The sequence below is a fragment of the Streptomyces xantholiticus genome (genome assembly GCF_014651015.1).
Taxonomy (GTDB): domain Bacteria; phylum Actinomycetota; class Actinomycetes; order Streptomycetales; family Streptomycetaceae; genus Streptomyces; species Streptomyces xantholiticus.
The window spans coordinates 1-56,486 of the sequence record NZ_BMWB01000020.1; the positions used below are offsets into that span (position 1 = coordinate 1).

51 protein-coding genes and 1 tRNA gene (1 of these 52 running past the window's edge) are annotated in these 56,486 nt (G+C 70.6%); 27 read left to right on the forward strand and 25 right to left on the reverse strand.

The annotated features are described in order from the left end of the window. Nucleotides 1-158: 158 nt before the first annotated feature. The 6 genes from pknB to IE198_RS25145 form a co-directional block, all read right to left on the reverse strand. Nucleotides 159-2,162, reverse strand: coding sequence for a Stk1 family PASTA domain-containing Ser/Thr kinase (gene pknB / locus IE198_RS25120; RefSeq protein ID WP_189890406.1), 2,004 nt, complete (start codon nucleotides 2,160-2,162; stop codon nucleotides 159-161). Nucleotides 2,163-2,330: 168 nt separating this feature from the next. Beyond that, a complete protein-coding gene (locus IE198_RS25125) occupies nucleotides 2,331-3,791 on the reverse strand; it encodes a peptidoglycan D,D-transpeptidase FtsI family protein (RefSeq protein ID WP_189890408.1) in 1,461 nt (486 codons plus the stop codon). After that, nucleotides 3,788-5,215 carry an FtsW/RodA/SpoVE family cell cycle protein gene (locus tag IE198_RS25130; RefSeq protein WP_189890410.1) on the reverse strand — a complete coding sequence of 476 codons (1,428 nt, stop codon included), beginning with the start codon at nucleotides 5,213-5,215 and terminating at the stop codon, nucleotides 3,788-3,790. Before IE198_RS25130 ends, IE198_RS25125 begins: the two co-directional genes overlap by 4 nt. A 25-nt stretch (nucleotides 5,216-5,240) precedes the next feature. Continuing rightward, nucleotides 5,241-6,740, reverse strand: a complete 1,500-nt coding sequence (locus IE198_RS25135) for a Stp1/IreP family PP2C-type Ser/Thr phosphatase (protein WP_189890411.1) — start codon at nucleotides 6,738-6,740, stop codon at nucleotides 5,241-5,243. A 144-nt stretch (nucleotides 6,741-6,884) separates the two neighbouring features. Beyond that, nucleotides 6,885-7,400 (reverse strand): FHA domain-containing protein FhaB/FipA, encoded by a 516-nt coding sequence (locus IE198_RS25140; RefSeq protein WP_189890412.1) that lies wholly within the window; start codon nucleotides 7,398-7,400, stop codon nucleotides 6,885-6,887. A gap of 10 nt (nucleotides 7,401-7,410) precedes the next feature. Then, nucleotides 7,411-8,247: an FHA domain-containing protein gene (locus IE198_RS25145; protein WP_189890413.1), complete on the reverse strand. Its 837-nt coding sequence runs from the start codon at nucleotides 8,245-8,247 to the stop codon at nucleotides 7,411-7,413. 338 nt (nucleotides 8,248-8,585) lie between these two features. Here IE198_RS25145 and IE198_RS25150 point away from each other — a divergent pair. Then, a tRNA-Leu gene (locus IE198_RS25150) sits at nucleotides 8,586-8,669 on the forward strand. Between the two features lie 369 nt (nucleotides 8,670-9,038). On the opposite strand, the gene IE198_RS25155 is transcribed toward IE198_RS25150, so the two are convergent. Continuing rightward, the gene (locus IE198_RS25155; protein WP_189890414.1) at nucleotides 9,039-10,100 is read right to left on the reverse strand and encodes a PucR family transcriptional regulator; all 1,062 of its coding nucleotides are present in this window, start codon (nucleotides 10,098-10,100) and stop codon (nucleotides 9,039-9,041) included. A gap of 273 nt (nucleotides 10,101-10,373) precedes the next feature. Between IE198_RS25155 and IE198_RS25160 the strand changes: the two genes are divergently transcribed. The 4 genes from IE198_RS25160 (at nucleotide 10,374) to IE198_RS25175 (ending at nucleotide 13,573) form a co-directional block, all read left to right on the forward strand. Next, a complete protein-coding gene (locus tag IE198_RS25160; protein ID WP_189890660.1) occupies nucleotides 10,374-10,538 on the forward strand; it encodes a hypothetical protein in 165 nt (54 codons plus the stop codon). A gap of 215 nt (nucleotides 10,539-10,753) precedes the next feature. Next, the gene (locus IE198_RS25165) at nucleotides 10,754-12,247 is read left to right on the forward strand and encodes a DUF2252 domain-containing protein (RefSeq protein ID WP_189890418.1); all 1,494 of its coding nucleotides are present in this window, start codon (nucleotides 10,754-10,756) and stop codon (nucleotides 12,245-12,247) included. A gap of 33 nt (nucleotides 12,248-12,280) precedes the next feature. Continuing rightward, nucleotides 12,281-13,138, forward strand: coding sequence for a J domain-containing protein (locus IE198_RS25170; RefSeq protein ID WP_189890421.1), 858 nt, complete (start codon nucleotides 12,281-12,283; stop codon nucleotides 13,136-13,138). 90 nt (nucleotides 13,139-13,228) lie between these two features. Beyond that, nucleotides 13,229-13,573, forward strand: a complete 345-nt coding sequence (locus IE198_RS25175; RefSeq protein WP_189890423.1) for a rhodanese-like domain-containing protein — start codon at nucleotides 13,229-13,231, stop codon at nucleotides 13,571-13,573. A 58-nt stretch (nucleotides 13,574-13,631) separates the two neighbouring features. Here the strand turns inward: IE198_RS25175 and IE198_RS25180 are convergent, their stop codons facing one another. The 6 genes from IE198_RS25180 to paaA form a co-directional block, all read right to left on the reverse strand. Continuing rightward, nucleotides 13,632-14,774: an acyl-CoA dehydrogenase family protein gene (locus IE198_RS25180; RefSeq protein WP_189890425.1), complete on the reverse strand. Its 1,143-nt coding sequence runs from the start codon at nucleotides 14,772-14,774 to the stop codon at nucleotides 13,632-13,634. Between the two features lie 145 nt (nucleotides 14,775-14,919). Then, nucleotides 14,920-15,975, reverse strand: coding sequence for a 2Fe-2S iron-sulfur cluster-binding protein (locus IE198_RS25185; RefSeq protein ID WP_189890428.1), 1,056 nt, complete (start codon nucleotides 15,973-15,975; stop codon nucleotides 14,920-14,922). Beyond that, a complete protein-coding gene (paaD, locus tag IE198_RS25190) occupies nucleotides 15,976-16,512 on the reverse strand; it encodes a 1,2-phenylacetyl-CoA epoxidase subunit PaaD (RefSeq protein WP_189890430.1) in 537 nt (178 codons plus the stop codon). Further along, nucleotides 16,506-17,279, reverse strand: coding sequence for a 1,2-phenylacetyl-CoA epoxidase subunit PaaC (gene paaC, locus IE198_RS25195; protein WP_373299967.1), 774 nt, complete (start codon nucleotides 17,277-17,279; stop codon nucleotides 16,506-16,508). Before paaC ends, paaD begins: the two co-directional genes overlap by 7 nt. After that, nucleotides 17,276-17,566, reverse strand: a complete 291-nt coding sequence (gene paaB, locus IE198_RS25200; RefSeq protein WP_189890432.1) for a 1,2-phenylacetyl-CoA epoxidase subunit PaaB — start codon at nucleotides 17,564-17,566, stop codon at nucleotides 17,276-17,278. Before paaB ends, paaC begins: the two co-directional genes overlap by 4 nt. Then, nucleotides 17,563-18,531: a 1,2-phenylacetyl-CoA epoxidase subunit PaaA gene (paaA, locus tag IE198_RS25205; RefSeq protein ID WP_189890433.1), complete on the reverse strand. Its 969-nt coding sequence runs from the start codon at nucleotides 18,529-18,531 to the stop codon at nucleotides 17,563-17,565. Before paaA ends, paaB begins: the two co-directional genes overlap by 4 nt. A gap of 500 nt (nucleotides 18,532-19,031) precedes the next feature. On the opposite strand from paaA, the gene IE198_RS36685 reads away from it, so the two are divergent. Genes IE198_RS36685 through IE198_RS25220 form a run of 3 tightly spaced genes read left to right on the forward strand, consistent with a single transcriptional unit; the run spans nucleotide 19,032 to nucleotide 21,537 of the window. After that, the gene (locus IE198_RS36685; protein WP_373299969.1) at nucleotides 19,032-19,685 is read left to right on the forward strand and encodes a DUF5819 family protein; all 654 of its coding nucleotides are present in this window, start codon (nucleotides 19,032-19,034) and stop codon (nucleotides 19,683-19,685) included. Continuing rightward, complete coding sequence (locus IE198_RS25215) at nucleotides 19,682-20,866, forward strand: HTTM domain-containing protein (RefSeq protein ID WP_189890434.1); 1,185 nt, start codon at nucleotides 19,682-19,684, stop codon at nucleotides 20,864-20,866. The genes IE198_RS36685 and IE198_RS25215 overlap by 4 nt, the downstream gene beginning before the upstream one ends. Beyond that, entirely contained in the window at nucleotides 20,863-21,537 is a 675-nt protein-coding gene (locus tag IE198_RS25220) for a TrmH family RNA methyltransferase (RefSeq protein WP_189890435.1), read from the forward strand. Before IE198_RS25215 ends, IE198_RS25220 begins: the two co-directional genes overlap by 4 nt. Before the next feature lie 157 nt (nucleotides 21,538-21,694). Here the strand turns inward: IE198_RS25220 and paaN are convergent, their stop codons facing one another. Next, complete coding sequence (gene paaN, locus IE198_RS25225; protein ID WP_189890436.1) at nucleotides 21,695-23,371, reverse strand: phenylacetic acid degradation protein PaaN; 1,677 nt, start codon at nucleotides 23,369-23,371, stop codon at nucleotides 21,695-21,697. Nucleotides 23,372-23,492: 121 nt separating this feature from the next. Between paaN and IE198_RS25230 the strand changes: the two genes are divergently transcribed. Then, entirely contained in the window at nucleotides 23,493-25,028 is a 1,536-nt protein-coding gene (locus IE198_RS25230; protein WP_189890437.1) for a 3-hydroxyacyl-CoA dehydrogenase, read from the forward strand. Further along, on the forward strand, nucleotides 25,025-25,618 hold the full coding sequence (locus IE198_RS25235; RefSeq protein ID WP_189890438.1) for a TetR/AcrR family transcriptional regulator: 594 nt from the start codon (nucleotides 25,025-25,027) through the stop codon (nucleotides 25,616-25,618). Before IE198_RS25230 ends, IE198_RS25235 begins: the two co-directional genes overlap by 4 nt. A 33-nt stretch (nucleotides 25,619-25,651) precedes the next feature. Here IE198_RS25235 and IE198_RS25240 read toward each other — a convergent pair whose 3' ends face one another. Then, a complete protein-coding gene (locus tag IE198_RS25240) occupies nucleotides 25,652-26,230 on the reverse strand; it encodes an Lrp/AsnC family transcriptional regulator (RefSeq protein ID WP_229834325.1) in 579 nt (192 codons plus the stop codon). A gap of 227 nt (nucleotides 26,231-26,457) precedes the next feature. On the opposite strand from IE198_RS25240, the gene pdhA (IE198_RS25245) reads away from it, so the two are divergent. The 7 genes from pdhA (IE198_RS25245) (at nucleotide 26,458) to IE198_RS25275 (ending at nucleotide 34,543) form a co-directional block, all read left to right on the forward strand. Then, a complete protein-coding gene (gene pdhA / locus IE198_RS25245) occupies nucleotides 26,458-27,600 on the forward strand; it encodes a pyruvate dehydrogenase (acetyl-transferring) E1 component subunit alpha (protein ID WP_189890647.1) in 1,143 nt (380 codons plus the stop codon). Then, nucleotides 27,597-28,601 (forward strand): alpha-ketoacid dehydrogenase subunit beta, encoded by a 1,005-nt coding sequence (locus IE198_RS25250; RefSeq protein WP_189890440.1) that lies wholly within the window; start codon nucleotides 27,597-27,599, stop codon nucleotides 28,599-28,601. The genes pdhA (IE198_RS25245) and IE198_RS25250 overlap by 4 nt, the downstream gene beginning before the upstream one ends. Next, a complete protein-coding gene (locus IE198_RS25255) occupies nucleotides 28,601-30,025 on the forward strand; it encodes a dihydrolipoamide acetyltransferase family protein (protein ID WP_189890442.1) in 1,425 nt (474 codons plus the stop codon). The genes IE198_RS25250 and IE198_RS25255 overlap by 1 nt, the downstream gene beginning before the upstream one ends. 109 nt (nucleotides 30,026-30,134) lie before the next feature. Next, nucleotides 30,135-31,055, forward strand: coding sequence for an NTP transferase domain-containing protein (locus tag IE198_RS25260; protein WP_189890444.1), 921 nt, complete (start codon nucleotides 30,135-30,137; stop codon nucleotides 31,053-31,055). Then, nucleotides 31,052-32,467, forward strand: coding sequence for a molybdopterin molybdotransferase MoeA (locus IE198_RS25265; RefSeq protein WP_189890446.1), 1,416 nt, complete (start codon nucleotides 31,052-31,054; stop codon nucleotides 32,465-32,467). Before IE198_RS25260 ends, IE198_RS25265 begins: the two co-directional genes overlap by 4 nt. Then, nucleotides 32,410-33,543 (forward strand): potassium channel family protein, encoded by a 1,134-nt coding sequence (locus IE198_RS25270; RefSeq protein WP_373299973.1) that lies wholly within the window; start codon nucleotides 32,410-32,412, stop codon nucleotides 33,541-33,543. Before IE198_RS25265 ends, IE198_RS25270 begins: the two co-directional genes overlap by 58 nt. A gap of 10 nt (nucleotides 33,544-33,553) precedes the next feature. Continuing rightward, a complete protein-coding gene (locus IE198_RS25275) occupies nucleotides 33,554-34,543 on the forward strand; it encodes an NAD(P)H-quinone oxidoreductase (protein WP_189890450.1) in 990 nt (329 codons plus the stop codon). A 92-nt stretch (nucleotides 34,544-34,635) separates the two neighbouring features. Here IE198_RS25275 and IE198_RS25280 read toward each other — a convergent pair whose 3' ends face one another. The 5 genes from IE198_RS25280 to IE198_RS25300 all read right to left on the reverse strand — a co-directional run bounded on the left by IE198_RS25280 (nucleotide 34,636) and on the right by IE198_RS25300 (nucleotide 39,972). Then, complete coding sequence (locus tag IE198_RS25280) at nucleotides 34,636-35,178, reverse strand: bacterial proteasome activator family protein (RefSeq protein WP_189890649.1); 543 nt, start codon at nucleotides 35,176-35,178, stop codon at nucleotides 34,636-34,638. 164 nt (nucleotides 35,179-35,342) lie between these two features. Beyond that, on the reverse strand, nucleotides 35,343-38,207 hold the full coding sequence (locus IE198_RS25285; protein ID WP_189890452.1) for an ABC transporter permease: 2,865 nt from the start codon (nucleotides 38,205-38,207) through the stop codon (nucleotides 35,343-35,345). Continuing rightward, nucleotides 38,204-38,965 carry an ABC transporter ATP-binding protein gene (locus IE198_RS25290; RefSeq protein ID WP_189890454.1) on the reverse strand — a complete coding sequence of 254 codons (762 nt, stop codon included), beginning with the start codon at nucleotides 38,963-38,965 and terminating at the stop codon, nucleotides 38,204-38,206. The genes IE198_RS25285 and IE198_RS25290 overlap by 4 nt, the downstream gene beginning before the upstream one ends. A 189-nt stretch (nucleotides 38,966-39,154) precedes the next feature. Continuing rightward, nucleotides 39,155-39,793 (reverse strand): PadR family transcriptional regulator, encoded by a 639-nt coding sequence (locus tag IE198_RS25295; RefSeq protein WP_189890456.1) that lies wholly within the window; start codon nucleotides 39,791-39,793, stop codon nucleotides 39,155-39,157. A gap of 83 nt (nucleotides 39,794-39,876) precedes the next feature. Further along, nucleotides 39,877-39,972: an LPXTG cell wall anchor domain-containing protein gene (locus IE198_RS25300; protein ID WP_189890458.1), complete on the reverse strand. Its 96-nt coding sequence runs from the start codon at nucleotides 39,970-39,972 to the stop codon at nucleotides 39,877-39,879. A 130-nt stretch (nucleotides 39,973-40,102) separates the two neighbouring features. Between IE198_RS25300 and IE198_RS25305 the strand changes: the two genes are divergently transcribed. Next, complete coding sequence (locus tag IE198_RS25305; protein ID WP_189890460.1) at nucleotides 40,103-40,456, forward strand: hypothetical protein; 354 nt, start codon at nucleotides 40,103-40,105, stop codon at nucleotides 40,454-40,456. 178 nt (nucleotides 40,457-40,634) lie between these two features. Here the strand turns inward: IE198_RS25305 and IE198_RS25310 are convergent, their stop codons facing one another. After that, nucleotides 40,635-42,239, reverse strand: a complete 1,605-nt coding sequence (locus IE198_RS25310) for a protein kinase domain-containing protein (RefSeq protein WP_189890462.1) — start codon at nucleotides 42,237-42,239, stop codon at nucleotides 40,635-40,637. A 368-nt stretch (nucleotides 42,240-42,607) separates the two neighbouring features. Here IE198_RS25310 and IE198_RS25315 point away from each other — a divergent pair, with 368 nt between their 5' ends. Beyond that, complete coding sequence (locus tag IE198_RS25315) at nucleotides 42,608-44,146, forward strand: protein kinase domain-containing protein (RefSeq protein WP_189890464.1); 1,539 nt, start codon at nucleotides 42,608-42,610, stop codon at nucleotides 44,144-44,146. Between the two features lie 54 nt (nucleotides 44,147-44,200). Here IE198_RS25315 and IE198_RS25320 read toward each other — a convergent pair whose 3' ends face one another. Next, entirely contained in the window at nucleotides 44,201-45,208 is a 1,008-nt protein-coding gene (locus IE198_RS25320) for a phosphotransferase (RefSeq protein WP_189890466.1), read from the reverse strand. Nucleotides 45,209-45,781: 573 nt separating this feature from the next. Next, the gene (locus IE198_RS25325) at nucleotides 45,782-46,438 is read right to left on the reverse strand and encodes a response regulator (RefSeq protein WP_189890468.1); all 657 of its coding nucleotides are present in this window, start codon (nucleotides 46,436-46,438) and stop codon (nucleotides 45,782-45,784) included. 327 nt (nucleotides 46,439-46,765) lie between these two features. Here IE198_RS25325 and pdhA (IE198_RS25330) point away from each other — a divergent pair, with 327 nt between their 5' ends. From pdhA (IE198_RS25330) to IE198_RS25350, 5 genes are all read left to right on the forward strand, one after another. Further along, nucleotides 46,766-47,914 (forward strand): pyruvate dehydrogenase (acetyl-transferring) E1 component subunit alpha, encoded by a 1,149-nt coding sequence (pdhA, locus tag IE198_RS25330; RefSeq protein ID WP_189890469.1) that lies wholly within the window; start codon nucleotides 46,766-46,768, stop codon nucleotides 47,912-47,914. A gap of 2 nt (nucleotides 47,915-47,916) precedes the next feature. Next, complete coding sequence (locus tag IE198_RS25335) at nucleotides 47,917-48,897, forward strand: alpha-ketoacid dehydrogenase subunit beta (protein ID WP_189890472.1); 981 nt, start codon at nucleotides 47,917-47,919, stop codon at nucleotides 48,895-48,897. Nucleotides 48,898-48,911: 14 nt separating this feature from the next. After that, nucleotides 48,912-50,330, forward strand: coding sequence for a dihydrolipoamide acetyltransferase family protein (locus IE198_RS25340; protein WP_189890475.1), 1,419 nt, complete (start codon nucleotides 48,912-48,914; stop codon nucleotides 50,328-50,330). Nucleotides 50,331-50,578: 248 nt separating this feature from the next. Beyond that, nucleotides 50,579-51,232, forward strand: a complete 654-nt coding sequence (locus IE198_RS25345) for a GntR family transcriptional regulator (RefSeq protein ID WP_189890477.1) — start codon at nucleotides 50,579-50,581, stop codon at nucleotides 51,230-51,232. Beyond that, on the forward strand, nucleotides 51,229-52,536 hold the full coding sequence (locus IE198_RS25350) for an MFS transporter (protein WP_189890479.1): 1,308 nt from the start codon (nucleotides 51,229-51,231) through the stop codon (nucleotides 52,534-52,536). Before IE198_RS25345 ends, IE198_RS25350 begins: the two co-directional genes overlap by 4 nt. A gap of 218 nt (nucleotides 52,537-52,754) precedes the next feature. Here IE198_RS25350 and IE198_RS25355 read toward each other — a convergent pair whose 3' ends face one another. Continuing rightward, nucleotides 52,755-53,579 (reverse strand): maleylpyruvate isomerase family mycothiol-dependent enzyme, encoded by an 825-nt coding sequence (locus tag IE198_RS25355; RefSeq protein ID WP_189890481.1) that lies wholly within the window; start codon nucleotides 53,577-53,579, stop codon nucleotides 52,755-52,757. Nucleotides 53,580-53,746: 167 nt separating this feature from the next. On the opposite strand from IE198_RS25355, the gene IE198_RS25360 reads away from it, so the two are divergent. Further along, nucleotides 53,747-54,550: a carbon-nitrogen family hydrolase gene (locus IE198_RS25360; RefSeq protein WP_189890483.1), complete on the forward strand. Its 804-nt coding sequence runs from the start codon at nucleotides 53,747-53,749 to the stop codon at nucleotides 54,548-54,550. Nucleotides 54,551-54,571: 21 nt separating this feature from the next. Here IE198_RS25360 and IE198_RS25365 read toward each other — a convergent pair whose 3' ends face one another. Further along, entirely contained in the window at nucleotides 54,572-55,066 is a 495-nt protein-coding gene (locus IE198_RS25365; protein WP_189890485.1) for an LURP-one-related/scramblase family protein, read from the reverse strand. Between the two features lie 53 nt (nucleotides 55,067-55,119). Here IE198_RS25365 and IE198_RS25370 point away from each other — a divergent pair, with 53 nt between their 5' ends. After that, nucleotides 55,120-55,428, forward strand: coding sequence for an antibiotic biosynthesis monooxygenase family protein (locus tag IE198_RS25370; RefSeq protein WP_189890487.1), 309 nt, complete (start codon nucleotides 55,120-55,122; stop codon nucleotides 55,426-55,428). Between the two features lie 69 nt (nucleotides 55,429-55,497). Continuing rightward, nucleotides 55,498-56,486: the 5' portion of an NHL domain-containing thioredoxin family protein gene (locus tag IE198_RS25375; RefSeq protein WP_189890489.1), read on the forward strand. Its footprint extends 805 nt past the window's final position; 989 of the gene's 1,794 nt are visible here — the first part of the coding sequence; its start codon is at nucleotides 55,498-55,500; the stop codon falls past the right edge of the window.

The following is a 56,486-nucleotide window of genomic DNA, read 5'->3' on the forward strand; positions in this document are numbered from 1 at the left end:
GAACTGACGCACCAGCAGCAGAAGTCACACAAAAACTAACGATCAACTACTGGCGCAGGACACTAGCTTCCGGCGTCTTCCTTTGTCCCGCACGGGCTGAGCCCCGGCACCTGGAAGGTGCCGGGGCTCAGCGCCGGTTGCTGCGGGAGGGCGGAGCGTCAGTCGTTGTCGATTCCGCCGAAGAGGCCGCCGTTGTCTCCGCCGCCGTTGCCGTTTCCGCCGTTGTCGCCGCCACCGCCGATGGTCTGAAGAACGATCGTGGTGGTGGCCGGGTCGGCGGGGGTGCCGGGGGGCGGGTTGGAGCCCGTGACGATCGCGTTGTCGTCCTGAGGGCTGCCAGGCGCGAACTGGATGGTGTTGAAACCTGCCTGCGCCAGGATCTGCTTGGCCTCCGCGACCGTCCTGGTGCGGAACTCCGGGACCGGGACCTGTGTCTGGGCCGGGCCCTTGGAGACCTGGAGGGTGACCTTGGAGCCCTTGGCGACCTTACCGGCCGGCGGGTCCTGGCTGATGATCTCGCCCAGCGGCTTGTCGGAGTCGACGTCCACCCGGTTCACCTGGAACCCGAGCAGCTGGAGCTGGCTCGTGACCGGATCGATCTGCTGGCCGACGACGTTCGGCAGGTCCTGCTTGGCCTGCTTGGCGACGGTGAGGGTGACGGTGGTGTTGACCTCGGCCATGCTGCTGCCCGGGGGGTCCTGCTCGAGGACCGTGCCGGGCTCCTCCTCGGCCGACTCGACCTCATCGACCTCGACCTTGAACTTCTTCTTCTCAAGGATCTCGGTGGCCGATTCCACGTCCTTGTCGATGACGTCGGGCACCTCGACCTTGGGCGCGCCCTCCGAGACGACGACCCGGATGGTCTCACCCTCGTTCATCTTGGCCGGAGGCTCGGGGTCCTGGGAGCAGATCTTGCCCTTGGGCTGGTCGCAGCGCTCCGTGCCCGACTCGGTGACCTCCACGCTGGAGTTCCTCGCGGCGTCCTTGGCCTCCTTGAGCGAGAGGCCCACCAGCTGCGGAACGGGCACCTTGCCGCCGCCGTCGCTGGTGTCGAAGAGCGACTTGCCGATCAGCACCGCGCCGACGAGCACCAGGATGCCCGCGAGGACCAGCAGGATGGTCGAGGTGTTGGACTTCTTCTGGCGTCTGCGGCCCTGGCGGTCGTCGTAGCCGCCGAAGCCGCCGTCGTCCGGGTTCATGGGCGGCAGCATCGACGTCTGGCCGGCCGGGTCCGCCTGGCGCAGAGCCGTGGTCGGCTGGTCCTCCGGTGCATAGCCGCCGCCGTAGCCGACAGCGCCCATCGCCGCCGTGGCGGCGACCGGCTGGCCGTCGAGGCACGCCTCGATGTCCGCGCGCATCTCGTCGGCGGACTGGTAGCGGTAGTCCGGGTCCTTGACCAGGGCCTTCAACACGATCGCGTCCATCTCGGGCGTGATCTCGGGGTCGAAGTTGCTGGGCGGCTGCGGCTCTTCCCGTACGTGCTGGTAGGCCACGGCCACCGGGGAGTCGCCCACGAAGGGCGGACGGACGGTGAGGAGCTCGTAGAGCAGACAGCCCGTCGAGTAGAGGTCGGAGCGGGCGTCGACCTGCTCGCCCTTGGCCTGCTCCGGGGAGAGGTACTGGGCGGTGCCGATGACGGCCGCGGTCTGCGTCATGGTCATACCGGAGTCGCCCATGGCCCGGGCGATGCCGAAGTCCATGACCTTGACCTGACCGGTACGGGTCAACATGACGTTCGCCGGCTTGATGTCGCGGTGGACGATGCCGGCGCGGTGCGAGTACTCGAGCGCCTGCAGGATGCCCACGGTCATCTCGAGCGTGCGCTCCGGCAGCAGCTTGCGGCCGGAGTGAAGCAGCTCACGCAGCGTGGACCCGTCGACGTACTCCATGACGATGTACGGGATCGAGACCCCGTCGACATAGTCCTCGCCAGTGTCGTAGACGGCGACGATCGCCGGGTGGTTGAGCGAGGCGGCGGACTGTGCCTCACGGCGGAACCGGGCCTGGAAGGACGGGTCGCGGGCGAGGTCGGCCCGCAGCGTCTTCACGGCGACAGTGCGGCCGAGCCGGGTGTCGTGGGCGAGGTAAACCTCGGCCATGCCACCACGGCCGAGCACCGAGCCCAGTTCATACCGGCCGCCGAGGCGACGCGGCTCTTCCATAACTGTTCCAGCCCTCTCCGTCAGTCCCGACCGCACCCGTGTGTGGTCCTCCGGTGTGCTGTTCGCGCAAAGGCTACCGGGCACGCCGTACTTGATCCGCCCGCAATCGGCAGCTGATACCCGACCGGTATCGCAATGTGCAGGTATGAAGGTCGGGAGTGATCCTCGTCACTGGTTGTCGCCCAGCACCGCCTGCATCACGGCCTTGGCGATCGGGGCGGCGAGGCCGCCACCGGAGATGTCGTCCCGGCGGGCGTTGCTGTCCTCGACCACGACCGCGACGGCGACCGGCGACCCGTTGTCGTCCTTGGCGTACGAGATGAACCAGGCGTAGGGGTTCTTGCTGTTGTTCTCGCCGTGCTGAGCGGTACCGGTCTTGCCGCCGACCTTGACGCCGTCGATCGCCGCGTTGGTGCCGGTGCCGGTCTCGACGACGTTCTCCATCATTTGCTGGAGGAGCTGGGCGTTCTCCGCGGAGATCGGCCGGCTCATCTCCTCGGGATCGGTCCTCTCGATGACGTCCAGGTTGGGCGCCTCGAGCTGGTCGACCATGTACGGCTTCATCAGCTTGCCGTCGTTGGCGATCGCCGCGGTGACCATCGCCATCTGAAGGGGGGTGGCCGCGGTGTTGAACTGGCCGATGGCGGACTGCGCGTTGCCGTCGCGGTTCATCTTCTTGTCGTAGACGGAGGCGGCGGCACGGACCGGGGTGTCGATCTCCGGGTTGTTGAAGCCGAACTTCTCCGCCATCTCGACCATCTTGTCGCGGCTCACGTCGTCGCCGAGCTTGGCGAAGACGGAGTTGCAGGAGACCTCCATGGCCCTGTTCAGGGTGGCGTTCTCGCAACCGTCGGCGTGGTTGACCATCGGCGTGCGGGTGCCGGGGAGGATGTACGGCTCGGGGGTTTCCGTGGGCGCGTCGATGTTGTCGACCGCGCCGTACTCGAGCGCGGCGGCGGCCGTGACCACCTTGAACGTGGAGCCGGGCGGGTACGTCTCGCGCAGCGCCCGGTTCAGCATCGGCTTGTCAGGGTCGTTGGTCAGCGCCGTCCAGGCCTTCCCGTCGTTCTCCAGACGGCCGGCGAAGGACGAGGGGTCGTACGAAGGTGTCGAGGCGAGGGCGAGGATCTTGCCCGTCCTCGGGTCGATCGCGGCGACGGCGCCCTTCTTGTCGCCGAGCCCCTCGAACGCGGCCTTCTGGGCCTTGCCGTTGAGGGTGGTGACGACGTTGCCGCCCTTCTTCTTGTCGCCGGTGAACATCGCCATCGTGCGGTCGAAGAAAAGCTGGTCGGAGTTGCCGGTGAGGATGCCGTCCTCGAGCTTCTCGAGCTGGTTGGCGCCGAACACCTGCGAGGCGTAACCGGTCACCGGGGCCCACAGCGGGCCGTTGGTGTAGGTGCGCTTGTACTTGTAGTAGTTGTCGTCCGTCTCGGCGGAGCCGGTGATGGCCTTGCCGTCGACGATGATGTTGCCGCGCTCGTGGGCGTAGCGCTCGATCTCCACACGCTTGTTCTTCTTGTGCGTGTTCAGCTCGTCGGCACGGACGTACTGGAGCCAGTTGTCCCGGATCATCAGGGCGAGGACGAGGAGTCCGCAGAAGATCGCGATCCGGCGCAGGGGCTTGTTCACGGTCGGACCACCTGGGTCATCTCGGCGTCAGGGGACGGGGCGGGCGCGGGCGCGGGGCGGCGCGCGGTGTCGCTGATACGGATCAGGATGCCGATCAGGGCCCAGTTGGCGATGACGGACGAACCACCGGCCGCGAGGAACGGCATCGTCATACCGGTCAGCGGGATGAGGCCCATCACACCACCGGCCACGACGAACACCTGGAGGGCGAACGCGCCGGAGAGGCCGATCGCCAGCAGCTTGCCGAACGGGTCGCGCGCCGCCAGCGCGGTACGGACGCCGCGCTCGATGATCAGGCCGTACAGCAGCAGGAAGGCCATCACGCCGGCCAGGCCGAGCTCCTCACCCACGGTGGCGAAGATGAAGTCGGAGTTGGCTGCGAACTGGATGAGGTCGGAGTTGCCCTGGCCCCAGCCGGTGCCGAGTGTCCCGCCGGCGCCGAACGACATCAGCACCTGGGTCATCTGGTCGCAGGCGAAGGCCATGTTGGTGCCCGGCTCCGCGGTCTCCAGGCAATCGAAGGGGTCGAGCCAGGCGGCCACGCGGGACTGCACGTGACTCGCGAACTGGGAGACCACGACCGCACCGGCCACGGACATCAGCAGACCCATGACGATCCAGCTGGTCCGCTCGGTGGCCACGTACAGCATGACCACGAACATGCCGAAGAACAGCAGTGACGTACCGAGGTCGTTCTCGAAGACCAGGATCAGCAGGCTCATGGCCCAGATCGTGATGATCGGACCGAGGTCGCGGCCGCGCGGCAGGTACAGGCCCATGAACCGACGGCTGGCGAGCGCGAGGGCGTCGCGCTTGACCATGAGGTACCCGGAGAAGAAGACCGCGATGATGATCTTCGCGAACTCGCCGGGCTGGATGGAGAATCCGCCGACCCTGATCCAGATCTTGGCGCCGAAGATCGGCATTCCGAGCCCCGGCACCAGCGGCAGCAGCAGCAGGACGATGGACGCCGCCATCGAGATGTACGTGAACCGCTGCAGGATGCGGTGGTCCTTCAGGACCAGCAGGACACCGACGAAGAGCGCGATGCCGAGCGCCGAGTACATCAGCTGGTTGGTGGCCTGCGGAGAGAAGTCGCTGCGCGCCAGCAGCCGGGGCGACTGGTCGAGCCGCCAGATGAGCACCAGGCCGAGACCGTTCAGCAGCGTCGCCAGCGGCAGCAGCAGCGGATCCGCGTACTTGGCGAATCTGCGCACCACGAGGTGGGCCACGCCGGCCAGCAGGCCGAGGCCGAGGCCGTATCCGAGGACGCCGGCGGGCAGCTCGCCGTCGAGGGCGAGGCCCACGTTGATGTAGGCGAATACCGGGATGGCCACGGCGAATCCAAGGAGCATCAGCTCCGTGTTCCGCCGGCTCGGCGCGTCGATCGCGCCGATCGTGGTCGTGTTGGTGACAACGCTCATGATGGAGAAGGCCCCCTACGGACGATTACTGCTTGCCGCAGTTCGAGGCCAGCTTCTGCTCCTCCTCCGAGAGGGTGGGACCCGGGGAGGGAGAGGCTGCGGTCGGCTTGGTCTTCGCGTCCTGGGTGGTGGGCGTGCCGGCGGTGCCGCCGGCCTGGCCCTCGCCCGGAGGCGGGCTGCTCGCGCGATCGGCGGCGTCGCGGCGCTGCTCGTCCTTCTTGCAGACGCCTGCCTGCTTGGCGAGCTCGTCGATCTTGGCGCGGGCGGTGGTGAGGCTGTCCTCGGTGATCGTCGCCTCGACCCGCTTGCGCTGGTAGGGCGGTAGGTACTTGAGTTCGATCTCGGGGTGGTCCTTCTGGACCTCCGAGAGCGAGACCCAGGCGAGGTCCTGGCTGATGCCGCGGTACAGGGCCACGTGCTCGCCCTTGGTGCCGACGTAGTACTGGGTCTGGGTCCAGCGGTAACCGCCGTACAGACCGCCGCCGACGACAGCCAGGGCGAGCACCGTGTAGAGCGAACGCTTCAGCCACTTGCGGCCGCCGCCCCGCTTCGCGAAGTCGTCGTCGGTGTAGGCGCCGAAGCTGCCCTCGGGCGGCATGCCGCCGTACCCTGCGCCGCCACCGGATCCGGGCGGGCCGAAGCTGCCGCCCGGTGCCTCCGGAGCGGAGGGGCGTCCCAGCCCCGCGGCGCGGCCGGCCGGGGTCTGCATGGCGCCGCCGTCGTTCAGCTGGTGCTGGTTCTCCGCGACCGCGCCGACGACGACGGGGGTGTCGCTGAGCTGACCGGCCAGGGTGTCGCCCGAGTCGGTGTCGAGGACGTCGGCGACGATGCAGGTGATGTTGTCGGGGCCGCCGCCGCGCAGGGCGAGCTGGATCAGGTCCTGCACGGTCTCCTGCGGGCCCTGGTAGCTGGCGAGCGTCTCCTCCATGGTCTGGTGCGAGACGACGCCGGACAGGCCGTCGGAGCAGATCAGATAGCGGTCACCGGCGCGGACCTCGCGGATGGAGAGGTCCGGCTCCACATGGTCGCCACTGCCCAGCGCGCGCATCAGCAGGGAGCGCTGCGGGTGGGTGGTGGCTTCCTCCTCGGTGATCCGGCCCTCGTCGACGAGCCGCTGCACCCAGGTGTGGTCCTGCGTGATCTGTGTCAGGACGCCGTCGCGGAGCAAATACGCCCGGGAGTCGCCGACGTGCACCAGGCCGAGCCGCTGGCCCGTCCACAGCAGCGCGGTGAGCGTGGTACCCATGCCCTCGAGCTGCGGGTCCTCCTCGACCATCATCCGGAGCTGGTCGTTCGCGCGCTGCACGGCGGTGCCGAGCGAAGTGAGGATGTCGGAGCCCGGTACGTCGTCGTCGAGCGTGACGAGCGTGGAGATGACCTCGGAGGAGGCGACCTCTCCGGCTGCCTGGCCGCCCATGCCGTCGGCGATGGCCAGCAGACGGGGGCCGGCGTAACCGGAGTCCTCGTTGCCCTCGCGGATCATGCCCTTGTGCGATCCGGCGGCGAAACGCAGAGAAAGACTCATGCGGACCTCACCCGTCGGCTCGCCGGGCGATTGTCGCGCCAGCCGGTCTCGAGCCACACTGCCCACCCTCCGGTCGGGAGCAGCCCGCGCAGGTCGCCGGTGGGGCCCGCTGCGGCTCGCTCGCTCCGCTCGCTCATTGTCGTACTACTTCCGCAGCTCGATGACGGTCTTGCCGATGCGGATCGGCGCGCCCAGCGGAATCGGTGTCGGCGTGGTGAGCCGGGTCCGGTCGAGATATGTGCCGTTGGTGGACCCGAGATCCTCGACGATCCACTGGCCGTCACGGTCCGGGTAGATCCTGGCATGCCTGCTGGACGCGTAGTCGTCGTCCAGCACGATCGTGGAGTCGTGCGCCCGGCCCAGGGTGATGGTCTGGCCCTGGAGGGCGACGGTGGTGCCGGTGAGTGTGCCCTCGGACACGACCAGCTTCGTCGGCGCCCCCCGCCGCTGGCGACCGCCGCCCTGCTGGCGCTGCGGCGGCGGTGCGCCCTGCTGGCGCTGCTGCTGCTGGGAACGCTGGTCGGCGCCGCGGCGTGAACCGCGCTGTGTCACCCGCGTACCGAACAGATCGCTGCGGATGACCTGGACGGCCACGATGACGAACAGCCACAGAACAGCCAGGAAACCTAGCCGCATGACCGTCAGGGTCAGCTCTGACATTGCCCCCGCTTCACCCTTCGGCTTGCCGGTAAACGATGGTGGTGCTGCCCACGACGATCCGCGAGCCGTCGCGGAGCGTAGCGCGGGTGGTGTGCTGCCCGTCCACCACGATGCCGTTGGTGGACCCGAGATCCTGGATCGTCGAGGGCGTTCCGGTCCGGATCTCACAGTGCCGGCGGGATACGCCGGGGTCGTCGATCCGCACATCGGCGTCGGTGCTGCGACCCAGCACCAGCGTCGGGCGGGAGATCTGATGGCGTGTGCCGTTGATCTCGATCCAGCGTCGTACTTGTGCGTTCGGCATGGCGCCCGGGCCCGGCATGCGCTGGCCGGTCACGGGACCGGGACGCGGGCCTGCGGGCATGCCGGGAGGTGGCGCGGCCGGCATCGGAGGTGCGGCGGCCGGAGGGTAGCCGTAGCCGCCGCGGGCGCCGGCGCCCGCTGGGGCACCTCCTCCGGGCGACTGTGACGTACTCGACGCCAGAGTGCGGCTGCGCACCCGGTACAGGCCGGTGTCGAGGTCGTCCGCCTTCTCGAGGTGGACCTTGATCGGACCCATGAAGGTGTAGCGCTGCTGCTTGGCGTAGTCGCGGACCAGGCCGGACAGCTCGTCGCCGAGCTGGCCCGAGTACGGGCTCAGGCGCTCGAAGTCGGGTGCGCTGAGCTCCACGATGAAGTCGTTGGGGACGACGGTCCGCTCGCGATTCCAGATCGTCGCGTTGTTGTCGCACTCCCGCTGGAGGGCGCCCGCGATCTCGACGGGCTGGACCTCGGACTTGAACACCTTGGCGAAGGTGCCGTTGACCAGGCCTTCGAGACGTTGCTCGAAACGCTTCAGGACTCCCATGGGGCACCTCCTCCGTCGTTGTCGCCCTGGTACTGCTTACTGATCGTATCCACGCGTCGGGAAATCGGCTGGTTCCCCTTGTCTGCCCCGTCGATGAGTGTCACCTCTCACACCGGATCGTAGAGGCGGCCTCCTGACAGTGTCCCGCACCCGGGATGCATACAGGAGGAGTGGGTGACGCCGCCCTGCGTTCCGCGGCCCGCTCGATTGGTTCCCTGTTCGTTCCTCAGGGCACCCAAACAAACGGATGTGAATCCACCCTGTGCACCGTGCTAATCTTCTGCATGTCGCCAGGGGGTCGCACCGAGCAGGCGGGGCACCCGACGACAACACCCAATGCGCGGGTGGCGGAATAGGCAGACGCGCTGGATTCAGGTTCCAGTGCCCGCAAGGGCGTGGGGGTTCAACTCCCCCCTCGCGCACAGAGAGAAACCGACGAAACGGGTTCTCGCCGGAGACGAAAGTCCGGGCGAGGGCCCGTTTCTCGTTGTGTGGCCGGCTTCACGGCGGACGTGGCTTCGCACAGGTGCCGGCTCCGGCGGTGACGCGGGCCACCGTCCGAGCCCGGCTGCTTCTGGTCTTGCTCCGGGATCCGGCAGACCCGATGGACCCGGCTCGAGGGCTCTTGGCGTCCCTGGACACCGTCGGCGGAGCAGTCGCCGGACGGTGCCGGTGAAGAGCCCCGGAGTGAGTGGGACGACTCGGCAAGTCCCCGCTCGGTACGCCCAGGACCAGGGGCGCGCCGAGAAGGGGTGACGACCGGGTCCGTGGGGCGGGATCCGGTGTGCCCGTCAGAGGGCCTGCTCGGGCCAGTCGAGCAGGCGGGCGCCGATGACGGCCGTCTGGAGGGTGTAGCGGTCGACGGGGTCGCCCGGGTCGGCGCCGGTCAGCTGACGGATGCGCTCCAGCCGGTAGGTCATCGCCCTGACGCTCAAGGAGAGCCGCCGCGCCGCCTCGGCCGCCACGCAGCCGGTGTCGAAGTACGCGGTGAGGGTGTCGATGAGCGGCTGGGCGCCGCCGCGGGCCTCCTGGAGCGGGCCGAGGACGCTGCGCACCAGGTCGGCCATGGCCTGCCGGTCGCGAGTGAGCACGGGGTACACCAGAAGGTCCGAGGCGTGCAGCACCGGGGCTTCCAGGTGCATGCGGGTGGCCAGGTCCAGGGCGTTGAGCGCTTCTTCGTAGGAGTGGACGACGCCGCCGACGCCCGGGTGGGCCCGGCCGATCGCCACCCGGCCGCCGTCGGTCGCGGCGTGGGCCTGCTTGGCGAAGAACGACAGGACATCGGTCTGGCCGCCCGGGGCGATGCAGATCAGCCGGCCGTTCTTCGTGGTCAGCAGGATCCGGCGGTCACCGAAGCGGGCCGTGAGGGACGACTCGACACCGCGGGTGACGGCATAGCCGTCGTCGTACGGCTCCGGGCCCTCGGCGACTGCGACGGCGTGGGCATGGGACAGCAACAGCCCGAAGCGCTCTGCCCGTTCGGCGAGCCGGCCGGCGTCACTGCGGCCGTGGAGCAGGTCGTCGATGAACTCCCGCCGCGTGGCCTCCTGTTGCCGGATCGCGAGCCGCTGCGCTCGCTCATGCCCTTCCGCGAAGGCGTCCACCGCTTGTTCCACGGCCGCGAGCAGGTGGTCGGCAGCCGGGCCGCGCAACTCCCCTCGCACGGACTGTGCGGCGGAGAGATGGGCACGGACCAGGAGGCGCAGTCCGATGCCGGCCTCGGCTGCCCGGTCTCCTTGGGCCCGCAGCGCTTCGAGTTCGTCCCGGGTGAGGCGTCTGCCGGTGGTGCAGGCGCCCATCAGTATCGGGGCGTACCCCTCCAGGTACTGCTCGACCGTGTCCGGCTCCGCCATGGCCCCTCCCCGTTCCTGACGCGCCGATGACGCCGTCCTGACGCGTGGACGTCAAGGGTGGCACGCGGCGGCCGAGGGGCGGACACCGGCATCAAGAGGGCGTAAAGGCTGCCGCGAGACGGCAATGCGCCCAGGCGTTCCGCGCTGCAAGCAGGAAGCCGTGGGGCCGGGTGGGCAGAACGGTGCCGGTTCCCGGAAAGCAGCGTGCCGCAGGGAAGACGCAAGAGGGATGCACCCGGCCCTTTCCTGAACGTCATCGGACCCTTCCCCACCGTGCTGTTCACCGCGGCACTCGTGGTCGTCATCGGTTTCCGGCTGATGGTCCTGCTCGGCGCCGCCGTTCACGACGGCTTCGACGCGGACGTGGACACCGATGCGCCCAGCCTCGGCGGTGTCCCCGTCTCGGTGTCCGTCCGGAAGAGGGCCCGGGACCGGTGACCCGTTCACTGCTGTCAGGTGCGCCGGGAAGTCTGGTTGGCGATACCCACCCTTGCCAGGAGCCGTCGCGCCCTGCAGCCCCGCCGCCCCGGTCGGCCGCCCGATCGGCGTTGTCCACAGGGGGTTGTCCACAGGTGGAGACGGCTGTCGGGACGCGGCGGTACGGTCATGGCACTTGATGTTGATGGCGTATGTCGCCGGGGGAGGCAGCGGGCATGGGCGAGACCAGGACGTCGGTGACGGAGCGGCCGGAGGTTGCGGCGGACGGGCCGGCCGGCGTGGGCGGGGCCGGCGCCGGTGCCGGACGCCGAATTCCCGCGGTCCGGGGCTTCGCGCCCCACGCGGCGACCCGGGGCGACTCGCAGTCGCCCAAGGATGCGGGAAAGGCACTGCGGGAGCGGGTGCGCCGCTCCGCGCACGCGTCGCTGGTGCCCACGGCCGGGAGGCCCGACGCCGTGCAGGCGGTGGAGGAGTCCAACCGGGGGCGCGTGCCGGAGCTCGCTCCGATACGCGTGGGCAGGATGGCCGCATCGCCGTTCGCGTTCCTGCGGGGAGCGGCCGGTCTGATGGGCCACGACCTCGTCGGTACGCCCGTCACCGGCGTAGCGGCGCAGATCTGCGGTGACGCCCACGCGGCGAACTTCGGGCTGTACGGCGACGCCCGCGGCGGTCTCGTGATCGACCTCAACGACTTCGACGAAACCGTCGTCGGCCCGTGGGAGTGGGACCTCAAGCGGCTCACGACGTCCTTGGTGCTGGCAGGCCGTGCGGCGGGCACCGATGAGGACGTGTGCAGGGCGGCGGCGTTCGACGCCGTGGGCGCCTACCGGCGCACCATGCGGCTGCTCGCCAAGCTGCCGGCGCTCGACGCGTGGAACGCGATCGCCGACGAGGAACTCGTCTCGCACACGGACGCCCGCGACCTGATGGGAACGCTGGAGCGGGTTTCGGCCAAGGCCCGCAACAACACCAGCGCGCGCTTCGCGGCCAAGGCGACCGAGGTGGTGGCGGACGACGCGGGCGGCGGGCGGCGCTTCGTGGACGCGCCGCCGGTGCTGCGCCGGGTGCCAGATGCGGAGGCAGCCGCCGTGGCCGCTTCGCTGGAGACCTACCTGACCACGGTCGGACACGACCGTCTGCCCCTCCTCTCGCGCTACGCGATACATGACGTCGCCTTCCGGGTGGTGGGCACCGGAAGCGTCGGGACCCGGTCGTACGTGGTGCTGCTCCTCGACCACCGGGGCGAACCGCTGGTGCTGCAGGTCAAGGAGGCCCGGGCGTCGGCGCTCGTGCCCCACTTGGCGGCCGCCGGCTTCCCGGTGTCCGGCGAGGAGCACGAGGGCCGCCGGGTGGTGCACGGCCAGAAGCGGATGCAGGTCGTCAGCGACAGCCTGCTGGGCTGGACGACGGTGGAGGGGCGCCCGTTCCAGGTGCGCCAGTTCAGGAACCGCAAGGGAAGCGTCGACCCCGCCGCCCTCACGCCCGACCAGCTCGACGACTATGGCCGGATGACCGGCGCCCTGCTCGCCCGCGCTCACTCCCACAGTGCGGACCCGCGGCTGCTCGCCGGCTACTGCGGCAAGAACGAGGAGCTGGACGAGGCGGTGGCGGCGTTCGCGGTCCTGTACGCGGACCGCACGGAGGCCGATCACGCGGATCTGCTGGCAGCCATCAGGACCGGTCGGACAGCCGCTGAGCTGGGGGTGTGACAGCGCCCCCGGCAGCGCCCGTAGGCTGGAGCGGTGACTCAGGATGCCGCCGGGGGACCGACGACCCATAACGACGAAGAGCGTGCTGCGCAGCAGGCCGCCCAGCACGAAGGGCAGGACCGGCCGGAGGCCCGGCTGGCCAAGGCGGTCGGGGTCGCGGAGCATGCGCTGATCGAGTTCGAGATCGCGGTGGAGACGTTCCGGGTGGAAGTGGAGAACTTCTCCCGGCTGCACCACCAGAAGCTCGGGCCCATGTACGCCCGGCTGGACGAGCTGGACGCGCAGATCGCGGAAGCGCGGGCGGCGCGCAGCGGTGACCCGGAGGATCTGCGCAAGGCGCAGGAGGCTCGGGCAATGGTCCTTCCGATGCCCGGCGTCGACGAGTTGTTCCACGACTGGATGGATTCCGACGGCCTCTCCCCCGAGGCTGCCGCGATGCTGACCGACCAGTCCGTGCAGGCGCCGAAGCGGGTCCGGCCGAGCGACGAGGCACGCAAGCTGTACCGCGAACTGGTCCGCAAGTCCCATCCGGACCTGGCGCAGGACGAGACGGAGCGGACTCGGCGCGACGAATTCATCACACGGGTGAACGCCGCTTACGCCCTGGGCGACGAGACCAGGCTGCAGGAGCTGGCCGAGGAGTGGGCCGCCGGGCCGGTGACGGCCGTACCCCGGCTCACCGAGAGCGAGGAGCTCTACGCCCGGCTTGAGTGGCTGGCGCAGCGCAAGGAGTTGCTGACGGCGGTCGCCCGGGAACTGGAGGAGAGCGCCATCGGTGCGATGCTGCGGATGGCGCCCGACGACCCGGACCGGCTGCTGGAGGAGATCGCCGAGCAACTGCTGGCGCAGGTGGCCGCGCGCGAGGCGGAACTGGCCGCACTGGTGAAGTAGGTTTTCCGGGGCTCCTCGCCCTGGCGGAAGCGGCACCGGACCGCCGCGGAGTCCCGGGCGCCCCTACACGTACGAGAGAAGGCATCACTCATGAACTTCGCCCCGCTGCCCTCGGTGAACGTCGAGGCGGTGCCCGCCGACGGCCTGGTGCTGGACGTGCGGGAGCCCGACGAGTGGGCGGCAGGCCATGTCGAGGGCGCACTGCACATTCCGATGAGCGACTTCGTGGCCCGCTTCGGAGAGGTGACGGAGGCGCTGGCCGACGGACGGCGCGCCCATGTGATGTGCCGGGTCGGCGGTCGCTCCGCGCAGGTCACCCAGTACCTGGTGCAACAGGGCATCGATGCTGTGAACATCGACGGCGGGATGCTCGCCTGGGAAGGGGCGGGACGCCCCATGGTCACCGAGAACGGCAGCCCCGCCTTCGTGCTCTGACGTCGCGCACGGCCGGCTCGGCCGCCGGCGTGGCGGCCGTGTCCGGCCGTGACTTTCTTCAGCCGAGCGGATGGGCCGCGAGGAGAGCGCCGAGCGCCTCCTCGTGGGCGGCCGCAGGGCCGAGGGAGAGCTCGAGCTGCTTGGCCCAGGCGTGGTAGCGGTGGAGCGGGTAGTCGACGTCCGCGCCGAAGCCGCCGTGCAGATGCTGCGCGGTCTGCACGACGCGCCGTACCCCCTCCGACGCCCAGATCTTGGCCACCGCGATGTCGCCCGCCGGCGGCAGTGCCCCGCCGGAGCCGGTGCTGATCCGCCAGGCGGCCTGCCAGAGGGTGGCCTCCATGGCGCGCAGGTCGATGTACCGGTCTGCGGCCTGCATGGCCACGGCCTGGAACGTGGCCACCGGGAAGCCGAACTGCTCCCGCTTGCCGGTGTACTCACCGGTCATGGCCAGCACCCGCTCACCGAGGCCGAGCGCCAGGGCGCAAGTGCCCGTGACGAGCAGCCCGCGGAGCCACTCCCATGCCCGCTCGTCGTCGATCAGGTCCCGGTCCTCTATCCGTACGGCCTCCAGCCGGACCTCCGCCAGACGCTCGCCGCTCGTGGAGACCTGCTCGGCGAGGACGAGTCCGTCGCAGGCGTTCGGTACGAGAGCGATGACCGTCCTGCCGTCTTCCGTGTGGGCGGGCACAGCGATACGGTCCGCGCACTGCGCCCAGGGCACAGCCGTCTGTACTCCGTCGAGGACCCAGCCGCCCGACGGTCCGGCAGGGCGGTCCGCGGTGACGGCGAGCTCGGCGGGATCGTGTCCGGTGCGTCCGCCGGCACCCGCCGTGAGCACCTGCTCGCCGCGGCCGACCCGGGGGAGGACCTCGTTGCGGAGTCCGGCACTGCCGTAGCGCGCCACGGCCATCGCGATCGCGCCGGTCTCCAGCAGCGGCACACGTGCCAGCACCTTTGCGGACTCGCGCAGCACCAGGCAGAGCGCGATGGGGTCGAGGCCGGCGCCGCCGTGCTCGGCCGGCAGCACCAGGTCCAGCAGGTCGGAGTCGGCGAGGCGGCCCCACAGGCCGCGGTCGAACTCCTCGGCGACCGCGCCCGTGGTCATCGCGGGACTCGGTACCCCGTCGGGCGCCACTGCCGAGAAGACCGCCTCGGCCGCCTCCACGGCTGCCAGGTGCTCCTCGGTGAAGGTGAAGTCCACTGCCCGCTCCCTCCGCGCCACAGCCGTATCTGACGGATCGTCAAGATAAGTCAGGGCGGTTACCAAGGGAATGGCCGTGCCTTGAGGAAATGGTCGTGGCGCACGGACGACCGGTGGGCCGGCTCCCTCGCGGGCGCTCGGCCGGTCAGCGGTCGAAGTCCAACTCCACCTCGGCCGTGGACGGATGGGATTGGCAGGCAAGCACATAGCCCGCTTCCGTCTCCTCCGGCTCGAGTGCGAAGTTGCGGTCCATGCGGACCTCGCCCGAGACCAGGAACGCCCTGCACGTGCCGCACACACCGCCCTTGCAGGCGTAGGGCGCATCGGCGCGGCTGCGCAGCACCGTCTCAAGCAGCGACTCCCCTTCCTTGACCGGCCAGGTGCCCGACCGGCCGTCGAGCGTCGCCGTGAGGGAGGCATGGGCCGGCGCTGCCGCGGAGGCAGGAAGCGGTGCCGAACCGTCGTCGACGTGGAAGATCTCCTGGTGGATGCGGCCGCGGTCCACGCCGAGCCCGCGCAGAGCGCGTTCGGCGGCCTGGACGAGTCCGAACGGCCCGCAGAGGAACCAGCCGTCGATGTCCGTCACCGGAAGCAGTGCGGGCAGGAGCCCTGTCATGCGCTCCTGGTCCAGGCGACCCGACGGCAGTCCCGTCTGCTGCTCCTCGCGGGAGAGCACCGTGACCAGCTGGAAGCGGTCCGGGTAACGGTCCTTGAGGTCCGCCACCTCGTCGAGGAACATCGTTGAGGCCGCCGTGCGGTCGCTGCGGACGAGACAGAACCGGGCTTCCGGCTCCCTTTCCAGCAGCGTCGCGGCCATCGACAGCACCGGTGTGATGCCGCTGCCGCCCACCACGGCGGCGAAGTGGCCCGGCCGCGGCTGGAACAGGAACCGGCCCGCCGGGGCCATCACCTCGACGGTGTCGCCGACGGCCAGTTCCTTGAGGGCGTACGTGGAGAACTCGCCGCCGTCGACAAGGCGGATACCGACACGCAGCGCAGGGACGCCGCCGACCGGAGCGGCCGGGGTGCAGATCGAGTAGGTACGGCGGGTCTCCACGCCGTCCACGACCCGGCGCAGCGCGACATGCTGGCCGGGGATGTGGCGGAAGGTCTCGCGCAGCTCGGCGGGCACGTCGAAGGTGACGGCCACCGAGTCGTCCGTGAGCCGTTCGACCGCGCCGACCCGGAGCAGATGGAACATCTACAACTCCTTGAAGTGGTCGAATGGTTCGCGACAGGAGACGCACCTGCGCAGGGCTTTGCAAGCCGTGGAGGAAAACCGGCTGAGCAGCTCCGTCTCGGTCGAGCCGCAGTGGGGGCAACGCACCGAGAGCGTGAGCGGCACCGGCTCGTCCGCCGCGTGATGACGGGGCGGCGCTATGCCGAACTCGGCCAGTTTCCGGCGGCCTTCGGCGCTGATGTCGTCCGTGGACCAGGCCGGGGCGAGGACCTTGACGACCGACACGGTCGTCATGCCGTGGTCGTGCAGTACCTGCTCGATGTCAGAGGTCATGGCCTCGATGGCCGGACATCCCGTGTACGTCGGCGTCAGTCGGACCTCGACGCTGCCGGGCCCGAGCAGACGCACACCGCGGATGACGCCGAGCTCCTCCAGGGTCAGCACCGGCAGCTCAGGGTCGGGGACCGTGCCTGCCAGCCGGCGCAGCTCCGCCTCCAGCTTCGTATCGGCCTCGGCGCCTCCCGCGGCCTGGGCCCTTCCGGCCGTGCCCGTCACCATGACGCTCCCGGGTGACTGCGGTGCAGATGCTGCATCTCGGCGAGCATCCGCCCGAACGACTCGGTGTGCAGGCCCTGGCGCCCCGCCCCCGCGGCCCAGGCACCCGTGCGTGCACCGGACGGAACGGTCAGCGTCGCGCGCTCCAGAACCTCTGTGACCCGCTCCAGCCAGAGCGCCTCCAGGGCCATCGGATCCACCTCGAGCCCGTCCACCGGCTGGAACATCTCACCCGTGAACCGCCAGAGCGCATCGCACGCCCGCTGCATCCGCTCATGGCTCTCCGCCGTGCCGTCGCCGAGCCGGACGATCCAGTGCTCCGCGTGGTCCTGGTGGTAGGCGACCTCCTTGACCGCCTTGCCGGCGAGCCCGGCGAACGGGCCGTCCCCTGCAGCCAGCTGCCGGTAGAGCAGGTGCTGGTGGACGGAGAAGTAGAACTGGCGGGCGATGGTGCACGCGAAGTCACCGTTGGGCTGCTCGACCAGCTGGAGGTTCCGGAACGAGCGTTCCTCGCGAAGGAAGGCCAGCTCGTCCTCGTCGCCGACGAGGGACAGCAGCACGCGCGCCTGCCCCAGCAGATCGAGCGCGATGTTGGCGAGGGCGACCTCCTCCTCCAGGACCGGTGCGTGCCCGGCCCACTCCCCAAGGCGGTGGGAGAGCACCAGCGCGTCGTCGCCGAGAGCCAGTGCCGCAGTGGCGTTCACCGCGGGGTCGGCCGCCGTGGCCGAGGTCGTCGGCGCTGTCGCGTGGGTCGTGGGCGTCGCGGTCACAGGTGCTTCACCCCTTCCGGGATCTCGTAGAACGTCGGGTGCCGGTAGGGCTTGTCGGCGGCCGGCTCGAAGAACGGGTCCTTCTCGTCCGGCGAGGAAGCGGTGATCGCGGTGGACGGCACCACCCAGATCGAGACGCCTTCGCCGCGCCGGGTGTACAGGTCGCGGGCATTGCGCAGGGCCATTTCCGCGTCCGGCGCGTGCAGGCTTCCCGCGTGGGTGTGGGACAGTCCGCGGCGCGAACGCACGAAGACCTCCCACAGCGGCCATTCGGTCGAGCTGCTCATGCCGTCGCCTCCACGGACTCGGTGTGCAGTGCTGCCTGGTGCTTGTCCGCGTACGCGGCGGCGGCGTCCCTGACCCAGGCTCCCTCTTCGTGAGCCCGCCGGCGCTGGTTGATCCGCTGTTCGTTGCAGGGGCCGTTGCCCTTGAGGACGTCCTGGAACTCGGCCCAGTCGATCGCGCCGAAGTCGTGGTGGCCGCGTTCTTCGTTCCACCGCAGGTCCGGGTCCGGAAGGGTGAGGCCCAGGGACTGGGCCTGCGGGACGCAGATGTCGACGAAGCGCTGGCGCAGTTCGTCGTTCGAGTGGCGCTTGATCTTCCATGCCATGGACTGCGCCGAGTGTGCCGACGCGTCGTCCGGCGGACCGAACATCATCAGCGAGGGCCACCACCAGCGATCCACCGCGTCCTGTGCCATCGCGTGCTGCTCGGGCGTCCCCCTCGACAGGGTGAGCAGGAGCTCGTAACCCTGGCGCTGGTGGAAGGACTCCTCCTTGCAGATCCGCACCATCGCCCGGGCGTAGGGCCCGTAGGAGCAGCGGCAGAGCGGCACCTGGTTGGTGATCGCCGCTCCGTCGACCAGCCAGCCGATCGCGCCGACGTCGGCCCAGGTCAGCGTCGGGTAGTTGAAGATCGAGGAGTACTTCTGGCGGCCCGTGTGCAGCTTGTCGAGCAGCTCGTCGCGGCCGGTGCCGAGCGTCTCCGCGGCGCTGTACAGATACAGGCCGTGACCGGCCTCGTCCTGCACCTTGGCCATCAGGATCGCCTTGCGGCGCAGCGAGGGTGCCCGCGTGATCCAGTTCGCTTCCGGCTGCATGCCGATGATTTCCGAGTGCGCGTGCTGCGCCATCTGGCGGACCAGCGACGCTCGGTACGCCTCCGGCATCCAGTCGCGCGGTTCGATGCGCTCGTCAGCGGCCACGGCAGCGTCGAACGCCGCCTCGTACGCATCCGCAGTCACTACCGTCATCCGGACTCCCCTACCGACCGATCGTTCGGTTCATCGGCTTCAATGGTCGGTCGGCGGCCCGTAGGGTGTCAACCCTGTGGATGACCGAGGTGGTCGACGGTGATCGGGGCGGGATGGATTCCTACCAGGAAGAGGAAGGCAAGGGTGCCGGAAGAGCGAGCTCCGGACCGCCTCTGCCCCGCCCTGCCCGGCAGCCAGGAGGCGACCGGCAGGGCGCCCGGAGCGAGGCCGGCCCGATAGCCGGGCTCGACGAACCCCGCCCGGGTGACGGCACGGGCACAGGCACCGGCGCCGAAAGCATCCCCGGACCTCGCGAGGCTTCAGGCTCGCCCGCTCCCGTCGGCCCTGCTGAGCGGCCTGCGCCTCCCGGCCCTGCTGAGCCCCCTGGGCTCCCCGGCCCTCCCGGCCCTCCCGGCCCTCCCGGCCCTCCCGGCCGGCCCGAGCGTCCCGGGGCCACGGATGCTCTTGCGCCCAGCACGGCCCCTGCGCCCCCTGGCGGCATGGCCGGACTGTCCCTCCCCTATCAGGTGGCCGCCGCCGTGTCGCTCGCGCTGATCGCGGCCCTCGCCTGCGTCCACCTGGCCGTGGTGTTCCTCCACGTCGCCCCCTCGAACACCGTGACCAAGCAGCACGGTGAAGCGGTCGACGGCTGGGTCTACCCCGAATTCGAGCAGAACTGGAAGCTCTTCGCCCCCAATCCGCTCCAGCAGAACATCGCGATACAGGTGCGGGCCGAGTACACGGCACGGGACGGCAGCCGCAGCACCAGCGACTGGATCGACCTTTCCGCGCAGGACGGTGCACAGATCCGCCACAACCTCCTCCCGAGCCACATCCAGCAGAACCAGCTCCGCCGGGCGTGGGACTTCTACGCCGGCTCGCACGACACCGAGAACCGCCCCCAGGGACCGCGCGGCCGGCTCTCGGAGAGCTACATGCGCCGCATCGTGATGCTGCGCCTCGACCGCCACGATCTCGGCGGTCGTGTCGAGCGGATCCGGCTCCGTGCGTCGACGAGGGCGATAGAGGCTCCGGAGTGGAGCCACGAGAAGATCGACACTCGTCCGGTCCACCGCGAGCTGCCGTGGTGGACGGTCACCGCGGCGGATCTGCCCGGTGGCGTCGACAACGACAGGGCGGCGACGGCCCGGTGAAACCTGACCAGGACCGCCAGCTCGCCCGCGCCGTCCAGCTCATCACCTCCACAGCCCTCGGGCCGTACCAGAGCGCGGTCGTCCGCATCGGCTTCGGGGCGACGTGGCTGCTGTTCCTGCTGCGCGAGTTGCCGCACCGGCACGACCTCTACGGACCCGACGGCCCTTGGAGCTGGGACATGGGCCGGGAGCTGATCGCCGGCAACAACGCGTTCAGTGTGCTCCTGTGGTCCGACAGCGCCCTGTGGTTCGAGTTCGTGTACGGCGTCGGCGTGCTGTCCAGCCTGCTGATGATGCTGGGCTGGCGCACCCGGGCGGTGTCGGTGCTCTTCATGGTGGGCGTCCTGTCCCTGCAGAACCGCTCGATCTTCGTGGGGGACGGCGGCGACAACGTCGTCCACCTCATGGCCGTCTACCTGGTGCTGACGCGCTGCGCGCAGGTGTGGTCCCTGGACGCCCGGCGGGCGGCACGTGATCGGGGCCCCGGCCCCGACCGGGCGGGGCCGGTCCTCTGGACGGTGCTGGGCGCGATGCTCTTCGCGGGCACAGTCGTGGGACGGGTCGGCGGAGAAACGTGGATCTTCGTCCTCTTCTGGGGACTGTGGGTGGCTCACGGCCTGTGGTGGGCGGTGAACCGCCTCGCGCCCGACAGCGAGCCGCGCACCCTGCTGGACGTCCTGGCGAACCTCGTCCACAACGCCGCCCTCGTGGTGATCATGGCTGAGGTCTGCCTGATCTACGCGACCGCCGGCTGGTACAAGATCCAAGGTTCGCGTTGGCAGGACGGCACCGCGCTGTACTACCCGCTCAAACTGGACTACTTCACCCCGTGGCCGGAGCTCTCCGGGCTTCTCACCTCCGGCGGGGTGATGGTCATGCTGCTGACCTACGGCACGGTCCTTGTGCAGGTGGCCTTCCCCTTCACGCTCTTCAACCGGCGCGCCAAGAACGTCCTGCTGGTGCTCATGATGCTCGAGCACGCGGCCATCGCGGTGCTCCTCGGTCTGCCGTTCTTCTCGCTGGCGATGATCGCTGCCGACGCAGTGTTCCTGCCGACCGGCTTTCTGGTCGGCCTGGGCGCCCTGGTGGTGCGCGGCCTGAGCCGGCTGCCGGGAGGGAGGGGCGCCCGCCCCCAGGGACGGAGGGGGAGCGACGAGCAGCCCCGTACGCTCGTCGGGTGAGCACCACGGAAGAACCGCTTCAGGAAGAACCGCTTCAGTACGACGAGGGGTACGCCCCGGAGGTCGGCGTCGGCCCGCATCCGCTGCCCTGGCCCGAGGGCGAGCGGTACGACCACGAACTGCTGGCTTTCGGGGATCGGCGGAACGTCGTGGACCGGTACCGGTACTGGAAGCGCGAGGCGATCGTCGCCGATCTGGACACACGCAGGCACGGCTTCCACGTGGCCGTGGAGAACTGGGGCCACGACTTCAACATCGGGTCGGTTGTGCGCACGGCCAACGCGTTTCTGGCGAAGGAGATACATATCGTCGGACGCCGGCGCTGGAACCGGCGGGGCGCCATGGTCACCGACCGGTACCAGCATGTGCGGCACCACCCGGACACGGCGTCGCTCACCGAGTGGGCGGCCGCGGAGAAGCTGCCGATCATCGGTATCGACAACCTGCCCGGTGCCGTACCGCTCGAACGGACCGAGTTGCCCCGCCGCTGTGTGCTCCTCTTCGGGCAGGAGGGTCCCGGGCTCACGGAAGAGGCACGCAAGCACGCGACCATGGTGTGTTCGATCGCGCAGTTCGGTTCGACGCGGTCGATCAACGCGGGAGCGGCCGCCGCCATCGCGATGCACGCGTGGGTGCAGCGGTACGCCGACGTGCCGGCCCCAGGAGCGTGACCGGGCGGCGGCCGGTGCTCCGCGGGGAGAAGGTGTGACCCTCGTGACCGGTGCTCCGGAGCAGATTGCCGAGGTGCTCCACCGCGGTGCTTGAGCAGAGCCGAAGCGCACTCGGCGGCAGGGGCCGGGCCCTCGGGCCCGGCCCCTGCCGCCGAGGTCAGGCCTGGCGGCGGACCTCCACCACACGGAAGCGGTTGGAGACGAAGGCGCCGTCGCACAGGGCCGCGTTCGCCGCGGGGTTGCCGCCGGATCCGTGGAAGTCGGAGAACGCGGCGGTCTGGTTGACGTACACCCCGCCGGTCAGGTTCAGCGAGAGCTGGGCCGACTCCTCCAGGCAGACGTCCTCGATCGCGCGCTCGGTCTCCTCGGACGTGGTGTAGGCGCCGACCGTCATCGCGCCCTTGTCCCGAACCGTGCGGCGCAGCAGGTCCAGGGCGTCCGCCGTGGAGTCGAGGGCCACCACGAAGGACACCGGGCCGAAGCACTCGGAGAGGTAAGCGGGCTCGGAATCGGCCGACTCCCAGTACTTGCGGGCGCCGTCGAGCTTCACGATGACCGGTGTCCGCACCGTCGCGCCGGGAAAGTCCGGGTTGGGGACCTCGCGCGACTCCAGCGCCACCTCGCCGAGCTCGGAGGCGGCCTCCAGCCGGGCCTTCACATCGGGGTTGACCAGGGCTCCCAGCAGGGCGTTCGCCCGGGCGTCGTCGCCGAGCAGACCGCCCACGGCGGCGGCCAGGTCCGCGGCCACCTCGTCGTACGTCCGCGGGCCGGATTCGGTGGTGATGCCGTTCCTGGGGATGAGCACGTTCTGCGGGGTGGTGCACATCTGGCCGCTGTACAGGGACAGCGAGAAGGCCAGGTTGGAGAGCATCCCCTTGTAGTCGTCGGTGGAGTCGACGACGACCGTGTTGACGCCGGCCTTCTCCGTGTAGACCTGGGCCTGGCGGGCGTTGGCCTCCAGCCAGTCGCCGAAGGCGGTGGATCCCGTGTAGTCGATGATCTTGATCTCGGGTCGAGTCGCCAGGGTCTTCGCGATGCCCTCGCCCGGGCGCTCGGCGGCGAGGCAGACCAGGTTCGGGTCGAAGCCGGCCTCGGCGAGCACCTCGCGGGCCACCTTCACGGTGAGGGCCAGCGGCAGTACGGCACGAGGGTGCGGCTTCACCAGCACCGGGTTGCCCGTGGCCAGGGAGGCGAACAGGCCCGGATAGCCGTTCCATGTCGGGAAGGTGTTGCAGCCGATCAGCAGCGCGATGCCGCGGCCCGCGGTGGTGAAGGTCTTCCGCAGCTCCAGGGGGTCGCGCTTGCCCTGCGGCTTTGACCAGTCGGCGGCGGCCGGGGTGCGGGTCTGTTCCGCGTACGCATAGGCGACGGCCTCCAGGCCGCGGTCCTGGGCGTGCGGGCCGCCGGCCTGGAACGCCATCATGAAGGCCTGCCCACTGGTGTGCATCACCGCGTGCGCGAACTCATGGGTGCGGGCGCTGATCCGGGCCAGGATCTCCAGACAGACGAGGGCGCGCGTCTCGGGACCGGCCTCGCGCCAGGCCGTCATGCCGGCGCGCATCGCCGGCAGCAGCACCTCCAGGTCCGGGTGCGGGTACTCGATGCCCAGCTCCGGTCCGTACGGAGAGACCTCGCCGCCGGTCCATCCGTCCGTGCCCGGCTGGTCCAGGTCGAAGCGCGAGCCGCGGAGCGCCTCGAAGGCCGCCAGGCCGTCGGCGGGCGCGCTCTCGCCGTATGCCTTGGGGTGCTCGGGGTGCGGAGACCAGTACGCCCGCGTGCGGATCGCCTCGAGGGCCTGGTCGAGCGTGGGCCGGTGGGTCTCGGTCAGCTGCATGCGGACCAACTCCTCGTCGAGCTGGGCAGGGGAGGGTGACAGAGTTAGAGTAACCGAACGATCGGTCGGTACAAGGGGGCCTGTCGAAGCTGTGGACAACTCATCGGGGAGGATCGCCTCCATGACCGCCATCGACTCCACGACCGCGATCGACGTGAGCCGTACCGTCGCCGTCGTCGGCACCGGAACCATGGGCCAGGGGATCGCGCAGGTCGCCCTCGTCGCAGGCCATCCCGTACGACTCCACGACGCCGTGCCCGGGCGCGCGGAAGAGGCCGCTGCGGCGATCGCCGCGCGTCTGGACCGTCTCGTGGACAAGGGACGGATGGCTGCCTCGGACCGCGACGCCGCCCGCGGCAGGCTGATCCCGGCCGGAGCCCTCGCGGAGCTCGCCGACGCGGCCCTCGTCGTCGAGGCCGTACTGGAAGAGCTCACCGTCAAGCAGCAACTGTTCACGGATCTGGAGAAGATCGTCGCCGAGGACTGCCTGCTCGCCACCAACACCTCCTCCCTGTCCGTGACGGCCGTCGCGGGCGCCCTGCAGGTCCCCGGGCGCTTCGTCGGTCTGCACTTCTTCAACCCGGCCCCGCTCCTGCCCCTCGTGGAGGTCGTCAGTGGCCACGCCACCGACGACGAGGCGGCCGGGCGGGCCTATGCGACAGCCCTGGCCTGGGGAAAGACCCCGGTGCGCTGCGCCGACACCCCCGGCTTCATCGTCAACCGGATCGCACGCCCCTTCTACGCGGAGGCGTTCGCCGTCCACGAGGAGCGCGGCGCCGACCCCGCCACCATCGACGCGGTCCTGCGCGAGTGCGGCGGTTTCCGGATGGGGGCGTTCGAGCTGACCGATCTGATCGGCCAGGACGTCAATGAGGCGGTCACCCGGTCCGTCTGGGACTCGTTCTTCCACAGCGCGAAGTTCACGCCGTCGCTGGCGCAGCGCCGGCTCGTCGAGTCGGGCCGCCACGGCCGCAAGTCCGGTCACGGCTGGTTCTCGTACGAGGAGGGTGCAAAGCGCCCCCTGCCGCGGACCCAGCCGCCCGCCGCCGCGCCCGATGCAGTGGTCGTGCAGGGTGACCTCGGTCCCGCGGAGCCCTTGGTCGGGCTGATCGAACGGGCCGGGATCGCCGTCGTCCGCGAGGAGGGCGACGGCTCCATAGCCCTCCCCGGGGGTGCAGAGCTCGGGCTGGTGGACGGGGAGACCGCGTTCGAGTTCGACGACGGCATCGTCTACTTCGATCTCGCCCTCGACTACGAGAAGGCCACCCGCATCGCACTGTCCACGTCCGACAGCACGCTTCGGACGATGCCCGGCGCGGTCGAGGAGGCCGTCGGTCTCTTCCAGGCGCTCGGCAAGGACGTCTCGCTGATCGGAGACGTACCGGGCATGATCGTCGCGCGTACGGTGGCCATGCTGGCCGACTTCGCGGCGGACGCCGTCGATCGCGGTGTCGCCTCCGGCCAGGACATCGACACCGCGATGAAGCTCGGTGTCAACTACCCGGCCGGACCCCTCGAATGGGGCGAGAAGCTGGGCTTCGGACGGGTCTGCGCGCTCCTTGAGGCCCTCCACGAGCGCTACCCGACCGGCCGGTACGCACCGTCCCTGGCGACCGCCCGCCGCGCTCGCGCGAACGACGGGGCGGAGAGCCGATGACCACGGCGAAGCGTGACACCTACACGCCGGAAACTCTGCTGACCGTCGCCGTGCAGATCTTCAACGAGCGCGGCTACGACGGGACTTCCATGGAGCACCTGTCGAAAGCGGCGGGCATCTCCAAGTCCTCGATCTACCACCACGTGACGGGGAAGGAGGAGTTGCTGCGGCGAGCCGTCAGCCGGGCGCTGGACTCCTTGTTCGCCGTGCTCGACGAGAGCGGCGCTCAGCGCGGCCGGGCCATCGAGCGGGTGGAGTACGTCACGCGACGCACCGTCGAGGTGCTGATGTCCGAACTGCCCTATGTGACGCTGCTGCTGCGGGTGAGGGGCAACACCAAGACCGAGCGCTGGGCGCTGGAGCGACGCCGTGAGTTCGACCAGCGCGTCGCCGACCTGCTGAAGGCGGCCGCCGCGGACGGCGATCTGCGGGCCGATGTCGACATCCGGCTGGCGACCCGGCTGCTCTTCGGCATGGTGAACTCGCTGGTCGAGTGGTACCGCCCGCAGCCGGGCGGAGGCCATGACGGCGACCAGGTGGCGGAGACCGTGGTACGGCTCGCCTTCGACGGGCTGCGTACGGATTCCTGACCCGCCCAGGGAGATGGCGGCCTGGAGCCGGGCCTACAGCGGGTCCGTGTCCGGGCCCGCCACGGGACCGGCTCCAGCGCCCGCCCCCGTGCCTGCTCCGGGGCCCACGCCAGGGCCGGCGGCCGGTCCCGGCGCGGGATCGAGGTCCGTCTCCTCGAACACCAGCAGCGTCCGGGTCGACAGCACCTCCGGAATGGACTGCAGCTTGGTCAGGACCAGTTCGCGCAGGGTGCGGTTGTCGGGCGTGTGCACCAGCAGCAGTACATCGAAGTCCCCGCTGACAAGCGCGATGTGCGCCGCACCGGGCAGCGCCTGCAGTTGCTCCCGCACCGTCCGCCAGGAGTTCTGCACGATCTTGAGCGTTATGTAGGCCGAGGCGCCATGGCCCGCCCTCTCGTGGTTCACCCGCGCGCTGAAGCCCCGGATCACACCGTCGTCGATCAGGCGGTTGATTCTGGCGTACGCATTGGCGCGGGACACGTGGACCCGCTCGGCCACCGAGCGTATGGAGGCGCGTCCGTCCGTCTGGAGCATGCGCAGGATGTCGCGGTCGATCGGGTCCAGCGGGCGCGGCAGGGGTGTCCGTCCCGTGCGGTCCCCGCCGTCGGCCATTTGTTCAGCTGCCATGTCCCCCCGCCTTCCTAGCATGGACGACCTGTCTCCATCTCATGCTGTGGAGAACCGTTTGTCCACAGGCTGCCCACGCCTGTAGCCAAAATGCATCAACGACCGAACAATCGGTAGGTGAGGCGCGCCACACACAGGTGCCGCCCACCCGTTTCTCCATCGCTTTCGTTCGTCGCTCCCACGAGGAGGTGCTCGCGTTGAGAAAGAGCAGCATGACGGTCCAGGAGCTGCCCGGTTCCGCTGCCGCCGCCTACCGGCCCACGCCGCCACCCGCGTGGCAGCCCCGCACCGATCCCGCGCCGCTGCTCCCCGACGCGGAGCCTTACCGTGTGCTCGGCACCGAGGCCGCTGCCTCGGCCGACCCGGAGCTGCTGCTCCGGCTCTACGCGGAGCTGGTGCGCGGCCGTCGGTACAACGCGCAGGCCACCGCGCTCACCAAGCAGGGCCGGCTCGCCGTCTATCCGTCGAGCACCGGTCAGGAGGCGTGCGAGGTGGGCGCCGCGCTGGCGCTCGAGGACCGGGACTGGCTCTTCCCGAGCTACCGGGACACCCTCGCGGCCGTGGCGCGCGGCCTGGATCCCGTCCAGGCCCTGACCCTGCTGCGCGGCGACTGGCACACGGGTTACGACCCGCACGTGCACCGCGTCGCGCCGCTGTGCACGCCGCTGGCCACACAGCTGCCGCACGCCGTGGGCCTGGCGCACGCCGCCCGCCTCAAGGGCGACGACGTCGTGGCGCTCGCCATGATCGGCGACGGCGGCACCAGCGAGGGCGACTTCCACGAGGCCCTGAACTTCGCCGCCGTGTGGAACGCGCCGGTGGTCTTCCTGGTGCAGAACAACGGCTTCGCCATCTCCGTCCCGCTGGCCAAGCAGACCGCCGCGCCGTCCCTGGCCCACAAGGCCGTCGGCTACGGCATGCCCGGCCGGCTCGTCGACGGCAACGATGCTGTCGCGGTGCACGAGGTGCTCGGTGAGGCCGTGGCCCGCGCCCGTCGTGGCGGCGGCCCCACCCTGATCGAGGCCGTCACATACCGCATGGACGCCCATACGAACGCCGACGACGCCACCCGCTACCGAGCCGACAGCGAGGTCGAGACCTGGCGTGCACACGACCCGATACAGCTGCTGGAACGGGAGCTGACCGACCGCGGGCTGCTCGACGACGAGGGCAGGCAGGCCGCCGCCCAGGCGGCGGAGACGATGGCTGCGAATCTGCGCGAGCGCATGAACGCCGACCCGGTACTGGACCCGATGGATCTGTTCGCGCACGTGTACGGCCGGCAGACCGCCCAGCTGCGTGAGCAGGCGGCGCTGCTGCGGGCGGAGCTGGACGCCGAGGAAGAGGCGCGATGACCACGGCCGCGGTGAAGCCCGCAACCATGGCCCAGGCCCTGCAGCGCGCGATGCGCGACGCGATGGCCGAGGACCCGACCGTCCACGTCATGGGGGAGGACGTCGGCACGCTCGGCGGCGTCTTCCGGGTCACGGACGGGCTCGCCAAGGAGTTCGGCGAGGACCGTTGCACGGACACCCCACTGGCCGAGGCGGGCATCCTCGGCACCGCCGTCGGCATGGCGATGTACGGCCTGCGGCCCGTTGTGGAGATGCAGTTCGACGCCTTCGCCTACCCGGCGTTCGAGCAGCTGATCAGCCATGTCGCCCGGATGCGCAACCGCACCAGGGGAGGCATGGCGATGCCGATCACCGTGCGAGTGCCCTACGGCGGCGGGATCGGCGGGGTCGAGCACCACAGCGACTCCTCCGAGGCGTACTACATGGCGACCCCGGGGCTGCACGTCGTCACCCCCGCCACGGTCGAGGACGCGTACGGGCTGCTCCGCGCCTCCATCGCCTCCGACGACCCCGTCGTCTTCCTCGAACCGAAGCGGCTCTACTGGTCCAAGGCAAAGTGGTCCCCCGACGCACCGGCCGCGGTGGAGCCGATCGGCCGGGCCGTGGTGCGCCGCTCCGGGCGCAGCGCCACCCTCCTCACCTACGGCCCGTCCGTGCCGGTGTGCATGGAGGCGGCTCAGGCCGCCGAGGCAGAGGGCTGGGACCTGGAGGTCGTCGACCTGCGCTCGCTGGTGCCGTTCGACGACGAGACGGTCTGCGCCTCGGTTCGGCGCACCGGACGCGCGGTCGTCGTCCACGAGTCCACCGGCTTCGGTGGCCCCGGTGGAGAGATCGCCGCGCGAGTGACCGAGCGCTGCTTCCACCACCTCGAGGCGCCGGTTCTGCGGGTCGCCGGTTTCGACATCCCGTATCCGCCGCCCATGCTCGAGCGGCATCATCTGCCAGGAGTGGACCGCGTGCTGGACGCGGTCGCGCGACTGCAGTGGGAGGCGGCGAGCTGATGGCCCAGGTGCTCGAATTCAAGCTCCCCGATCTCGGCGAAGGGCTGACCGAGGCCGAGATCGTCCGCTGGCTGGTGTCCGTGGGCGACGTGGTGGCGATCGACCAGCCCGTCGTCGAGGTCGAGACGTCCAAGGCCATGGTGGAGGTGCCCTGCCCCTACGGCGGAGTGGTGACCGCCCGCTTCGGCGAGGAAGGAACGGAACTGCCCGTCGGCGCACCGCTGATCACGGTGGCCGTCGGTGCGCCGGAGACGACCGGGACGGCCGTGCCCGCCTCCGGTGGCGGCGCGAAGCCTGCAGATCCGGGAGCCTCCGCGCCCTCCGGCGGCTCCGCCGAGTCGTCGGGCAATGTGCTGGTCGGTTACGGGACCGGTGCCCCCGCGGCGCGGCGGCGCCGTATCCACCCGGCCGCGCCGGCGGCCCCCGGCGCGGGTGAGGCCGGCCGGCGGCGCCCGGCTTCGGCCGACTCCGCCGCGGTTGCCGGCGGCACCCCCGGAACCGCCCCCGCCCCCGCTTCCCACGGCACCACGACGGTCGCGGAGAGCGGCCCCGTCGCGGTCATCTCGCCGCTCGTCCGCAAGCTCGCGCGCGAGCACGGCGTCGATCTGCGGTGCCTGACCGGCTCGGGCCCCGACGGCCTGATCCTCCGGGCCGACGTCGAGCGGGCCGTGCAGAGGCCCGAGCCACCGGCCGCCGTGGCGCTCGCTGCGCCGACGGTGGCCACCGCCGCGGCGCAGGCCGGGCGCGTCCCGCTCCGCGGGGTGCGCGGAGCAGTGGCCGACAAGCTGTCCCGCAGCCGGCGTGAGATCCCGGACGCGACCTGCTGGGTCGATGCCGACGCGACCGAGCTGATGGCCGCGAGGGCGGCGATGAACGCCGCGGGCGGGCCGAAGATCTCGTTGCTCGCGCTGCTCGCCCGCATCTGTACGGCTGCGCTCGACCGTCACCCGGAGCTCAACTCCACCGTGGACATGGACGCCCGGGAGATCGTGCGGCTGCCGGGAGTGAATCTCGGGTTCGCCGCCCAGACCGACCGAGGGCTGGTCGTACCCGTTGTGAAGAACGCCCACAAGCGCTCGGCGGAGTCCCTGACGGCAGAGTTCGCCAGGCTCACGGAGGCGGCCCGCCAGGGGGCACTCACCCCGGCGGACCTGACGGGCGGCACCTTCACGCTCAACAACTACGGGGTGTTCGGCGTCGACGGCTCCACGCCGATCATCAACCATCCCGAGGCCGCGATGCTCGGCGTCGGCCGGATCGTGCCCAAGCCATGGGTGCACCAGGGCGAACTTGCCGTCCGCCAGGTCGTCCAGCTCTCGCTCACCTTCGACCACCGGGTGTGCGACGGCGGCACGGCGGGAGGCTTCCTGCGATACGTGGCGGACTGCGTGGAGCACCCCTCGGTGCTGCTCCGCACCCTGTAGGGAGCCGACCGGACAGCGGCACAAGAAGGCAGGGAGAAGACAGGAAGAAGGCAGAAGAGAGATCGAACCGGGGCTCCCCGCCCACCGGTACGCGGCCCATACTTCAGTCATGACCGCGACTACCGCGTACGACGCCATCGTGCTCGCCGGAGGCGCCGCGAGACGGCTCGGCGGCGCCGACAAACCTGCGGTGAGCGTGGGCGGGCGGCCCCTGCTCGACCGCGTGCTGGCAGCCTGCCGGGACGCCGGGCGCACCGTGGTCGTCGGCGGGCGCCGGCCCACCGCGCGCCCCGTTCTGTGGGCACGCGAGGAGCCCTCCGGCGGCGGCCCGGTGGCCGCCCTCGACGCGGGAGTGCGGCACACCGGGGCCGAGGCCGTCCTCGTGCTGTCGGCCGATCTTCCCTTCCTCGGGAAGGGGACGGTGCGGCAGCTTGTCGACACCCTTGCCGCGCGGACCAGCGAGGCCGTCGTGCTGACCGACGCCGACGGCCACGACCAGCCTCTGGTCGCCGCCTACCGCGCCGAGCCCCTCCGACGTGAACTTGCTCTCCTTGCGACCGAATACGGCAGCCTTTCCGGGCTGCCGCTGCGTCTACTGACCCGGGAACTGGACCTGGCCCGGATCGAGACCGATCCCCTCGCCTCCTTCGACTGCGACACCTGGGAGGACATCTCCACAGCCCGGGCCCGTATCAGGGAGCATGGGAACGTGCTGGACGAATGGATCACCGCAGTCAAGGACGAGCTCGGCATCGAGTTGGACGTCGACACACACGTACTGCTCGACCTCGCCCGCGACGCCGCGCACGGCGTCGCGCGCCCCGCCGCACCGCTCACCACCTTCCTGGTGGGGTACGCGGCGGCCAAGGCCGAGGGCGGGGGCGCGGACGCCGTCGCAGAGGCTGCCCGTAAGGCGGCCGCTCTGGCTGTGCGCTGGGCTGACGAGAGCGGGGAAGCGAAGGGGGCGGCCGAACAGGCCCGCCCGGCGGACCCCGCGCAGGGCGCGAGCGGTGGGGATGTCGCGGGATGACCGACCATGATCGTGAGGTCGCGGCAGCTGGCGGCGACGAGCGGGCCCGGTCGGCCCCCGCCGGAGCGACCGGGCCCGACGGGGGCGAGCTGGACGGTGTCGACGAAGCGCTCGCCCTGGTCGGCCCGAGGCCGGGAGACGCACCAGCACCGGCCGCCGCTGCCGCCGGTCCCGCCACACGCCGGCATCGCGGCGCCCCCTGGGCCGAGGCGCGGGCCCTGGCCGCCCGTATCGGCCGTACCGCTTCGCCCCGTACGCATCGCGTACCCCTGAGTGAGGCGCTGGGGCAGGTGCTCGCCGAGCCGCTCACCGCCCTGTGCGACCTCCCCTCCTTCGACACCTCCGCCATGGACGGCTGGGCCGTCGCGGGCCCGGGCCCGTGGACCGTGGAGGGCGAGGGGGCGATCCTCGCCGGGCACGGCGACGGCGGGCCGCTGCCCGACGGCACCGCGGTACGGATCGCCACCGGCGCCCGTATCCCGCCGGAGACCACAGCGGTGGTCCGCAGCGAACACGCCCGCTTGGATCCGGCCGTGCACCAACTCCACGCCGACCGCGAAGTGGTCCCGGGGCAGGACATCCGCCCGCGTGGCCAGGAGTGCCGCTCCGGTGACCAGCTGCTGCCCGCCGAGGCCCTGGTCACCCCGCCGGTGCTCGGCCTCGCCGCTGCCGCCGGGTACGACGAGTTGGTCACCTTCGCCCGTCCGCGCGTGGAGGTCCTCGTGCTGGGCGATGAACTGCTCACCTCGGCGCTCCCTCACGACGGCCTGATCCGTGACGCCCTCGGGCCGATGATCGGCCCCTGGCTGCGGGCCCTCGGGGCGGAGGTGCTGGCCACGCGCCGGCTCGGCGACGATGCCGAGGCCCTCCACAGGGCCGTCACCACCTCAGAGGCCGACCTCGTTGTCACCACGGGTGGTACGGCCGCAGGTCCCGTCGACCATGTCCATCCGGTCCTGCGGAAGGCGGGCGCGGAGCTGCTGGTCGACCAGGTTGCCGTACGGCCGGGGCATCCGATGCTGCTGGCCCGGCTTGCTCCGGGGCGTCACCTGGTGGGGCTGCCGGGCAATCCGCTCGCCGCCGTTTCCGGGCTGCTCACGCTGGCCGAGCCATTGCTGCGCGGCCTCGCCGGCCGATTCGCGCCGGACCCGTACCGGGCACCGGTACGCGACGAGGTGCATGGCCACCCGCACGACACCCGGCTCGTTCCGTTCGCGCACCGCGACGGCCGACTGGTCCCGCTGCACTACAACGGACCGGCGATGCTGCGCGGAACGGCGGCGGCCGACGGGCTCGCCGTCGTCCCGCCGGGCGGTGCCCGGCCCGGCGACGAACTGGAGGTCCTGGACCTGCCCTGGGCCACCTGGACGCCGTGGACACCGTCCGACGAGCACGGAGGGTGTTTCACGTGAAACTTCCGGGTCAGGACGCCATGGCCAGGCACGCGGACGAACACCTGGTCACCGGCCGGGTGAAGCTCCCCCGCCGGATTATCGAGCGCCCCTTGCGCCAGGTGAGCAAGCGACTGCTGATGGCACTGATGGTGCTCGCCATCACCGTACTGATCGTCTATACCGACCGGGCGGGCTACCACGACAACTCGGACGAGACGGTCGATCTTCTGGACGCCGTCTACTACGCGACCGTCACCCTCTCGACCACCGGTTACGGCGACATCGTGCCGTACAGCGACGGCGCGCGACTCACCAACGTCCTGCTGATCACGCCGTTGCGCGTGCTCTTCCTCATCATCCTGGTCGGCACCACTCTCGAGGTCCTCACCGAGCGCACGCGGGAGGAGTGGCGGCTGAACCGCTGGAGGTCCAACTTGCGCGACCACACCGTCATCGTCGGCTTCGGCACGAAGGGACGATCGGCGATGCAGACGCTCTGTGCCACAGGTCTGAACAAGGACCAGATCGTCATCGTCGACCCGAGCGCCAAGGTGATCGACGCCGCCAATGCGGAGGGCTTCGTCGGGGTCGTCGGCGACGCGACCCGCAGCGACGTCCTGATCCGGGCGGAGCTGCAGAGGGCCCGTCAGATCGTCATCGCGCCACAGCGGGACGACACGGCGGTGCTGGTGACCCTCACCGCCCGCCAGCTCAACCGCGGCGCGAAGATCGTCGCCGCGGTCCGCGAGGAGGAGAACGCTCCGCTGCTGCGTCAGTCCGGCGCGGATGCGGTGATCACCAGCTCCGGCGCGGCCGGCCGGCTGCTCGGTCTGTCCGTGCTCAGCCCCAGCGCGGGCACCGTCATGGAGGACCTCATCCAGCAGGGCAGCGGCCTGGACCTGATCGAACGGCCGGTGATAAAGGCCGAGGTGGGTCGCAGCGTCCGCGAGACGGAGGACCTGGTGGTGTCCGTGCTGCGCGGTCACCGGCTGCTGGGGTACGACGACCCGGCCGCCAGCCCGCTGCAGCTCACGGACCGGCTGATCACCATCGTGCGTGCCGAGAACGGCTCCTTGCCCAATTCCTCGGAGTAGCCTCGCGGCCATGCATGCGATCACGATTCCCGAGCCCGGTGGTCCAGAGGCGCTGGTCTGGGCCGAGGTGCCCGATCCCGTACCCGGTGAGGGCGAAGTCCTCGTCGACGTCGTCGCGAGCGCGGTCAACCGCGCCGATCTGCTGCAGCGGCAGGGCTTCTACGACCCCCCGCAGGGCTCTTCCCCCTATCCCGGCCTCGAGTGTTCGGGCCGGATCTCTGCGCTGGGGCCCGGTGTCTCCGGCTGGGCCGTCGGTGACGAGGTGTGCGCCCTGCTGGCAGGCGGCGGTTACGCGGAGAAAGTGGCGGTGCCTTCAGGGCAGCTCCTGCCCGTGCCGGAAGGCCTCGATCTGACGGCCGCCGCCGCGCTCCCCGAGGTGACGGCGACGGTGTGGTCGAACGTGTTCATGATCGCGCACCTGCGCCCCGGCGAGACCCTGCTCATCCACGGCGGGGCGAGCGGTATCGGCACCATGGCCATCCAGCTGGCGAAGGCCGTGGGCGCCCGGGTGGCCGTGACCGCGGGCGGTCCCGAGAAGCTCGCCCGCTGCGCCGAGCTGGGCGCGGACATCCTGATCGATTACCGGCAGCAGGACTTCGTCGAGGAGATCGACAAGGCCACCGACGGTGCGGGCGCGGACGTGATCCTCGACATAGTCGGAGCCAAGTATCTGGACCGGAACGTGAAGGCGCTCGCGGTCAACGGCCGCCTCGCCGTCATCGGACTCCAGGGCGGCGTGAAGGGGGAGTTGAACCTCGGTGCCCTGCTCCGCAAGCGGGCGGCCGTCACGGCGACCTCGCTGCGGGGCAGGCCGCTCGATGAGAAGGCGGCGATCGTGGCGGCCGTGCGTGAGCACGTCTGGCCGCTGATCGCCGGCGGCCGGGTGCGTCCGATCGTGGACCGTACGGTGCCGCTCGCCGACGCGGCGCAGGGGCATCGTGCATTGGAGTCCGGCGCACATGTGGGCAAGGTCGTGCTGATCGCCCCCGACAAGGACTGAGCACCGCTTCGGCGACGGTTCGTACGGATGAGGGCCCGGTCCGCCGCCTCGGCGGACCGGGCCCCCAACTCGCAATGCGTCTACGAGAGGCTCTAGAGATACGGTCCGGAGCGGATCGCGCCGTGCTGGCCGCCTTCGTCCTCGTCGTGCGCCACACCAGGCGGAAGAGCCCGCCGCATCTGCTCCAACTGCGCCCGGGCGGCCATCTGCTGGGCGAACAGCGCCGTCTGGATCCCGTGGAAGAGACCTTCGAGCCAGCCCACCAACTGCGCCTGTGCGATGCGTAGCTCAGCCTCCGAGGGGATGGCGTCGTCGGTGAAGGGCAGGGAAAGACGCTCGAGTTCCTCGACGAGCTCGGGCGCGAGACCGTCCTCCAGCTCCTTGACCGAGCCGGCGTGGATCTCCTTGAGCCTCACCCGGCTCGCCTCGTCCAGAGGAGCCGCCCTGACCTCTTCCAGCAGCTGCTTGATCATGCTGCCGATGCGCATGACCTTCGCAGGCTGTTCCACCATTTCCGTCACCGGGACCTCGCGCGACTCGTCGTCACCGTCACGGCCGCTGAGGGCCATCCCGTCCTGTCCCACGACGAGGACGTGGGGGCTCTCCTGCGACCGGTCATTCCTCGGCATCTCCATGCCGCCCATTCTCTCGTACATGCGCGTCACATCACGGTGTGCCCCCGTAGGAGGGTGATCCACCCTCCTACGGGGGCACAAAACCGCTGGATATCGACCCGACGAGAGAGGTTTACCGGACGGGTCGCGGGCTTTCGCGGGTCATTGCCGTCCACCGCTCCCGGTCACGTCGCCTCGCGCCGGGCGAGGGCCCCGCGGGAGCGCGTGACCAGGGCCGCCAGCAGGGCGGCGCCCACCGGGACGGCGACCAACAGGGCCGCCAGGGTGGCCCAGGGCACGACGATCGGCACGTAGGGCATCGAGCCCGCCCCGCCCCAGCCCTCGTCGAGCGCCTCCTGGTACCAGCTGATCTGCTCCCGCTTCTCCGTGAGCCGCAGCCCGATCGCCGGCAGCACGCCGGCCGCCGAGCCGAGGACCACACCCATCGCGGCCACCACCCCGCACTGGAAGCCGCTGAGCGTCCTGCGGACCCTCGGCGGGGCACCGACCGCGGCCAGTGTCTTCAGGTCGGCCTCCGCGTCCGCCTGGGCGAGCCCGGTGGCGATTCCCGCCGCGCCGATGGTGATCAGCCCGGCGAATACGGTGAGCGCCAGCAGGATGATGCTGCTCTCGCTGGTGTAGCCCTCCTCGATGTGCAGCTCGACCTCGGTACCCGTCTTGTCCAGCTCGCCGTCGAGCCGCTGGCGCTGTTCGGTGCTCGGCATCGTGTCGGTCGTGTAGTACGCGCCGAGCGGCGCCGTGGTGAGACCCGCCGACTTGGCCGCGGACGGCGCCAGCAGCATGGGCAGTCCGTACGACTTGGCCGTGGCGGGCATCTGGTGGGCGGTGAAGCTCTTGACCTCGCCGGGGATCTCCTCGCCCTTCTCGAGAGCCTGGTCGGCGGCGTCCGTGTCGGTGACCAGCCGGATGTCGACCTTGCCCTTGGCGTTGACGTTGCGCTTGTCGAAGGACACGAGCTGACCTGCGGCAAGGGCCTTCTCGGCGGCCGGGTCGTCGATCCCCAGGACCTTGAGCAGCTTCGCGTCGCCGATCACCAGACCGCCGTCGGTGTAGACACCGCCGCCGTTGCCTTCCTGGCACCGCCAGTCCTCGGCCAGCTTGCGCCGTTCGGCCTTGCTGAACTTCTCCGAAGGGTCCTGGTCCGGGTGCGCCGGGTCCCACGCCCACAGCGGGCACTCGTTCGCCTTGGGCACGACGATCTCCATACGGCCGCAGCCGTCCCCGCTGTCGTAGGGCGAGCAGCTGGACTTGCCGACGATCACCCGATCCACGTCTGCCCGTACTTCCACGGGCAGCAGCTTCTGCACGGTGTCGCGTACGGCGGGCACGTCCCGGCCGCCACCCTCGTTGATCACCACGGAGACGGCACCGTGGGGCAGCTGCGCCTGGTACTCGGCCTCGCCCTGTGCGTCCCTGCTCGCGGCGTAGGTGGCGACGGCCACCGTGCCCGCCACAGCGGCCAGCACCGCGGCCACCGCGGGCGCCGTGCGTCCCCGGTTGCGTACGGCGTCGCGGAGCGCGAGCCGCGGGGAGAGCGGCAGGACGCGTCCGATCCGGCCGAACAGCCCGACCAGGGCCGGGGTCAGGGCGACCACGCCCAGTTCCGCCAGGGCGCTGCCACCCGCGACGACGGCGACCTGGTCCGTCATCGTCGATCCGTACAGTGCGATCCCCGCACCGAGGGTCACCGCGATCAGGCCGATGACCGGCAGGACCCGGCTGCTGCGGCGCACACCGCGACGGCCGGTGAGCGAGGCGAGGACGGTCTGACGGGACGAGGTGATGGCGGGCACGATCGCGGCCAGCAGACCGGTCAGCACCGCGAGCAGCGCGATGCCGAACAGCTCCAGCGGCCGTACGTCGAAGTGGCCGAAGCGCTTGCCCATGTAGCTCTCGAGCACGGGCTGGAGCAGATAGGTGAGGACCAGGCCGAGGACCGTGCCCACCACGGCGGCGGCGACACCGATCACCAGACCGCCGCCGAGAACGATGGCCCGGATGTGCCGCCGGTCGCCGCCGTTGGCGCCGACCAGACCCAGCTGGCGGCGTGAGCGGCGGGCGCCGACCGCGAAGGCAGGGCCGGCGAGCAGGCAGATCTCCAGCATCGCCAGGCCGACGACGGTGCCGACCGCGGCGAGAGCGGCGGCCTTGGCGGCCGCGCTCTCCTCGTATTTGCCCCAGCCCTCCTCCTGGAACAGCGGCACTTCCGAGTCGGCCGGCGGGTCCAGCGAAACGGCCCGCGAATTGACCGTCACACCCTTGGTGTTGATGTCCTTGACGACGTTCCACGTGAAACCACCGGGGACGGTCGCAAGGATCGTCGTCGACGGCGAGGTGCCGGAGAATCCGGCCGCCTGGAGCGCCTTGTCGAGCGGCGCGAGCATCGAGCCCGGCAGCGCGTTCACCTGGTCGGTGTCCAGCGCGTCCGGGAGCTCGTACGAGCCGACGATGCGGTACTCGCGGTCGAAACCGCGTGCGGTGAGTTTGGAGCCCACCTTCAGTCCGCTGCTCTCGAGGAAGTGCGTGGTCGCGGCGACCTCGTCGGCCTTCTGCGGCAGTCGGCCGCTGACGACGTCCATGAGGCCCTTGGCCATCGGGTCCGAGGCCTTGAGCTCGCGGATCTCGGTGTGCAGCAGGCCGTGTGTCGTACGGAGCTTCGCGGAACCGGTGGTGTCCGCCAGCGTCTTGGCGCCTGTGGGCAGGGCCTTCGCGAGGTCCGTGCTCCCTTCCGGCCACGGCTTGTCGTCGAAGTTGCCGACCGGGTTGTAGCTCTGGCCGTCCGGCGACTGCATGATCGGCACGCCGCCCATGCCGGGGTCGGAGAGCCTGGCGTCGGCCGAGCCGAGGGAACGCTGCAGGCTCTGCTCGGTGGAGAGTTCGGCACTGCGCAGGGTGAGGTCCGCGGCGCTCACGCCGAGGATGGGCAGGGCGATCATGGCCAGGACGAGGAAGCTGCGTCCCTTGGAGCGCCAGGCGTCGCGGCGCGCGATCCGGATCGCGGCGCGCCAGGAGTGGTACCAGGTCATCACAGTTCGGCCGCCTGGCCGGAGAGCAGCGAGTCCGCCTGGCTACGGACGGTCTGGTCGACGACCGCGCCGTCGCGCAGGAACACCACACGGTCGGCCCAGGCGGCGAAGCGCGGCTCGTGCGTGACGAGGATGCCGGCGGCACCCGCGTCGCAGCGTGAGCGCAGCAGCGCGAGGACCGACTCGCCGGTCTCGGAGTCGAGGGCGCCGGTCGGCTCGTCGGCGAGGACGAGGCGGCGGTCGCCCACGAGGGCGCGGGCGATGGCCACCCGCTGTTGCTGACCACCGGACATCTCGTCCGGGAAGCGGTCGGCGAGGTGGCCGAGCTCCATCTCCTGGAGGGCGGCGACGGCTTCGCCGCGGGCCTTGCGCGCGGAGACACCGTCGAGCTCGCGCGGCAGGGCGACGTTCTCGGCGGCGGTGAGCGCGGGGATGAGGTTGTAGTCCTGGAACACATAGCCGATGCTGCGGCGGCGCAGCGCGGCGAGCGTCTTGCGGTCGGCGGTCGTGATGTCGGTGTTCTCGACGATCACTCGCCCGGAGGTCGGAACGTCGAGGCCGCCCGCGATGGTGAGCAGGGTGGACTTGCCGGAGCCCGAAGGGCCCATGACGGCGACGAGTTCGCCGGGGAAGACATCGAGGTTGATACCGCGCAGGGCGTGCACCTCGGTGGCGCCGCTGCCGTGCACACGGGTCAGTTGCTGGAGTTGCAGAACAGGTGGCTGTGACGACTGAGGCTGCTGTGAAAGCCGTTCGGACATGGGTGGGTCCCCCTTGGACGGACGCGTGCACACGAGCGGGTGCACGGAGAGGTGAGCGGTCGGCCCGTCGGGCCGATGCAGATCGATGGGCCGCCCTCCGACCTGACGGCCGGTACACGGCGGCGCCGGCGCCAGGCCGGCTGGTCGGGCTGCCGGTTCGGCTGGTGGTCGGCCAGGGCCGGTCGGGTGCTAGTCGGGGCGTGGCCGGCGCGGGCCGGCTGCGGCCGCCGGTGCCTGGGTGACCGGGGCGGGCGGCGCGGCCGTTCCCGTCTCCCGTCCGGCCGCCGCCGCGAGCCTGATGAGCCGGACCTCGCAGTGGTCGAGCCAGCGTGCCTCCGCCTCGGTCTGGAAGATCAGCTGTTCCAGCACGAGCAGCCAGGCGACGTCGTCCCGCTCCTGCGAGCCCCCGCTCTCGATGGCGGCGAGTGCCTGGGCCTTGAGGCGTGTGTAGTCCTGCATCGCGTTCACGGTGTGGTGGCGCTGTGACTGGATGACGGCACGGATGTCCACGCCGGGCGCGCCGACCGCCATCGCGAGCTTGATGGCCAGTTCGTCACGGGGTGGGCTGCTGCGGTCCACGGGAGTCTCGAACCAGCTCCTGAGCTCGGAGCGACCGGTGTCCGTGATGGCGTAGAGCGCGTGTCCCGCCTCGTCCTCACCGCTCTGCGCGACCATGCCGTCGCGTTCCAGACGATTGAGGGTCGTGTAGACCTGGCCCACGTTCAGAGGCCAGGTCGCGCCCGTACGGGACTCGAACTCCGAGCGGAGCTGGGAGCCGTATCGGGGGCCGTGCTCGAGCAGGGCGAGAAGCCCGTGGCGGATGGACATACTCAGTATGTATACCGAGTATGCCGTGCGGGGCAACCATCGCTGGAGGGAGCGCGGCATCCGTCCTGAGACGGACGCGGCGTTCAGCGACGCCGCAGCCGCACGCCGAGAAAGCCGATGCCGAGGCCCATCAGAGCCATGCCGATGCCCAGCGACAGCGGCGAGACCTGCTCGCCCACGGGCAAGGGGGTGGCCTGAGGTGCCTGGTGGCGGGCGGCGGCGGGCTCGCTCCGGTGCGGCGCCGCTGTCGGCGCGTCCCAGCCGCCGGCGGACGCATCCGTCTCGGGTGCCGGGTCCTCCGCAGGACGGGTGGATGCCGCAGGCTCCTCGCTGCGGGGCGACTCACCCCGGGCGGGCCAGGAGGGCCGCCCGGGCCGTGAGGACTTCGAGGGCGCGGCGCTCGCCGAGGGCGACGTCGCCGCCGCCGGCGCACGCGTGGGACTCGCCGACGTGCTCGAGCTCGGCGACGGCGTCACCTGCCGCCCGGGCCGCGGGCGCCCCTCACCGGCCTGGCGACCCGCGAGCGAGGCCGAGGCACTCGGCTTCGGGGACCGCTCGGGAGCCCTGGGCTCCTCGGCACTGGCGACCGGCACGGCCGCCAGCAGCAGTAGCGAAGCGACGGTGATCACGCATCGGGTGCGCAGTCCTGGAGTCACCGGATGACCCCTCCCGTGCCGAGTGGTCGTAGCCGACATATCGGACTCAGAGTCACATGCGGCTGTATCTCCGGCATCCCGGGCGGAAGGTCGGGCCCGCCCGGTCGCAGGACGAAGGCCCGGCACGCAGTGCGCGTACCGGGCCGTTTGCTGCGGGCAGCGCCCTGGAGGGCGCTCAGGAGGGCTTACTCCGGATAGCCGGTGGAGACCTCGAGGGTGAAGGTGGCGTTCTCCGGGGAGACCTCGGTGTCGGCCAGCGGGAACTGCGAGACCACAATGTCCTCGCCCCACTGGGCGTTCGCCTTCTCCTTCACTTCCACCTTCCAGCCCGCGGCCTGGGCGCACTCCTTGACGGAGAGAATGTCCTTGTAGACGAAGTCCGGCGCATCGACCTTGGACGGGTCGTCGTAGCTCTCCCTCGCGTCCGAACATTTGGTGCTGTCGATGGTCCGGTTGCGCTCAGGCCCCTTGTAGCCCGCCTTCTGCGACTCGCTCGTCGTAGGGTCGCCGCCGGCCTCCGTGCCCGGGTCGTCGTCGCCGTTCAGCTCGAGCGCCGCGACCAGGCCGCCGACGGCCAGCAGCGCCACCACGACCGCGCCCACGATCACCGGCATGTTCCGCTTGCCGCCGCTACCGCTGCCACCCATGGGCGACTGCTGCGGCGAGATCATGTACGGGGGCGGAGTGGACGCGGCCGGAGCCGGCGACTGGTACGCCGGTGCCGGCGTCGGGTAGCCGTAGTGCGGTGCCGGGGCCGGCGTCGGCGGGCCGTACGGACCGGGCTGGTACGGCGTCTGGACGCCGCTCTGCGGCGCCGGGGTCGACTGGTCGAGCGGAGGGAACACGGCGGATCCGACGCCCGCTCCGCTGTTCGCGGGCGCACCGCTGATGATCACCGGCGCGCCCGTGTGCCCCGCGCTCGCGACCCGCGCGCACTCGTCGCGCATGGCCGCAGCGCTCGGAAAACGCTCGTTCGGGTTCTTCTTCAGGGCCCGCGCCACCAGTGCGTCCATCGCAGGGGTGACGGAGCGGTTGATGGTGGACGGAGCGACCGGCTCCTCCTGCACATGGGCGTACGCGATCGCCAGCGGCGAGTCCGCGTCGAACGGCAGCCGTCCGGTCAGCAGCTGGAAGAGCATGATGCCGACCGAGTACAGGTCGGACCGGGCGTCCACACCGCGGCCCAGCGCCTGCTCGGGAGAGAGGTACTGCGGGGTGCCGACGACCATGCCGGTCTGCGTCATCGAGGTGACGCCCGACTGCATGGCGCGGGCGATGCCGAAGTCCATCACCTTGACGACGCCGCGCTTGGTCATCATCACGTTGCCGGGCTTGATGTCGCGGTGGACCAGGCCCATCTCGTGGCTGGTCTCCAGCGCGGCCAGCACGTCGGCGGTGACCTTGAGCGCCTTGTCGGCGGGCATCGCGCCGTACTGCTGGATGTCCGCGGCCAGCACGGACCCCAGCGGCCGGCCCTCCACGTACTCCATGACGATGTACGGCATCAGGGAGCCGTCGAGCTCGTCCTCACCGGTGTCGAAGACCGACACGATGTTGGTGTGTGAGAGCTTGGCCACCGCCTGGGCCTCGCGCCGGAACCGCTCGCGGAAGGACTGCTCGCGCCCCAGTTCCGTGTGGAGCGTCTTGATGGCGACCTGGCGGTCGAGCGCCGAGTCGTAAGCCAGATAGACGGAGGCCATGCCGCCTTCGCCGAGCAGATCGCGAAGCTGATACCGGCCGCCCGCCACGGAACCACCCGCATAGCGGCCCTGCGCGCCGTCCTGGCTCATGACTGTGCATCCCCCTCGGCGCGGTGGCCCGACGGCCCGGCCCGCGATGGTTCGCTTCTGCTGGCGATCCTTGTCCCGCGTCGAGAAACCCGGACCGTGATCCCGTATTACGGGGCAAGTCTGCCGCAGGGGTCCGACACGTCAAGCCAGGTGCCCGTTCCGTGACCGTACGCACAACAAGCGTCTCGGAAGCGTTACAGGAACAGCATGCGATTTGCACCGCCCCACGCCCAGCAGGTTTGATGGCCGGTCTCTCTCGAAATCCGGCCTGCCACGCCAAGGCTGTAGCGTGACGTGGCACAGCACCACGAGAAATGGCAGCCCCGCAAGCACGGTACGCACGCGGACAGATACGACGGCGAGGACTGATGGCACCCGAACCCGGAGCAGACGGCAGCGGCGTGCCGGATTCTGCGGACGCCTGGGGTGTCGGCGGACTGGTCGGCGACGGCCGCTACCGCCTGACGCACCGTCTCGGCCGCGGTGGAATGGCGGAGGTGTTCGCGGCGGAGGACGTACGGCTCGGCCGTACCGTCGCCGTCAAGCTGCTGCGTGCCGATCTGGCGGAGGACCCCGTCTCCAAGGCCCGCTTCACGCGCGAGGCCCAGTCGGTCGCCGGCCTCAACCACCACGCGGTGGTGGCGGTCTACGACTCCGGCGAGGACGTCGTGGGCAGCCAGACCGTCCCCTACATCGTGATGGAACTCGTCGAGGGACGCACCATCCGCGATCTGCTCGTCAACGCGGAGGCCCCGCCGCCCGAGCAGGCTCTGATCATCGTCTCGGGCGTCCTCGAAGCGCTCGCCTACTCGCACCAGCACGGCATCGTGCACCGCGACATCAAGCCCGCCAACGTCATCATCACCAACTCCGGCGCGGTGAAGGTGATGGACTTCGGCATCGCGCGCGCACTGCACGGCGCGCAGTCGACGATGACCCAGACCGGCATGGTCATGGGCACGCCCCAGTACCTCTCCCCTGAGCAGGCCCTCGGCAAGGCCGTCGACCACCGGTCCGACCTGTACGCGACGGGCTGCCTGCTCTACGAACTGCTCGCGCTACGGCCGCCGTTCACCGGCGAGACGCCGCTCTCCGTGGTCTACCAGCACGTTCAGGACATCCCCGTCCCGCCGTCCGAGGTCTCGGACGTCGTGCCGCCCGAGCTCGACGGGCTGGTCATGCGCTCGCTCGCGAAGGACCCGGACGACCGGTTCCAGAGCGCGGAGGAGATGCGCGGACTGGTCCAGTACGGGCTGCAGATGCTCCAGCAGCAGGGCAGCCACAACGGCGCCTGGAGCACGGGCCCGGTCGATCTCTACGAGGGCGGCGCCGCGACCAGGGGCATGGCCGGCCCGACCGCCGTGCACCCCGTGCACGGCGAGACCTCACAGGGCCCGATCCTCCCGCCGATGAACCCGAACGACGGGGGCTACGACGGCGGTTACGGAGGCGGAAACGGCCGAGGCGGCCGGGGCAGGGTCTGGCTGCTCGCCGCTCTCGCGGTGGTGGCGGTCGTCGCGGGCATCGCCTTCGCGCTCAACAAGGCGAACGACACCGGCAACAACAAACCGGGGGACGGCAAAACGGTCTCCGAGCCGCCGAGAACGACGCCGGAGGAGAGCCCGACGCCGACGGACGAGGAGACCGAGGCCACAGAAGAGCCGGACACGTCGACCGGCGGGGACTCGTGGTCGTCCTGGACTCCCTCGGACCAGCCGTCGTTCACTCCGAGCACCCCGCAGACGCCGTCGGACGACCCGACGACGACGGACCCCACGGACGATCCGACGGGCGACCCCACGGACGACCCGACCGGGGACCCGACCGGCGACCCGACCGGGGACCCGACGGGTGGGCCGACCGGCGACCCGACGGGCAATCCGGGTGGGGACCCCGACGAGGAGTGACGGGAGGGGCGACGACTGCGAGGCGTGGCACCGTGCGCCTCGCCCGCGCCCGCGTCACCCGGTGAACGCCTCGCACACCGCCTCGTACTCCTTGGTCCACCAGACCGCCAGGGCCGACGCCGCAGGGAACTGCGGGTCGGCCCTTCGGTCGTGCAGCTGATAGCGCCAGCGCAGTATCCAGAAGTCGTTGAGCCGCTCCCACCACACCCGGTGCACGGCCGCCCGCAGTTCGGCCGCGTCGGCGCCCGCGGCGTGCCGGTAGGCCCGCGCATACGCCCGTACCTTCGTGAGCTCCAGCCGACCGGCCGGCAGTACGAAGAAGATCGCCGCCGCCCGCACCGCCTCCTCCGCCCGCGGCTGGACCCCCAGCCGGTCCCAGTCGACGATCGCGGCGGGCTCGGCCCCCCGGTAGAGCAGGTTCAGCGGGTGGAAGTCGCCGTGCACCCAGCCGCCGGCCCCGCCCGCCGGCGGTCTGCGGCCGGCGTTGCGTTCGAGCAGGGTGCGGCGCTGCAGGAGGCGGTGCTCCGCGAGGGTGTCGAAGGAGTCGCGGGGCCGGGCCGACCGGGCCAGTTCCAGCAGTTCGTCGATGAGGGCGAACGTCTCGTCGGGGTCGGCGCTGCCGTGCTCCGTTTCCCCGGCAGCGCCGGTGTCCATGACCTGGGCGAGGCAGGTGTGGACGAGGCCCAGGAGTGATCCGAGCCGCCGGGACTGGGCCGTGCTGAGTTGGGCGCCGTTGCGGTGGCGGCCCTCGACCCACGGGTGCAGGGCGTAGCAGTGCCCGCCGATCACGGCGACCGTGTCGCCGTGGCTGTCCTCCAGGGGCGGGGCGACGGGCACGTCGAGTGCCTGGAGCCGCTTGGTCGCCCGGTGCTGGCGGGAGATGGCTTCGTGGTCGCCGTCAAGGTGGTGCTTGAGGAAGTACGCCCCGCGGGTGGTCGAGAGGCGGAAGCCGCGGTTGAGGAGGCCCTGGGTGACGGGCTTGCAGGAGAGGGGTTCGCCCGGGTTCTCGTAGCGGCGCAGCAGCGCGGTGAGGGGCGGGGCGATATCAGATGAGCGCGGCACCCGCCAGATGTTAGATCACCCAGCGTGTCGCGCCGAATGCTCCTCGAAGTGGTCCGCGGGGGCACGGGGGCGAAGTGGAGCTCGATGCGCGGACAGGCTGGTCGGAAGTACTGGCCGTCGATCCGGTGCGGTCGCGGGTGATCGCTCCCGTTCCTCCTCCGCCGGCCGGACCGTCTTCGCGGTGCCATGAGCCTCACCGGCCACAGGGACGCAGCACGCGTAGGCGCCGTGGGCCCGCCCCTACGCGGCCGCAGCGCCCCGACCGGTGCGCGACAGCCGCGTGCAAGAGCCGCAGCAGCCGGCCGTGCGCCAGGGCGGGGCGGGGGCAGGCAGGACGGGCACGGCGCGGCTGCTGGTGGCCGCCCGGCGGTACGGGACACGGCCGAGCGGCTCGACGGCGCGGAGTTCCCCGGAGGGCACGGCGTCCACTCTCCGCGACCGACGACTTCGCCGTGCGGGGTCACCGGCCAGGCACGGTCCGGGACCCGAGTGCCGGAACGGTGCGTGGCGCCATTGGTCCCAACGAGTGACAGTGGCGGTCTCCGGCGTGCTGACGTCGGGGACGCCCCGGCCTCAGTTGTGCTGTCGCTCCGCTGCCCCGCCGGCCGTCGGCTGCGCACGTCCCTCCGTGCCCAGCTTCGACAGCAGGCCGGAGACATGGTCCTTGATGGTCTCCTCGGCGAGATGGAGCCGCTCGGCGATGGCCCGGTTGGTGAGCCCCTCGCCGATCAGGTCCAGGACCCTGCGCTCCTGGTCGGTGAGGTCCGCCAGGCGGGCGGCACCGCTCGGCCTGTACCCGACGCTCAGCCGTTCCAGCACGCGGGCGGTGGCCACCGGGTCGAGCAGCGACTTGCCGGCCGCGACGTTCCGCACCGCCGCCAGCAGTTCATTGCCGCGGATCGCCTTCAGCACATACCCGGAAGCACCGGCCATGATCGCGTCGAAGGGCGCTTCGTCGTCCGCGAAGGAGGTGAGCATCAGACACTTGATGTTCTCGTTGCGCGAACGGACCTCGCGGCAGACCTCGACGCCGCTCCCGTCCGGCAGGCGCACATCGAGCACGGCGACATCGGGATCGGCCGCAGGGATCCTGACCAGGGCGTCTTCCGCGGTGCCCGCCTCGCCGACCACCTCGATGTCGGACTCGGTGGCGAGAAGTTCATGAACGCCGCGCCGGACTACTTCCTGGTCGTCGAGCAGGAATACAGTGATTTTTCCCTTTTCGTGCACCGGGGCAGTCTCACATATTGAGTCTTCCCGTGTCGGGGGTGGCCGGGATAACGTGCCGGTGTTCCGGCGGCCTGCAGGGCTGTGACCAGTGGTTGTTCCCCTATTTCTCGATTTACTTGGAAATCCAAGCAAAATCGCAGGTCAAAGGGGGTTTCGCAGTAATGCTGCCCACTGGGTAACGTGCCTCTGACAGGGCGTTCGCCGGGGCACCTGTCACGCCCGACCTCCGGCCTTGCCGCACACACCCCGTGCGCGGGCCGGGACGTGGGCGAGCCGCACTGGCTTTCCGGCGGACCCCGGGGGCCGGACCGACGGAGGAGCACGCACGTGACCGTGGAGAGCACTGCTGCCGCGCGTAAACCACGCGCCAGTAAGCGCGCCAGCGCCGCCAAGAAGCCACAGAGTTCCGAGCCCCAGCTCGTACAGCTGCTGACGCCCGAAGGTGAGCGCGTCCAGCACCCCGAGTACGACATCGACCTGAGCGCCGAAGAACTGCGCGGGCTGTACCGGGACATGGTTCTGACCCGCCGCTTCGACGCCGAGGCAACCGCCCTGCAGCGCCAGGGCGAGCTGGGTCTGTGGGCGTCGCTGCTCGGCCAGGAGGCAGCCCAGATCGGCTCGGGACGCGCCCTGCGCGACGACGACTACGTCTTCCCGACCTACCGCGAGCACGGCGTCGCCTGGTGCCGCGGGGTCGACCCGACCAATCTGCTGGGCATGTTCCGCGGTGTGAACCACGGTGGCTGGGACCCGACCACCAACAACTTCCACCTCTACACGATCGTCATCGGCTCGCAGACGCTGCACGCCACCGGCTACGCGATGGGCGTGGCCATGGACGGTGCCGACTCGGCCGTGATCGCGTACTTCGGGGACGGCGCGTCCAGCCAGGGCGACGTCGCCGAGTCGTTCACGTTCTCCGCGGTCTACAACGCCCCGGTCGTGTTCTTCTGCCAGAACAACCAGTGGGCGATCTCCGAGCCGACCGAGCGCCAGACCCGCGTCCCGCTGTACCAGCGCGCGCAGGGCTTCGGCTTCCCCGGCGTCCGGGTCGACGGGAACGACGTCCTCGCCTGCCTGGCCGTGACCCGTTCCGCGCTGGAGCGGGCCCGCCGCGGCGAGGGCCCGACGCTCGTCGAGGCCTTCACGTACCGGATGGGAGCGCACACCACCTCCGACGACCCCACCAAGTACCGGCACGACGACGAGCGGGCGGCCTGGGAGGCCAAGGACCCGATCCTGCGGCTGCGCACCTACCTCGAGGCGGAGGGCCACGCCGACGCGGCCTTCTTCACGGCCCTCGACGAGGAGAGCGACGCGCTCGCCAAGCGGGTGCGCGAGGCGGTCCGGGCCATGCCCGACCCCGACGACATGGCGATGTTCGACAACGTCTACGCGGACGGGCACGCGCTCGTCGACGAGGAGCGCGCCCAGTTCGCCGCCTACCAGGCGTCGTTCGCCGAGGAGGGCAACTAGTCATGGCCGTACAGAAGCTTCCTCTCGCGAAGGCGCTCAACGAGTCGCTGCGCAAGGCCCTCGAGACCGACCCCAAGGTCCTGATCATGGGTGAGGACGTCGGCAAGCTCGGCGGCGTCTTCCGGATCACCGACGGCCTGCAGAAGGACTTCGGCGAGGACAGGGTCATCGACACCCCGCTCGCCGAGTCCGGCATCGTCGGCACGGCCATCGGCCTCGCGCTGCGCGGCTACCGCCCGGTCGTCGAGATCCAGTTCGACGGCTTCGTATTCCCGGCCTACGACCAGATCGTCACCCAGCTCGCGAAGATGCACGCCCGCGCGCTCGGCAAGATCAAGCTGCCCGTCGTCATCCGTATCCCCTACGGCGGCGGCATCGGCGCGGTGGAGCACCACTCCGAGTCGCCGGAGGCGCTCTTCGCGCACGTCGCCGGCCTCAAGGTGGTCTCGCCGTCGAACTCGTCCGACGCCTACTGGATGCTCCAGCAGGCGATCCAGAGCGACGACCCGGTGATCTTCTTCGAGCCGAAGCGCCGCTACTGGGACAAGGGCGAGCTGGACACCGAGGCCATCCCCGGACCGCTGCACGCCGCACGCGTCGCCCAGGCCGGCTCCGACCTCACGCTCGCCGCCTACGGCCCGATGGTGAAGGTCTGCCTCGAAGCGGCCGCCGCCGCGGCCGAGGAGGGCAAGTCGGTGGAGGTCCTCGACCTGCGCTCGATGTCCCCGATCGACTTCGACACCATCCAGACGTCCGCCGAGAAGACCGGCCGGCTGGTCGTGGTCCACGAGGCCCCCGTCTTCTACGGCTCCGGCGCGGAGATCGCCGCTCGCATCACCGAGCGGTGCTTCTACCACCTGGAGGCCCCGGTGCTGCGGGTCGGCGGCTTCCACGCCCCGTACCCGCCGGCGCGCCTCGAGGAGGAGTACCTTCCGGGCCTGGACCGGGTGCTGGACGCCGTCGACCGCTCGCTCGCGTACTGAGGAGTGCCGTGACCATGACGCAAGACGCTTCGCTCCGCTTCCGCGAGTTCAAGATGCCCGACGTGGGCGAGGGACTCACCGAGGCAGAGATCCTCAAGTGGTACGTCCAGCCGGGCGACGCCGTCACCGACGGCCAGGTCGTGTGCGAGGTCGAGACGGCGAAGGCCGCCGTCGAACTGCCGATCCCGTACGACGGCGTGGTGCACGAGCTGCGCTTCGCCGAGGGCGCCACCGTCGACGTCGGCACGTCGATCATCACGATCGACGTGGCACCGGGCAGCGGTGACGCGGCACCGGCGGAGGCGGCCGCCGTGCCGGCCGCCCAGACCGAGGCGTCGCCTGTGGCCGAGGCCGCGACGGAGGCCGCCGAAGAAGAAAAGCCGAAGGGCCGTCAGCCGGTTCTCGTCGGCTACGGCGTCGCCGAGTCGTCCACCAAGCGCAGGCCGCGCAAGCAGCCCGGCGTTCCCGAGCAGGCCCAGGCGACCGCCGCCGTCCAGGCGGAGATGAACGGCCACGGCGCGCCGACGGCGCCGCGTCCGCTCGCCAAACCCCCGGTGCGCAAGCTCGCCAAGGACCTCGGCATCGACCTGGCGACGGTCACCCCGACCGGCCCCGATGGTGTCATCACCCGTGAGGACGTCCACGCGGCTGCCGCCCCGGCACAGGCTGCCGCGCCCGTCGCGCCCGTCGCCCCCGAGCCGGTCTCTGTGCCACAGCCCGTCGCGGCCGGTGCGCGCGAGACCCGCGTCCCGATCAAGGGCGTACGGAAGGCGACCGCGGCGGCAATGGTCGGCAGTGCGTTCACCGCTCCGCACGTCACGGAGTTCGTGACGCTCGACGTGACGCGCACCATGAAGCTCGTCGAGGAGCTCAAGGCCGACAAGGACATGGCAGGCCTGCGCGTCAATCCGCTCCTGCTGATCGCCAAGGCGTTGCTCGTCGCGATCAAGCGGAACCCGGAGATCAACACGGCCTGGGACGAGGTCAACCAGGAGATCGTCCAGAAGCACTACGTCAACCTGGGCATCGCGGCGGCCACGCCGCGTGGTCTGATCGTGCCGAACATCAAGGACGCGCACGACAAGACCCTGCCGGAGCTGGCCTCGGCGCTGGGCGAACTCGTGGCCACCGCCCGCGAGGGCAGGACCACGCCGGCGGCGATGCAGGGCGGCACGGTGACGATCACCAACGTCGGCGTCTTCGGCGTCGACACCGGCACGCCGATCCTCAACCCCGGCGAGTCCGCGATCCTCGCGGTCGGTGCGATCAAGCTCCAGCCGTGGGTCCACAAGGGCAAGGTCAAGCCGCGCCAGGTCACCACGCTCGCGCTCTCCTTCGACCACCGGCTGGTCGACGGTGAGCTGGGCTCCAAGGTCCTCGCGGACGTCGCGGCGATCCTGGAGAACCCGAAGCGGCTCATCACCTGGGCCTGATGGGCCTGATGTTCCGTTTCACGTGAAACGCCCGACCGGGTCACCCCGGTCGGGCGTTCACGTTCCCGTCAACTCCCGCTCGGTCCGTATCGTCCTGCCGACGGTCGGTGGTTCCACGCCGCTGCGGGCGGTGAGCGCCGCGACGTTGGCCACGCCCGGACTCCGACTGCCGGTTGACCGGTTCTCGGCCACGTCCGCATCGCGGACGCGGCTTTCTGGTTGAACCTTGTTGTATCTATGCTGTGTGCATGCCTGCCGCCGTCGTGAAGCAACCCCCTGCCGCCGAACGCGTCTACACCCACATCAAGCAGGCCGTCCTCGACCGCCGTTACGAGGGCGGGACGCTGCTCACCGAGGGCGAACTGGCCGAAGCCGTGGGAGTGTCACGCACTCCCGTACGGGAAGCGCTGCTCAAGCTCGAGGTCGAAGGGCTCATCAAGCTCTACCCGAAGAAGGGCGCACTGGTCCTCGCCGTCTCCGCACAGGAGATCCGCGATGTGGTCGAGACCCGGCTGCTGGTCGAGGAGTTCGCGGTGCGCAAGGCGGTGCCCGCGTCACCCGCGCTCATCGCGCGCCTGGAGGATCTGCTGGCCGAGCAGCAGCGCCACGCCGACGCCGGTGACCTCGCCGCCTTCGCCGTCAGTGACCGCTGCTTCCACGCCGAGATCGTCAAGCACGCCGGCAACGAGATCCTCTCCAGGCTCTACGACCAGCTCCGCGACCGCCAACTGAGGATGGGCGTCGCCATGATGCAGGCTCTCCCCGACCGTGTCTCGCGCAACCACGAGGAGCACGCCGAGCTCCTGGAGCGGATCAGGTCGGGCGACGCGGAGGGCGCGGCCGCCTGTGTACGCGGCCATCTCGGCCGGGTCGAGGTGCTCGTCCGGGGCGAGGCCCGGTGAGCGCGGCATCCCCGTCCGTGTCCCTGCCCGGTGATCCTCCCGGCGGTCGGCGTGCCGCCGCCGTGTGGGGCATCGGCGTCGCCGTCTACTTCGTCGCCGTCATCTTCCGTACCAGCCTCGGCGTCGCCGGACTCGACGCGGCCGACCGCTTCGGCGTCAACGCCTCCGCCCTGTCCACCTTCTCCATCCTCCAACTGCTGGTCTACGCGGGCATGCAGATACCCGTCGGCCTGATGGTCGACCGGATGGGCACCAAGAAGGTGCTCACCATCGGCGTGGTGCTGTTCACGGTCGGCCAGCTGGGCTTCGCGCTCTCGCCCTCGTACGGAATGGCGCTCGCGTCCCGCGCACTGCTCGGCTGCGGCGACGCGATGACCTTCATCAGCGTCCTGCGGCTCGGCTCCCGCTGGTTCCCCGCGCGGCGCGGACCGCTCATCGGGCAGGTCGCCGCGCTCTTCGGCATGGCCGGCAACCTCGTCTCCACCCTCGTCATCGCCCGGATGCTGCACGGCATGGGCTGGACCGCCACCTTCGCGGGCAGCGCGGTCGCCGGCGTGCTGGTGCTGGTGCTGCTCTCGCTCTTCCTCTCCGACCACCCCGAGGGCCACGAGCCGCCGCCCACGCGGCACGCCGGGCCGGCGTTCGTGCGGAAGCAGATCGCCGATTCGTGGCGTGAGCCCGGTACCCGGCTCGGGATGTGGGTCCATTTCACGACCCAGTTCCCGGGAATGGTGTTCCTGCTGCTGTGGGGCATGCCGTTCCTCGTGGAGGCGCAGGGCCGGTCCCAGGAGGCCGCCGGCGGACTGCTGACGCTGGTGGTGCTGTCCAACATGGTCGTGGGCCTTGTGTACGGGCAGATCATTGCCCGGCACCATGCCGCACGGGTGCCGCTGGCGCTCGGTACGGTCGGCGCCACCGCGACCCTCTGGGCGAGCGCCATTGCCTACCCGGGCGACCACGCCCCGATGTGGCTGCTGATCACACTCTGCGTGGTCCTCGGCGCCTGCGGGCCCGCCTCGATGATCGGCTTCGACTTCGCCCGCCCGGCCAACCCGCCGGGGCGGCAGGGGACGGCGTCAGGGATCGTCAACATGGGCGGCTTCATCGCCTCGATGGCGACGTTGCTGGCGGTGGGGGTTCTGCTGGACGCAACCGGCGGCAACTACCGGATCGCCTTCTCGTCGGTGTTCGTGCTGGAGGCGCTCGGAGTCGCCCAGATCCTGCGGCTGCGCGGGCGCACGGCTCGACGCGAGCGCGAACGCCTGGTGGCCAGCCGGGTGGAGGCGGTGCACGTCCCGGCGTGACGGCCGGCGTGCGGCGTTCGGTCGTGCAGGTCAGTGTCCGGCGGGGCGGCCGGCGTGCGGCGTTCGGTCGTGCGGGTCAGTGTCCGGCGGGGCGGCCGGTCGGGACCGCCCGCTCACCGGCGGTGCATCCGGGCACCGCGTGACGCTCGGCCCCCGGGCCCACGGCCGGCAGCCCCCACCGCGGAGGCGGGCCGGGGGCGAGCGCGACCCGTCCTCGGCTACGGCGTGACCGCGAACGCCCGCAGGATGGCCTCCGCCAGCTCCGTGTCCCCGTCCACCTTGATGCGGTCGGGCACCGCGGCGGCCCGGACACGTCCGCAGGCCAGCCGGTAGTACGTCTCCCAGTCCATGCCGATGGTCACCAGCGGGCCGAGCGAGGGAGAACCGTCGATCGAGCCGCGCCCGTCGGTGTCCACCCGCACGGTCCGAAGGAACTCGACCGGTCCGCCCACATCGAAGACCACGGCCGAATTGGCGGGAGCGCCCGCCTCCTTGGTGACGACCTTCGGCAGACGCTGCAGCAGGACGTCCCGGGTGACGTATGCGCCCGGGGAATCGAGGTTGCCCGGCTTGTTCAGCGCGTACCGCAGGTCCTGCTCGTGCACCCAGGTGTCGAACGCGCGTATCCGGTAGGCGAGTTCGAGCGTCTGCTGGGCGCCGAGCGGCGCACGGACCAGGGTGTCGGGGCTGCGGTTCTCGTTGCGCAGCTGACGGGCCCGACGAATCATCGTGTACTCGAGCTCGGAGGTCATCTCCGGCGCCGTATGGTGGCGGCGCACATCGACCTGCATCTCCATGTAGCGGGCGAACTCGCTCTGCACATGGTAGAGATCACGCGGCAGGGAGTGGATGGGCCGAGGGTCGCCGAGCATCTCGCACTCCAAGCCGATGACGTGCGAGACGATGTCCCGCACCGACCATCCAGGGCACGGCGTGGCACGGTTCCACTCGCCCTCGACCAGCGGCCCGACCAGCTCGGCTATCGCTTCGACGGCGTGGGTCCAGGCATCGGCGTAGTTCTGGAGGCTGGGATGGACGGTCACGGGACCCCTCGGCGGTCGTACGCGGACAAACTGGACTGGCAGCGCTGTGGGGGTCCGGGGGTGGCCCCCGGATGAGCACAGTACGCTGCCCGAAGGCACCCCGGCAGTGCTTTCGTGTGACGATCGTAGGCCCGTATTGACGGCTCGAATGCCAGGACGGTGGTAGTGTGCGCGCTTCCCTCATCCAGATCGCAGTAGACCCGGATGAATCGGTCGATTCCCGTAGGGGGCGTGCGGCCTCGCTGGTGCGCGACCAAGCAGACTCCGACCTGGTGGTCCTTCCCGAGTTGTGGCCCGTCGGAGCCTTCGCCTACCAGCAGTTCGAGCAGGAGGCCGAGCCGCCCGCCGGCCCCACCCATGAGGCCATGGCCGAGGCGGCGAGCGACGCGGGCGTGTGGCTGCACGCGGGCTCCATCGTGGAGAAAGCCGCCGACGGCACCCTCTACAACACCGCCCTCGTCTTCTCCCCCACCGGCGAACTCGCCGCCTCCTACCGCAAGATCCACCGCTTCGGCTTCGACAAGGGCGAGGCCGTGTTGATGGGCGCGGGCGAGGACCTGGTGACGCTGCCCGTCCCGGGAGGGCTCACCCTCGGCCTCGCCACCTGCTACGACCTCCGCTTCCCCGAACTGTTCCGCGGTCTCGTCGACGCCGGCGCACAGGTACTCGTGATCCCCGCGGGCTGGCCCGCCCGCCGTCGGGACCACTGGACCCTGCTGGCCCGGGCCCGCGCCGTCGAGAACCAGGCCTACGTCCTCGCCTGCGGCACCGCCGGCACCCACGCCGGCGTCGAACAGGCCGGCCACAGCATCGTCGTCGACCCCTGGGGCGAGGTCCTCGCCGAGGCCGGCCCGGACGAGGAGGTGCTGACCGTGGACTTGGACCCGTCGAAGGTGGAGAAGACGCGCGAGGTCTTCCCAGCACTCAAGGACCGTCGCCTGGGCCTGCCGGTCCCGCCGGCCCTGCGCTGATGCCGGGCGCGGCCGTGTGGCTCACCCTTCCTCCCGCTCCTTCTCCGCCATCCGGACAACGCACACCGCCACCGCAATCAGCAGTGCCGCGTCCGCGTCCTCCCGCACCACGTCCACGCCGTACGTGTCCCGCAGCGTCAGCCACCGCCGCGAGATGTGCGCCAGAAGCTCACCCTCGTACTCGACGGCGAACTCCCGGTCCAGGATCCGCCCGCTGACGTCCAGTTCGGTGCCCTCGGCGAGCGTGATCCGGTAGTGGTTGCGCAGCAGCGACAGCCGCTTCCTGCGGACCGTGGCGAGCGTCTCCCCGTCCCGTTCGATCGTCATCGCGTCTCGCAGGCCGAACAGCTTCTGGCGCAGAGTGATCAGCACCCGCCCGTCCGGATCCTTGATCTCCAGCGTGTCCCGCAGCCGCAACGCCTTCCCGTCGACGAGGAAGGCGTGCCGGCCGTGTTCGTCCTCGATCCAGTAGTCGTTGCCGATCGCGAAAATCTTGTCCCGCACCAGGTATTTCATGAGCGCACGGGTTCCCGAATGAATTGACCGGTATGCCGGATTAGCCTGGTGGTATGACAGAGGAACTGAAGCACTGGTCCTCGGGGAACTGGCACGTCACAGACGGGAAGGCCGAAGAATTCATTGACCGTTGGACGGAATTCCTGGCGTGGACCAAGGGCGCCAGCGAGGGCTTCGTGAAGGCCCGTCTCATCCGCGACCTGTCCGACCCGAACCACTTCGTTTCCTTCGCGGCGTGGCGGAGCCGTGAGGCGATGTCCTCATGGCAGGACAAGCCCGAGTTCGCGGACCTCCTCGGGAAGTGCCGGGCACTCTGCGACGACATGACGAGCGGGATGTACGAGTCCACGGTTCAGCTCTGACCGCCGCGGCGTCCGCGATGTCCGTGCGGCCCTGGTCGGGCGTTCACGGGCGGATGGCAAGCTTGAACCATGAACGATGCCGCCCCCGCGCCCCGACGTGCCCGTGTCCGTGCCCCCGAGCTGATCGGCAAGGGCGGATGGATCAACACCGGCGGGAAGGACCTGAGACTCGCCGACTTCCGAGGTCGCACATTGATCTTGGATTTCTGGACCTTCTGCTGCATCAACTGCCTCCACGTCCTCGACGAGCTCCGCGAGCTCGAGGAGAAGCACCGCGACACCGTGGTGATCGTCGGCGTGCACTCGCCGAAGTTCGTGCACGAGGCCGAGCACCAGGCCGTCGTCGACGCCGTCGAGCGGTACCAGGTGCACCACCCGGTGCTCGACGACCCCGAGCTCGCCACGTGGAAGCAGTACGCGGTGCGGGCGTGGCCGACGCTCGTCGTCATCGATCCGGAGGGGTACGTCGTCGCCCAGCACGCGGGCGAGGGGCATGCGCACGCCATCGAGAAACTCGTGGAGGAGCTGGAGGCGGAGCATGCGGCCAAGGGGACGCTGCGGCGCGGCGACGGGCCGTACGTGGCGCCGGAGCCGGTCGCCACGGATCTGCGCTTCCCCGGCAAGGCGCTCAGGCTGCCCTCGGGGAACTTCCTCGTCTCCGACTCCACCCGGCATCAGCTGGTCGAGTTGGAGGCGGACGGCGAGAGCGTCGTGCGCCGCATCGGGGACGGGGAGTTCAACGAGCCGCAGGGGCTCGCGCTGCTGCCGGACGGACGTGTCGCCGTCGCCGACACCGTCAACCACGCGATCCGCGCGTACGACCCGGAGACCGGCGCGATCGAACTGCTCGCCGGGACCGGCAAGCAGTGGTGGCAGGGCTCGCCCACCTCGGGGCCGGCGCTGGAGGTCGCGCTCTCCTCGCCGTGGGACGTGGCCTGGTGGGGCGACCGGCTGTGGATCGCGATGGCCGGTGTGCACCAGCTGTGGACGTACGACCCCCGGGCGGGGACCGTCCGGGTCGCGGCGGGCACCACGAACGAGGGGCTGGTCGACGGGCC

Bases quoted from the DNA above. Each gene is read 5' to 3' on its own strand.
- IE198_RS25235 (WP_189890438.1), top strand. From the start codon at position 25,025: ATGACCACGGCGAAGCGTGACACCTACACGCCGGAAACTCTGCTGACC.
- IE198_RS25265 (WP_189890446.1), top strand. From the start codon at position 31,052: ATGACCGACCATGATCGTGAGGTCGCGGCAGCTGGCGGCGACGAGCGG.
- IE198_RS36685 (WP_373299969.1), top strand. From the start codon at position 19,032: ATGGCCGGACTGTCCCTCCCCTATCAGGTGGCCGCCGCCGTGTCGCTC.
- IE198_RS25335 (WP_189890472.1), top strand. From the start codon at position 47,917: ATGGCCGTACAGAAGCTTCCTCTCGCGAAGGCGCTCAACGAGTCGCTG.
- IE198_RS25140 (WP_189890412.1), bottom strand. From the start codon at position 7,400: ATGTCAGAGCTGACCCTGACGGTCATGCGGCTAGGTTTCCTGGCTGTT.
- IE198_RS25365 (WP_189890485.1), bottom strand. From the start codon at position 55,066: ATGAAATACCTGGTGCGGGACAAGATTTTCGCGATCGGCAACGACTAC.
- IE198_RS25135 (WP_189890411.1), bottom strand. From the start codon at position 6,740: ATGAGTCTTTCTCTGCGTTTCGCCGCCGGATCGCACAAGGGCATGATC.
- IE198_RS25175 (WP_189890423.1), top strand. From the start codon at position 13,229: ATGAACTTCGCCCCGCTGCCCTCGGTGAACGTCGAGGCGGTGCCCGCC.
- IE198_RS25290 (WP_189890454.1), bottom strand. From the start codon at position 38,965: ATGTCCGAACGGCTTTCACAGCAGCCTCAGTCGTCACAGCCACCTGTT.
- IE198_RS25370 (WP_189890487.1), top strand. From the start codon at position 55,120: ATGACAGAGGAACTGAAGCACTGGTCCTCGGGGAACTGGCACGTCACA.
- paaA (WP_189890433.1), bottom strand. From the start codon at position 18,531: ATGACGGTAGTGACTGCGGATGCGTACGAGGCGGCGTTCGACGCTGCC.
- IE198_RS25315 (WP_189890464.1), top strand. From the start codon at position 42,608: ATGGCACCCGAACCCGGAGCAGACGGCAGCGGCGTGCCGGATTCTGCG.
- pdhA (WP_189890647.1), top strand. From the start codon at position 26,458: ATGACGGTCCAGGAGCTGCCCGGTTCCGCTGCCGCCGCCTACCGGCCC.
- IE198_RS25230 (WP_189890437.1), top strand. From the start codon at position 23,493: ATGACCGCCATCGACTCCACGACCGCGATCGACGTGAGCCGTACCGTC.
- pknB (WP_189890406.1), bottom strand. From the start codon at position 2,162: ATGGAAGAGCCGCGTCGCCTCGGCGGCCGGTATGAACTGGGCTCGGTG.
- IE198_RS25165 (WP_189890418.1), top strand. From the start codon at position 10,754: ATGGGCGAGACCAGGACGTCGGTGACGGAGCGGCCGGAGGTTGCGGCG.
- IE198_RS25250 (WP_189890440.1), top strand. From the start codon at position 27,597: ATGACCACGGCCGCGGTGAAGCCCGCAACCATGGCCCAGGCCCTGCAG.
- IE198_RS25185 (WP_189890428.1), bottom strand. From the start codon at position 15,975: ATGTTCCATCTGCTCCGGGTCGGCGCGGTCGAACGGCTCACGGACGAC.
- IE198_RS25145 (WP_189890413.1), bottom strand. From the start codon at position 8,247: ATGGGAGTCCTGAAGCGTTTCGAGCAACGTCTCGAAGGCCTGGTCAAC.
- paaD (WP_189890430.1), bottom strand. From the start codon at position 16,512: ATGGTGACGGGCACGGCCGGAAGGGCCCAGGCCGCGGGAGGCGCCGAG.
- IE198_RS25310 (WP_189890462.1), bottom strand. From the start codon at position 42,239: ATGAGCCAGGACGGCGCGCAGGGCCGCTATGCGGGTGGTTCCGTGGCG.
- paaN (WP_189890436.1), bottom strand. From the start codon at position 23,371: ATGCAGCTGACCGAGACCCACCGGCCCACGCTCGACCAGGCCCTCGAG.
- IE198_RS25295 (WP_189890456.1), bottom strand. From the start codon at position 39,793: ATGTCCATCCGCCACGGGCTTCTCGCCCTGCTCGAGCACGGCCCCCGA.
- IE198_RS25155 (WP_189890414.1), bottom strand. From the start codon at position 10,100: ATGGCGGAGCCGGACACGGTCGAGCAGTACCTGGAGGGGTACGCCCCG.
- IE198_RS25255 (WP_189890442.1), top strand. From the start codon at position 28,601: ATGGCCCAGGTGCTCGAATTCAAGCTCCCCGATCTCGGCGAAGGGCTG.
- IE198_RS25240 (WP_229834325.1), bottom strand. From the start codon at position 26,230: ATGGCCGACGGCGGGGACCGCACGGGACGGACACCCCTGCCGCGCCCG.
- IE198_RS25345 (WP_189890477.1), top strand. From the start codon at position 50,579: ATGCCTGCCGCCGTCGTGAAGCAACCCCCTGCCGCCGAACGCGTCTAC.
- IE198_RS25340 (WP_189890475.1), top strand. From the start codon at position 48,912: ATGACGCAAGACGCTTCGCTCCGCTTCCGCGAGTTCAAGATGCCCGAC.
- IE198_RS25260 (WP_189890444.1), top strand. From the start codon at position 30,135: ATGACCGCGACTACCGCGTACGACGCCATCGTGCTCGCCGGAGGCGCC.
- paaB (WP_189890432.1), bottom strand. From the start codon at position 17,566: ATGAGCAGCTCGACCGAATGGCCGCTGTGGGAGGTCTTCGTGCGTTCG.
- IE198_RS25130 (WP_189890410.1), bottom strand. From the start codon at position 5,215: ATGAGCGTTGTCACCAACACGACCACGATCGGCGCGATCGACGCGCCG.
- IE198_RS25280 (WP_189890649.1), bottom strand. From the start codon at position 35,178: ATGGAGATGCCGAGGAATGACCGGTCGCAGGAGAGCCCCCACGTCCTC.
- IE198_RS25275 (WP_189890450.1), top strand. From the start codon at position 33,554: ATGCATGCGATCACGATTCCCGAGCCCGGTGGTCCAGAGGCGCTGGTC.